Below are 57671 nucleotides of genomic sequence, written 5' to 3'. Positions count from 1 at the left end.
GACCGCACCGAAGTCGTAACCAACGCCAAAGTCGAACGAGGTGTAGCCGCCAAAGCCCTGGTCATTGGTATAGGTGTAGTAACGGCCACCGGTGTACTTGCCGCGCAGGCTGACGTTCCACGGGCCCGATACCCAGTTGATCTCGCTGGCGAACATGCGCCGTGGCGTATCCACCGTCACCTTGCCCTGGGTCGGGATCACCACACCGTTCTGGGTGAAGTTGTTGTCGTAGGTGGAGCGGTTGAACGAGGCCGAGTTGTACCACTCGAAATGCTCGAACGGCTTCCAGATAAAGCTGAACTCGGCGCCGTGGCTGCTTACCGAACCCACGTTGTAGAAGCGCGTGGTACATGCCGCCGTGGTGCCCTGCTGAATGCTCGGGCATGGGTTGAGCGACAGCAGACGGTTGTCGAACTTCACGTCGTACAGCGCCACCGACGCTTCAAACTCGCGCTGCACGTAACGGTAGCCGCCCTCGATGGTGCGCGACTGCTCCGGCTTGAGGTTGCCCTTGGTCGCGTCGTACGCCGCCTGGGTCACCAGCAACGGACCGCTGGCACCACCGCCCTGGAACGCCGCGATGTTCTTGGCGTAAGAGAGGAACAGCTCCTGCTGGTCGTCGATCTTGTAGCCCAGGCCGACCTGCGGCAGCAGCGACTTGCTGGCCTTCAAGGTACCGTTGGCGACCGGCGCCTCGGCCATGATGTTGCCCGCGTTGCGCGCGGTCATCGTGGTGTGCGGGCTTTTCACGCCCACGTCCACGCTGAGCTTGTCGTCGAACAGCTTGAAGCTGTCCTGCAAATACACCTGGCGCGTGGTGATGGTGTAGGCCTGGCTAAACAGGCGACGATTGGGATCGCTCAGGTAGGTGTCGTCGTTGATCGGGCTGCTGATCCAGTAAAAATTGCGCTCGACGTTGTGGTGGTTCTGCTCGTACCAGAGACCGCCTTCCAGATGATGGCCGCCGATTTCCCAGGCCAGCGACGCGATGGCGCCGTTGCGGTTGATCTTGTAATTGGTGCTGCGAATCGAAATCGGCAGCTCCTGCGAGGTGCCCGGGTACGACTTCTGCCCCGGCGACCACCAGTGACCCTGACCGGCATTCTCGTGGTGATAGACCTGCGCGTGGATGGTGACGCCGTCGCTGGGAAAGAAATCGCCAGCGAGGTAGTACAAGTCATCGCTGCGCAACGCGCGGCTCTGGTAGTAAGCGTCGTCGATGTTGTCGACGCCACCGGAGTAGCCGCAACGGCCGTCCTGCTTGCCCTTGATGTTGTACGACGGCGCGCAATACGCCGCCGCCAGGGCACGCCGCCAATCGGGTGCGTACAGATTCCAGTCCCAACCCAGGCCGCGCGCCATGCCGCTCTTGGACAGATAGGCGTAATCCGCTTGCGAGGTGCGCGAGTTATCGGCGAACGCGGTGATGCGGCCACCGTCGAACTGATACACCGCTTTGGTATTGAACTGCTTGGTCGAGGTCGGCGAGTTCGGCTGTGCCCACATGTCCGCGGTGGCGCGGATCGCCGACACGTACATCGAGAAGCCGTGATAGTCGCCAGTGTCCAGGCGCAGATAGGTGCGGCGGTTCTGATCGGAGCCGAAGGTCTGGCCGAAACGGCCGCCGAACGTGGTCGACGGATCATCCGAGTAGTACTGGATGGCACCGCCCAGATTGCTGGTCGACGCCGTACCGAGGCTGCCGATGCCTTCCGCCAGCTCGGCGCCGCCGAAGTTTTCGGCGATCAAGGCGCGGCTGATATTGAGGCCGTTGTAGTTGCCGTAGGCGTTGTCGCCCAGCGGCAGGCCGTCCAGCGTGTAACCCAGGCGCTGGCCATTGAAGCCGCGCAAGCTGATCGTCTGCGACTCTTCGTTCGCGCCGAAGGCATCGTTGGACTGCACGTTGACGCCCGGCATGCGATTAAGCACTTTCTGGATGCTGGCGCCCGGCGGCAACACCGCAACATCTTTCACCGTAATACGCTGCACCTGCCGCGTTTCGCCCTGGCCGATCACCGACACGGTTTCGAGATTTTTTGCGCTGTCGGTCTTGACCGGCGCGGTATCGGCGGCAACCGGCGCATCGACGTCAGTGGCCGCAGCCGCATAGCTCGTGGTGGCGAAAGCCACGGCCATCGCGGCAGCAAGCATGGTTTTCTGTATCACGTGAAACTCCTGAATCCTTGAGAATCCGGCGTAAGTACGTACGGATGTCCCAGCATCATGAAATTTTCACATGTCTTTTCTTTGACACTCAGGTTACGACTCGGCGCATGAGCTTGCACTGCCGGAGGCGGCTTTTTGCGCTAGCGCCCACGCCGAAGCTGGCGAATTTTCCGCGCCTGCGCAGGCATACCCAGGTCGTTGGCGGTGTAATGCACCAGCTTGCGGGTCGCCAGATCGACGGTGACGAAATCGTCTGGCGTCTTGGTCTGTGCCCCGTCGGATGCAGGGTGGTATTCGATGCGCAACTGATTGGCATCGACAATCAAGCGCAGATAGCCGTAGTTGGTGTCGTCGTAATTTTCCAGCACCACCTGGTCGGTGCTGGCCGAGGCCTTCTGGATCACCTGGGGCGCACGCAACACCGCGGCGCCCGGCGCACTCAGTTTCTGCAAGCCATGGCCGCCGTTGCCGCAGACCATATAGGGAATCTGGGTGCCGTCGGACTGGCGCGTGCGGGTGAACCGCTGGTAGTTGTGCGCGTGGCCGGACAAAAACGCATGTGGCCGAACAGCAATGCGCCCTTGAACTTGTCCGTCTTGACCCGCTGCAACGCCGCCTTGACGAAGGCCAGCTGCGCGTTGCCGATGACCGGGTCGGCAATCACGCCCGGGTCTTCCAGAGTGTTGCTGTAAAGCACCACGATGCGCACGAACGGCGCCTCAAGGGTGAAGAACACGCCCGGCTGGATTTGCGCGGTACGCGAGAGGCCACCCGCCTCCGGCGTCACGACGAAGCTGTCGGCGCAAAAGTTGCGCAGATAGGCATCGAGCGAGCTGGCGTGCGCCAACGGCGACACCATGCCGTCATGGTTACCCGCAGCGGCGAGAATCGGCGCGGGGTAGTCGCGATACGGATCGTAAAACTGATCGTAGTAGTAGACCGCTTCGCCAAAGCTATAAACGATATCGCCCAGCAACAGATTGAATTGCGGCACCTCACGCGGATCGCTCTCGTGAAAGTCGCTGGTCATCTTGTCGGCCACTTGGTTCTGCGAGGCGGGCCCGCGCGTACTGCCGCAATCGCCGGTGGCATGAAACACCAGCTGGCCACCCTGGGTAATCCGCTTGATCGCCGCGGTATTGCCACCCATCACCTGCGCTAGCGTCAGTTGTGGCTCGACGCCACCGCGCGGCAACGGAAAAGGCAACGGCTGCAACTTGTGTTTCTTGTTGAGCTGATCGATCACCGTATACGCCGGCCCATCCGACGGATGATTGACCACAAAGGTGGTCGGATCCGGTGTCGGTAGCGGCTGCGCGAATACCGGCTGTTCAAGCGCCCGCGCGGGAGGTCTGGAAGCAGCCCCCGTACCGCCTGTGGATGATGCCGTTGGACTGCTGTGCTTGCTGCGCTTGCTGGTCTGCTTGGGGCGCTTCATAACGTCTCCGAGGCAAGAAAACCACCATGGCGCCGAGCGACGAGCCCGGCCCGCAGGTCGAAGGGCGGCATCCCAAACCCATCGCCGCACTGCGCAGATTCAAGCAGTTCAATGACAGTCTTAAGTCGGTAGGCGCGGGACTTTCAATGGCGGCTGACGATCTTGATGCGCATTGCGTCGAGCGCGATCTGCAAAGAACACCGCAGCTACGATGCCTGCGCCTCATAGATCAGAGCATCCCAAGCAGCTGTCTGGCCCTGCGCGCAAACAGATCTCGGCGCGGGCTACGCGAATAGCGTGAACAGGCCCTAGGAAGCCACGGACCGCTCTTGCAATTGCGTCTTGAGAAAATCGATAAACAAGCGGGTTCTCGCCGGCAGCAGGCGGGTTTCGGTGATGGCATGTACTTGCACCGGTGCGAGATTCCAATCGGGCAGCACGCGGCGCAATCGACCCAGGGCGACATCGTCGCGGGTGAGCTCGGTATCCAGCCCGGCGATGCCGACACCAAGCAACGCCAGTGAGCGGCTCAGGCCGACACTGTTCATGGCGTAGCGCGACGCGATCATGACATCGACTTGTTCATCGCCGCGATAAAAGGTTCTCAGCACGCCTTGCGGTCGCGTTGCCGCTTGACCGATGCAGACGACGTGATGCGCCAGGTCAGTGGGGTGCTTAAGTGGCGGCGCCTGTTTCAAATAACTGGGCGCGGCGTAGAGATAACGCGGCAACAAGGCGACTTGTCGGGCCACCAGCGTCGATGGCGCGCTCGGTGGCGGCCCGATGCGGATGGCCAGGTCGTACGGCTCGCTTTGCAGATCGACACGCCGCGCCGTCAAGTCGAATTCGAAATCGATCAACGGATACGCCTGGGCGAAATCGCGCAGGATCGGTGCGAGATAGCCGGTCGCGAAATCGACCGGCATCGATACGCGCAGGATACCGCTGGGTCGCTCGACCACCTCAAGCAATGATTCGTGCGCGATACGTGCCTCTTCGACGATGCTCTGGCAGCGCTTGAAATACACCTCGCCCGCCTCGGTGAGCTCCACCTTGCGAGTGGACCGATGCAGCAAGCGTAAGCCGATCAGCTTCTCCAGTTCCGCAATATGTCGGGACACAGTCGAGTTAGGCATATCCAGCGCATCGGCCGCGCGGCGAAAACTCTTGCTTCGCGCCACCTCGACGAATAGCCGCATATAGCTAAGCAGCTCCATGAGCATTGCTCCACCAGTGGATCAGTGTTTTCAAATATACCTATTTATCCCCCTGATGGAGCAGACCAGAATGCCGCCACGTTCTCCCAAGCAAGGAATTCCACGTGGACACGCTCTTTACCCCCACCCAACTTGGCCGCTACACCCTGCACAATCGCGCCGTGATGGCGCCGATGACGCGCTCACGCGCCGATGACCGCACCGGCGTGCCCTCTGAGTTGGCGGTGACTTATTACCGCCAGCGCGCCGGCGCCGGCTTGATCATCAGCGAGGGCACCTACCCCTCGCCGACCGGCAAAGGTTATGTGCGCACGCCGGGCATTCATTCCGCGGCACAGATCGAGGCCTGGCGAGCCGTCACCGACGCCGTGCATGCCGAAGGCGGGCGCATCTTTCTGCAACTGATGCACACGGGGAGAATTTCCCACCCCAGCATGCAGCCGGATGGCGCGGTGCCGATCGCCCCCTCCGCCGTGCAACCGGCCGGCAAGACCTTTACCGCCACCGGGCCGCAGGACTTTGTCATGCCGCGCGCACTCACCACCGCAGAGGTTGGCGACGTCGTCGAGGACTACCGCCGCGCAACCCGCAACGCCCTCGATGCAGGCTTTGATGGTGTCGAGCTGCATGCCGCCTCGGGTTATCTGCCAGAACAGTTTCTGTCGTCCAGCAGCAACCAGCGCACGGATCGCTACGGCGGCTCGGTGGCCCATCGCGCGCGCTTCATTCTGGAGGTGCTCGCCGCCATGACTGCCGAAGCCGGCAGCGATCGTGTCGGCATCAAGATTTCGCCGGAAATGGGTTTCAACGACATCAGCGACGCAACCCCACAGGAAACGTACCGCTATCTGGTCGAACAGCTCGCTCCGCTCAAGCTGGCGTATCTGCATGTGGCTCGTAACAAGAGCGAGTTCGACTACCGCGCGCTGCTGCGCCCGCTGTTCAAGGGCACGTATCTGCACGGCGGCGGCCTGGATCAGGCATCGGCATCGGCCTTGATCGCGCACGGTGATGCGGATGCGGCCGTATTCGGCAGCCTGTATCTGGCCAACCCGGATCTGCTGCAACGCTTTCGTACCGAGGCCCCGCTCAACACCGCCGACAGAGACACGTTTTATGCCCCCGGTGCCCACGGCTATATCGACTACCCCGCGATGGAGGCTTACGTATGAACCGCGCGCTTCGTATACATGCTTATGGCGGTTCCGAGGTCGTGCACATCGACGACGTACCGCTGCCGAAAGCCGCAGATGGCGAAATCGTGGTGCGAGTGCACGCTGCCGGCATCAATCCGCTGGACTGGAAGGTGCGCGACGGTTTGATGCGCGAGGTCTTCCCGCTGACGCTGCCTGCCACCCTGGGTATCGAGCTGGCCGGCGAAATCGTCGAGATCGGCGCGGGCGTCAGCGGCTTTGCCATCGGCGAACGCGTGGTGGGACCGCTGGCGGGGCTGGGTGCCTTTACCGACCATGTAGCTATCGCCGCCAGCAACCTCACACTCACCCCTAAGGATCTGGATGACGTACGTGCGGCGGCCATCTCGGTCGCATCGCTCACCGCATGGCAGGCGTTGTTCGAGGCCGGGGCCTTGAAGCGTGGGCAAACCGTACTGATTCACGGCGCTGCCGGCGGTGTCGGCAGTTTTGCGGTGCAGTTCGCACGACGTATCGGCGCCCACGTGCTGTGCACCGCGCAAGGTGTCAACGCAGGTTATCTGCGCGCACTGGGCGCCAACGAAGTCATCGACTATCGCAGCAGCGCTTTCTGGGAAATCGCGCACGATGTCGATCTGGTACTCGACCTGGTCGGTGGCGCCACCTTGGCACACTCCTGGCAGGTGCTTGGCGACAACGGCCGCATCGTCAGCACCGCCACGCCGGAAGTCACCACCACCGCGACCGCTGGCAAGCGCGGCATCTGGTTTCAGATGCGGCCAGACCCCGCCAGGCTCGCCGAGATCGCCAACCTGCTGGCCCGTGGCGAGCTATCGGTGGAGATTTCCGAAACCGCGAGCTTCGACCAGACGGCCGCAGTGATCGAGCGCAACAAGACCGGACACGGACCGGGCAAGGCGGTGATCACGTTCGGCTGAGGCACAAGCATCATCGCGTGCAGGCATCCGCTTCACGTCATTCGACGTTGAAACCGATGCCGTTGCCGCAGGCGCGCCGCCCGCCGCCGGTTACCAGCGCAAGAGCCGCTCGATGTCCTTAGGGCTGTAAACGCGAAGATCGAAGAACGACAACGGGTCGCCCAGGGCAAATTGCCGATCCAGGCGCAGTATCGGTCCATAGGTAATGCCGCCCAGCCCACCAAAGGAAGAAAGAGCTTTCTCCACTGTGAGCTTGTAGCCCTGGCCGATATAAAACGTGCGCCCAGCGTCGGCAGGTAACGACGCGGCGCGACCAAGCACCGCATGAACCGGCGTTCTGCCTTCGCGCACCGCCTGGAAATCCTCGTCGGCCTGCGCCAGCACCTGACGGTTCTTTGCCGGCAGCCCGGCGTAATCAGACGCCGTGAACAGCGTGGTCTGCTGCGCCGAATAAGGTGGCTTCAGCGCCATCGCGCCCAGACAGGCGGCCAGCGCCAGCAGTGCCAAGAACGCCGCTTTGTACCGCTATCGTCTCCCCCTGCTCATCACGGGCGCCCTAACCCTTGGCCGTCCCTTGCCTGATCCCGCCCCCTGCCAGGCGATGGCTTGCCATGATCTCTCGGACGCCATAGTTTTCACGCCTTGGACCGGCTTTGCCGTTTCCTCCGCCGTACCAGGCAGCGCGAAGGCACAGCCTACGCTTCTCTCAAACAACTGTAGATATATCGATAAGTTATAGATCCCTTGCTCTTCGTTGGAACCCCACATACCACCCTGCTGCGCTGAGGTTGGGATAAACGCGCTGCTCCTCGTACAAGGCTGACTGGAGTCACCACTCAGAGCCAGCGCGCACGCGGCGCAAGCAGCTTCTCGGTGACAACGCACTTCAAAACCGGATCGACCCGTTCACCTATCACCCACCGGAACAGCCCGGTCTTCGCGAGTGTTTATGAACCACCCACACCGCCGCCTCATCGATTTCGTCGCCATCGCTGCCCTGTTTTGCACAGGCGCGGTGATCGCGCAGACCAACACCCATGCCCGGCGCGCGCTTGATATGACGCTGGCGCCGGTGGTCGATGCCAGCAACCACGCTACCGGCATCTCAGTTCAGTACGTCTTGTCCCCTTCCAGCGCACCGGCCAGCGAGCTTGCCTTGACCCTGGACACGCTGGCGCCAGCACTGCTTCGCACCAGCGATCAAGTGACGCAGTTGCACGTGACCGACGACAAGGGCGAGGTTGCCCTCGCGCCGCCTGTCGTAAAACAGAACAGCGATGGCAGCTTTCAAACCTGGTCTGCGACGCGGCCAACCAGCGGCCCGGTGCACGTTGCCTATGTGGTTCCGGTGGCGGCGGCAAAGACGTCCAAACGCGGCCCGCATATCGATCTGCAAGCCGCTGGCGGTGGGCTCTCCGGTGCGTTCACAGGCTTTTTGCTATTGCCTGACAGCCGCAGCGAAGTCTTCAAGGTGCATGTGCATTGGCAGTTGCCCGCAGGGCAGATGGCCGTTTCTTCGAACGGCGTGGGCGATTTTTCCGCTGAGCTCAATGCCGGCACCTTGAGCAACGTGCTGTTTCTCGCCGGCCCGGTAACCACCTATTCGCCAAGCGGCCGTAGCGATGGCTTCAATGTCTACGCCCTGGGCCTGCCCGAAGCGCAATTGAAAGCCGCCGCCAGCTGGACCGCCCGCGCATACGAAGCCGAGCGCAAAGCGTTTCGCATACCGCCATCGCAGCCGTACCGTTTTCTGATTCGATCCTATGACGGTGGCCCGGTCGATAGCGGCCGATCGTCGGACGGCTCTTTTCTGCTTTATCTGCCTGTCGGCATGGATGCGGGACGCGTCGAGCTGCATAGCCTGGTGGCACACGAAATGGTGCACAGCTTGATGAAGGATCTCGATGATGCACCTGGCGACGAAGGTGACTGGTACACCGAGGGCACCGCCGATTATTTCTCCAAGACCCTGCCCTGGGCCGCCGGGCTTTACACCGCACCGCAATACCTCGATCTGGTGAACGAGGAGGCTGCCGAGTACTACACCAACGCTCTACGAGACGTGCCCAACAAGCAGCTAACCAAGGTCATGTGGTCGGGACGCAATGCATGGATGCTGCCCTATGCACGCGGCGCGCTTTATCTCGCCGACCTCGATGCCAAGCTGCGCCTGCACCATTCCACCTTGACCGTGCTTGATCTGGTCAACGCCACCAGCGAGCGGATCACACACGGCGCCCCGGCCACCGATGCGACATGGACGGCCGTGCTGAAAGACAAGCTGGACGCATGGGCGCTTACCGATTGGCAGCACATGATGGACGGCCAACTGATCCTTCCCGCTGCCGGCGCCTTCGATCCATGCCTGACCGGTAGCGCGACCCAGGTCGGCACCTTCGATCTTGGTTTTGCCAAGCCGATACGCGCGATGGCGGGTGAAGCCGTGTCGGGTGTCGTCAAAGGCTCCAACGCCGACAAGGCAGGCTTGCGAGATGGCGATGTCATCACCGAAACCATCGACATCATCCCCATCGCCGGAAATTTCGACAACCTGATGCATATCCCGATTCGACGCGGATCGACCACGATGGCGATCAGCTACAACCCGCGTTCCGGATCGGTGCCAGGGATGCGTTGGCGCCTGCCATCGGCGGATGCGCAGCCCAAGTGCCCGCATTGAGGCATGGCCTCTATAGGCGCAACAAACACAGATGCAGGGTGACATGCACCGACGATAAGGTGCGATTCCATCCACGCCCCCTTTCCATACCGTCATGCAGAGACGGCACCCTATGCGATGGCCCGCGCCATCGCAGACCTATGGACACGCCGTCGCGCCGTAGCTTGGCGATGAGCGCAGCGAAGCCCAACAACACGCTACTCGCGAACTGCTCAGCGCTTATGTCGCCAAGCAGTATCCCCATGCGATGAATGTGAAAGTGACGTTGGGTGCATTGGGCGCATCCAAAACCGGCATCAAGAGGGGCGCGGCGGATCTGCTGGATCGGCTGAATTGAACCGGCGGCCGGGGGAACGGCACATGCGCATCGGCTTGCATCGGATTGATCGATGCATGGCGACAGCGCATGGCCAGGGCCTTAAAGCTTGATGTACCAGTGGCGCCGATCCATCACGTAAACGATGCACCACCACAGCGCGACAAAGGCCAGTGCAAACGCGAGCGAGGCGATGTAAGGGCCGGCCAGCGGGGTGATCCAGCCGGCAAACGCGTGTTGATAAAGCGGCGCTTGCCAACCCAGTCCGGGCAGCAGAATCTGCATCAGTTCGGAACCGGCATAGGCCGCCACGGCGTTGACGCCGAAGCGCCGCCCCCAGGCCGGCCATTCGCGCCGGTCGATCAGCCAGTGAAACAGCAGCAGCGCCAGGCTGGCCCAGCCGGCGCACCAGAGCACGAAAGATGGCGTCCACAGGTTTTTATTGAGTGGCAGCACGAGCGACCACAGCGCACCCAGCGCAAGCGCAGCGATGGCGGCAAGCAGCAGCGGCTTGAGTTTGTTCTCGCGCAGCCAGCGACCGGCGCATAGGCCAAGCAGGCTGGTCGCCAGCGATGGCAGTGAACCAAGCAGGCCTTCGGGATCGTGGCCGCGACCGCTGAGCGGATCGATCTGATAGACGAAACGGCCGAACAAGGCGCTGTCGCTGCGGCTGACCAGGTTGATCCATGGCTCCAGCGAGCCGCCCAGCGTCAATAGCCCCCAGTAGCCGAGCAAGATGGCGACGATGGCGATCCACTGGGTACGCGGCCGCGTATAAATGGCGAACAGCGCGGTGCCGGCAAAACACAGGCCGATACGTTGCAGCACACCGGGCAGGCGCAAATGCGCGTCGGGCATGATTAGCCACGCCAGCACATTGATCGTCAGGCCCAGCGCGACAATGCGCAGGGCGCGAATCAACGCTGCACGAGTCAGCGCGGCAGGGTTTGCACCTTGCGCGACGCGCGGCTCGATGCCGAGCGCGCTGGATACGCCGACCACGAACAGGAAAAACGGAAACACCAGATCGGTCGGCGTGCAGCCATGCCAGGCCGAGTGCTCCAGCGGCGCATAGACATGACCCCAGTCACCGGGATCATTGACCAACAGCATCGCGGCCACGGTGCAGCCGCGCAGTGCATCGACCGAGGCAAGACGACGTGTCACGGTTGGCCGGCCTGCGGGGTTGCTGGCGGGATCAGGGAGATGTTGTCGATGGCATACAGCGGCCCGCTGATCGGTGCGGTAAAGATCAGGCAAAGATCGTGCGTGCCTTGCCGCGGCAGCGACGGCCCATCCAGGCTGAATTGGCGCGGGCCGTCGCCCGGCAACGGCAGCGTCGCCAGCAACGGGCCATCGCAGCGGTCTTGGCGTACCAGCAATTCACCATGCGGCGTGCTGGCGGGGCGTGACTTCACCAGCTTGGCATCATGCGCCAGGGCGTAGTTGCGCTGCAGGCGCACCACCTGCACATGGATCGCCGCGACACCGTCCAGGCGCGCCTGGCGATACAAGCGACAGGTGTCGAAGATGTTGACGTTGTACGCCGGCGCCGTCGAGGTGGCATCGGGCATCGGCTGCAAGCGCAGGGCGAAATCGCTGCCAGGGCAATTGACCAGTTCGTCGCTAGCGCGGCTGAGCAGGCTGGGTGCATCCAGTACGCGTTGTCGCGGCGCGGCCAGCACGCTGCCATCGCCGGCAAAGGTGGCCGCCTTAAGCGTCACGGGCATGACTACTTCGAAGGGCTTGCTGTAGCGCGGCGAGTGCAGGTCAGGCGTGCTGCCATCGACGGTGTAATGCAGTACACCATGATTCACTTGATTGCCCAGGCTGACCTGCGCCTTGCCGCTGACCAGCGCCGCGTTGCGATCAAGCTCGAACACCGGGGCGAAAGCGCTATCGGCCACATGGATGTGCTGCTGGCGATAACGGGCGAATTGCGCCGGAAGCCGGGCAAGAAAACCCTGCCAGTCGCGTTGGGACGCCGGCGACCATGCCGCCTCGGCCACCGCATCCAGGCGCGGAAACAAGGCGTGCTGTACGTGATCGATACTGGGTAGATGCTCGGTCCATACGTTGGCTTGCAGACCGAGCACGTGTTTGGCCTGATCGGCGCTCAGCTCTTTCGGCACCGCTTCGAAGCCATAGACTGCTGCCAGCACGATGGGCGGCAAACGGCCGGAGTATTCGTCGTCGCGATTGCTTTGCACATGGTCGAAGTACAGGTCCGGCGAGGGCGACAAAACCACGTCATGACCCTGCTTGGCCGCCTCGATGGCGCCCTTGCTGCCGCGCCACGACATCACCGTGGCGCTGGCCGGCAAACCACCCTCGAGAATTTCATCCCAGCCAAGCAGGCGACGCCCGTGTTGATTGAGGTAAGTGCCGAGCTGACCCATAAACCAGCTTTGCAAGGCGTTCTCGTTTTTTACGCCGAGCGCGCGCATCTTGGCCTGGATGGCTGGAGAAGCTTCCCACTGATCTTTGACCGCTTCGTCGCCGCCCAGGTGGATATACGTAGACGGGAACAATGCCATCACTTCGTCGAGTACGTTTTCGACAAAGCGCAGGGTCGAGTCATCGACGTTATAGAGATAGGTGTTCACCCCCCAATCGGTCGACACCGATGGCCGCTTGCCGGTTACCCCAAGCTCGGGATACGAGGCCACCGCCGCTTGCGCATGGCCGGGCAAGTCGATCTCGGGTACCACGGTAATCTGCCGCGCGGCGGCATAGGCCACCACCTGGCGAATCTGCTCCTGGGTGTAGAAGCCGCCATAGCGCCGCGGCGATGGCTCGCTGGCGGCGCTCTGCTCGTCACGCCACGCACCGATCTTGGTCAGCTCGGGATAACGCTTGATCTCGATGCGCCAACCCTGGTCATCGGTGAGATGCCAGTGAAAGGTGTTGAGCTTGTGCTGCGCCATCTGCTCAAGCAGGCCTTCGACTTCTTCCACCGTCTGAAAATGGCGGGAGGAATCGAGCATCATGCCGCGCCATGAGAAACGCGGCTGATCGCGAATATGCAGCGCGGGCAGGCTCGTCTCGCCGCGTTGATCGTTCGGCGTCAGCAACTGCCACAGGGTGACCGCGCCATAGAACAGGCCGGCATCGTCACGCGCTGCGATGCGAATACCTTGCGGCGTGATATCCAGCGTGTAGCCCTCGCGATTGGCAATGGACGCATCGCGCTGCAAGCGGATGCCCAGCATGCCGGCCTGCCCGTCCTGCACCTGCAAGGAGAGGCCACGAGTGCGCTCAGCCAGACCGGCGAGGTAATCCGCGGCACGACGTGCACCGGCATCACCAGCGGGGATGATGATGGGTGTTTGCGCGTTGACGTTGAAATGGCCATCGGCACGGGTCCATTGCGCCGGCATGGGAGTCAGCGCGAGCGGCGCAGACTGCGCGCCAGCGGCATCGGCGCAGGCGGCAATGCCGTAAAGGGCCATGCATAGAAGAAGGCGAAGCTTGCTCATGGGCGATCTCTAACTCGGTGCTTCAGTGGGGAGGCTGACGCAGGGCGCTCGCTCCCGCATACCGCGGGAGCTGAGCATGTCGTGTACGGCAAGATCCTGTGCAAGGTCAACTTACGCAGCAGAAAAATCCATTAAAAAACGGGCCTGGCGAACGAGGCCAGGTCCGTGGGGAGTGAAGCCATCGGCCTCAAAACATGCACTTTCGACACACACACTTAGAACTTGAAATCGACCACGGCAGAGGCGTTGCGCTTGGTGTCCGGCGATGCGGCCAGGCTTTCGCAAATGCCCGCCACGGTAACGGCGGCGAATTCTTTGACCATCGCCTTGTCGGCCTGATGGGTTTTCATGGTGCCTGGGCTGCTGCTCTGCTGACCGCTGTCTTGTGCATGCAGCGGTCCGCCTAAACACAAGCCGGTGATGATGCCCATCGCGCGCCATGTTCTACCTAGCATCATGACTACCCCCTCAGAGGTCATGGGCGGTCGTGCTCAGACGATGCGCCTGGGTGAGATGGCTTGCTCTGCTTCGTGACGCTTCTTGAAGCGAGCGCAAGCGTCCCCCCGGATGCCTGCGTCACCGATGTACCACCCGCCTCCTGCAAACAGGAGGCGGGTGCCTTGCGCAAATCGATTACAGATTGACGTGGACGGTGGCCATGAAGCGACGGCCGGTGCTGTAGGTCGCCACCGGCAGATCCTTGGTCTGCAGATATTGCTCGTACTTCTCGTTGGTCAGATTCATGCCGTCGAGGGTGAACAAGACATGTTCGTTGAGCTTGTAGCCCAGCGAGGCGCCGAGATCACCGTAGTTGCCGGTGGTGGCCGGCGGTGCGCCGGCAATGTAGCCGCCGGCGAGATAGCTGCTGCGCCAGTTGTAGTTGAGGCGGGCGCTGAACGGGCCTTTCTCGTAGTACGGGCTGAGCGAGTAGGAGTTCTTCGAGCTGTACGGCAACGCGCCACCGCTGTCCAGCGTGCCGTCGGCATAGGTGTAGCTGGCGGTCAGGCCGAAGCCGGTGCTGCCAAACGGCTGCTGATAGCTGACGCTGGCACCCTTGACCTTGCCGGCGCCGGTATCGCGCGGACGGCTGACCGAATAACCGCAGAAACCATCGGCGGTGCACAGGCCTTGCGCCACTTGCTTGGCAAAGGTCGCCGGGTCGTTGTCCTTGGCCGAGTTGTAATGCTGCTCAACGGCGCTGTCGACGAAGATGTAGTTGCTGATCTTCTTGTAGAAGCCGGTGATCGCCAGCACCGACTGCGGTGCGAAGTACCACTCGGCGGACAGCGAGAAGTTGTTCGACTTGTACGGACTGAGCTTGGCATTGCCGCCGCTGCCGGTCAGCACGCTGTCGTTGAGGAACAAGTTGCTGACCTGCATGTTGTACGGCGCACGCGCAATGACCTTGGCGGCGGCAAAGCGCAGCAGCAGGTCCTGGCTGACGTCATAGGCCACGTTCAACGACGGCAATACGTCGTTATGCGTGCTCGAGCTGGTCTGCCACCAGCCGGCCGGCGGCGGGTACAAGGGCACGCCGCTGTAGCTGAAGCCGCTGCCGTCGGTCGCGGTGTGCACATAGCGCGCACCGAAGTTGCCATGCCACGGGCCGCTGGCGAAGTCGACCTGTGCATACAGCGCAGACGTTTTCTCGACGATCTTCCAGGTACCGTTGAGATAAGAGCCCGGATCATTGTTGCCGCCATTGGTGGCGCGAACCCATGCCCATTCCTTGCCCGGATCGGGCTGCACGTGGCTGGCCGAACCGGCCAATGCACCGTTGAAGGCGCCCAGCGTATCGGTGTTGCCGATGGTGCCGAGGTTGGCCAGCGAGATCGGGCCATTCGGGCCGTACACGTGCTGTTCCATGCTTTCTTCGTGGCGGTTGTAGCGGCCACCGATCAGCAACTGATTGATGAAGCCGTCGAAATCCTTGGTGAAGTCGAGCTGCGCATAGGTGTCTTTGGCCTGTGCCTTGAACACACCGTAGTTGCCCGCCCAGCCACCCAGGCCTGGGGTGTCGTTCATATGCCAGTTGGCCGGGTTGTTCGCCGCCTGCGGGTTATCGAAACTGAAACCGTTGCGGATGTTCCAGGTATAGCCGCCGGCGTATACCGGCTCCATCGCTACCTGCGACATGTCGTTGTTGTCGGCCTTGCTGTAGCCGGCCGCGCCACCCAGGCTCCAGCCGTTGCCGTGGTAGGTGCTCTTCAGGTCGAAGGCGGTCGTCTTGACGATCGACTTGCGTACGTTGCTATCGAACGTGTTCTGCGCAATGGCCGGACAGCCCGGGCTATCGTTGCCGCAGACATGGCCGCCGGTGATCACCCCGTTGGCGCCCTGGTTGAAGCTGGTGATATTGCCCGGTGTAGCGCTGGTGAACGGATACAACGACTGATTCCAGTTGTTGAAGTTCTCACGCACGTACAGGCTGTTGAAGTCGACATCCCACTGCTCGTTGGGACGGAACTGCATGCCGAGGGTGACGCTGTCGCGCTTGCGATCTTGCTGGAAATAGGCCGAGTTGACTTCGTTCGGCACCAGCGCATTCGGGTTCAGCGAACCGTTGGCGATACCGGCGGCCACAGCCGGACTGGAGGAGAACTTGGACACCGGGCTGTAGCCGAAAATCTCCAGGCCCTGGCGATCGATCTTCTCTTCGAAATGCTGTGCCGAGGTGATGATGCCGAAGGTGTTGTCGCTGTTTTTCCAGCTATACAGCAACGAAGCGGCCGGACGATTCTTCTCGGCCTGATCGTTATAGGTGACGCCGAACGAACCGCGCAGCGTGTTCGCCTTCAGGTCGAGCGGCTCCAGCGTGTGCAGCAAGATGGTGCCGCCGAGGCTGCCTTCGGGCAAACGCGCCTCGGGCGATTTATAGACTTCCAGGCGGCCGACCAATTCCGGCGCCAGCATGGTGAAGTCGAAGCCGCGATTGGGTTGCGCGCCGTACTGCCATGGCGTCTGCGAAATCGGCTGACCATTGAGGAAAGTCAGGTTGAGGCTGGGATCGGTACCGTCGATGCTGACGCGGTCGCCCTGACCGAACTGACGGTCGATGGTGACGCCGGGAATCGTGGTCATCGCCTCGGCGACGTTGGTGTTCGGAAACTTGCCGATGTCTTCGGCGGTAATCGCCTCGACCACGGCATCGGCGTTGCGCTTGGTGTCGAGCGATTTTTCAAGACTGGCGCGAATACCGGTCACCGTAATGCCCTGCAACTGAGTTGCCTTGGCTTCTTCGGCTTTCTGCGCGGCGGTCTTGGCTTTTGCCGGCTGGGTGGCGTCCTGGGCGGTGCTTCCCTGAGCACTGTCCTGGGCCCATGCAGTGGCGGACATACAAAGGCCGGCAACGATACTGGCGGCGAGCAGCGTTCGATGAAACGACATGTTGCGGTGTGACATGGTGGTCTCCCCTCGAGGGTGAAACATTGGCGGTTGGCTAGCTGGGTTTACACCCGTTATTCAAGACATGAAGGTCAATAAACAAAGGACAAAAAAACGCGTTGCTTAGCTATTTGGCGCAGTGCCCTCCCGTGTGGGGGATGGCCGGCCATCCAGATACAAGCCGGCGGCGCCGATCACCCCGAGCTGGCCGTGCTCCATCAGCCGTACGGGAACCTGTTTCAAAAAAGGGCGCATCACGCCCTTATTGAAAAAACGCTCGGTAAAACTGCTGTTCAACAGCAGTTCGCGGATCTGCGGCAGGATGCCGCCAGCGAGAAAAACACCGCCGCGCGCGCCGTACAGCAACGCGAGGTCACCGACAAAACTGCCGAGCAATCCGCAAAACACCTGCAATGCTTCGACGGCGGCTTCGTCGCTGCGCGCTACCGCGGCATCGGTGATGTCGCTGGGCAAAACCAGGGCGGCGGCAGCTCCACGCAAATGGCAGATCGCTTGATACAGATTGCGCAGGCCAGGGCCGGACAGCGCATCTTCGAACGAGACATAGGCGCGCTCCCGCGCCAGCAAGCGCAGTATTTCTATTTCGCGCTCATTGCCCGGCGCCAGGGTGATTTGCCCGGCCTCGGTCGCCAGCACCGTCGCGTGCGGCTGGCCCGGCAACAGCACCGCCGAACCCAGGCCGGTACCCGGCCCCATCACCAAGACCGGCCCGACCATCGGCGGCGCATCGGTGTCGATGATTGGCACGGTGTCGGCACGGGTCAGGAACTGGGTGGCATAAGCCACTGCTTCGAAGTCGTTGATGACCGCCAGGCGATCGATGCCGAGGCTGGTGCGAATATCGCGAATCGATACCGGCCAGGGCAGATTGTCGTTGACGATGGCGTCACCCAGCACATAACCCGCACTGGCCACGGCACATTGATCGACCTGCCCGGCCACGCCGATGCGTTCGACAAAATCTTTCAGTACGGCGGTAAGGCTGGGCCAGTCCGCGCAGGCATAGCGCTGATACTCGAGCACGGTTACTGGATGGGCATCGCCAAGCTGTTGCGCCACCAGCCCCACACGCGCATGCGTGCCGCCGACGTCGGCGGCGAGGAAAAATCCATCCGCCGTTGCCGCCCTTCTCGCGCTGCTGTGGTTAGCCACGTCCGCCACGCTCACTCCCCCGTCACATCCCCGTCACGTTCTTGTAAACGTGACCCCATTGGGAGCCGGAGTCTGGGAAGGGATGACAACGTTGTCAACAGGACAAATGGAAGGGTCAAAACAGGCGCGTTTTGCAGCGCAACAATGCGCCATGGCGCGGCAAAACGAGTGGACAAGAACGGCCGCCCAAAGGCCTCCCCGCTGACCGACGGAAGGACAACAATTGACAACGTTGCTAGTTAGCGCGGATAAACGGCCCGGGGATATCACGGTCCAGCGACCATTTCGGTCATCAGCCCGTCCACATTAGAGCTGCACCATCCAAGCATTGCGGGGAGTTTCATCATCATGTCGTCCAGCACGCTTACCGCCGACGAATCACGCACATCGAGCCTGGTGCCGATGCTTATCATCGGCGTACTGTTTTTCATCTTCGGCTTTGTCACCTGGCTTAACGGGCCACTGATCACCTTCGTCAAACTGGCCTTTAGCCTGGATGACGTGAACGCTTTCCTGGTGCCGATGGCGTTTTATCTTTCTTACTTTTTCCTCGCCCTGCCCTCTTCTGCCGTGCTCAAGCGCACCGGCATGAAAAAAGGCATGGCGTTTGGCTTATTCGTGATGGCATTGGGGGCGGTGCTGTTTGGCCAATTCGTGACCATGCGGATCTATCCGGGCGCATTGACGGGCTTGTTCGTGATCGGCGCGGGGCTGGCCTTGCTGCAAACCGCATCGAACCCGTACATCAGCATTCTCGGCCCGATCGACAGCGCCGCGCAGCGCATCGCGTTCATGGGTATTTGCAACAAGATCGCCGGCGCATTGGCGCCGATCGTGTTTGGCGCGCTGGTACTCAGCGGCATCGACTCCTTCGATCAACAAGTGAAGGCGGCACCGTCGCCCGAAGCGCGCGAGGCCTTGCTCAATACCTTCGCCGCCAAGGTGCATATGCCTTATATGGTGATGGCCGGCTTGTTGGTGTTGCTGGCGATCTGGGTGTTGCGTTCGTCACTGCCGGAAATCAAACCGGCCGGCGCCAACAGCGAGCATGATATCGGCCACGACAAGGGCAGCATTTTCAGCTTTCCGCATTTGTGGCTGGGTGTGCTGTGCCTGTTTTTGTATGTCGGCGTGGAGGTGATGGCCGGTGACGCCATTGGCACCTACGGCCAAAGCTTCGGCTTGTCCAAAGGCGAGACCGCGCATTTCACCACTTACACCTTGCTCGCCATGCTGGCGGGTTACCTAGCTGGCCTGGCGCTTATCCCGCGCATCATTTCGCAACAAAGCTACCTGGCGGTGTCGGCGATACTCGGCGTGCTGTTCACCATCGGCGCCTACTTCACCCAGGGTTATTTCTCGGTGGCGTTCGTCGCTGCGCTGGGCTTTGCCAACGCGATGATGTGGCCGGCGATCTTTCCGCTGGCGATCAAAGGGCTGGGCCGCTTTACCGAGTTTGGCTCGGCCCTGCTTATCATGGGCATCGCCGGTGGCGCGATCGTGCCGCAGCTGTATGTGCATCTGAAAGAACACTTCAACTTCCAACTGGTCTTTTTGCTGCTGATGGTGCCTTGCTATCTCTACATCCTGTACTTCGGCCTGCGCGGCCATCGGGTAGGCCAACATCCGAGCAACTGAGTTACTTCCCATGGAATCAGCTGACACTGATGTCGTTCAGTGGGCCCCGATCTGCGAGGCTATGCTGTCCGCCCTTCGATCTGCCGGAGTTTGAATCGTTGCCAAGCCCCACTATTAAGGATGTCGCCAAACGCTCCGGCGTCTCGCTGAAAACCGTCTCCCGGGTGATCAACCGGGAAGCATCGGTGCGTACCGACACGCGCGAGAAAGTGGAGCGCGCCATCGAGGCGCTCGGTTATCGTCCCAACCCGGCGGCACGCGGGTTGCGCAGCACCCATGCGTATGCGATCGGGCTGGTTTACGACAACCCGAACGCGCACTACGTCATCAGCATGCAAGAGGGGGTGTTGTCGGCCTGCCGCGAACGCGGCTTTGGCTTGCAGATTCACCCTTGCGACAGCTCGGCGGCAGACCTGGCCGAAGAGCTGTCCAGCCTGGTGTCGCGCTCGCGCCTGGCCGGTCTGGTGCTGGCCCCGCCGATGTCCGAGCAAGATGAACTGATCGCCACGCTTAAGGCACAAGATATTTGCTTTGTGCGCATTATCGCCTCGCGTGACGACCCGCAGGACGGCTCGCCTTGCGTCTATGTGGATGACCGCGACGCGGCCTATGCGATTACCGAACATTTGATCCAGCTCGGCCATACGCGTATCGGTTTTCTGTGGGGCGAGCCGCATCATCGCTCCAGCCCCGAGCGCTACCAGGGTTATTCGAATGCCATGAAGGATTACGGCATCACCATCAACAAGAAATTCGTGCTGCCGGGCAACTACGCGTTTGACGACGGCTTTCGCCGCGCGCGCAAATTGCTCGCCCTGAAAGAACCACCCACGGCGATTTTCGGCAGCAACGACGAGATCGCCGCCGGCGTGCTGGCGGCCGCGCGTTCGGCCGGGCTGGATGTGCCGTGGGATCTATCCATCGCCGGCTTCGAAGACAATCCATTCTCCAAACAGGCCTGGCCAGCGCTGACCACGGCGCGCCAGTCCACCGGTGAAATCGGCCGCCACGCCGCACTGCGCTTGATGGATGAGCTGCAACGCAAGAGCAACGGCGCCGACAACACGCTCGCCAACGAAGGCTTTACTCCCGAACTGGTGGTGCGCGGGTCTACCTCGCCGCCACGCGGTTCCACACCCAAAAAAGGCTGAGTGCGCCACGCGCCTCGCCCAGCAGATGCACTTCCCTTTGAGAGTTTTATGAAAGCAGCCAGTGACACCTTGATGTACCGCGAGGCGATGGAAACCGCCGCCGTGGTCGAACGCCAACTCAGTGAGAATGCCGCCTTGCTTGCCGCGCTGGGCGAGCGCCTGCGCGCGCAGCCACCGCGCTTTATTGTCACCTGCGCGCGCGGCAGCTCTGACCATGCCGCGGCTTATGCCAAATATGTTTTCGAAACCCGGCTGGGCTTGATCACCGCCTCGGCCTCGCCGTCGATCTCGTCGATTTACGATGCGGATCTGCATCTCGACGGCGCCTTGTTCATTGCCATTTCGCAATCGGGCAAAAGCCCGGACCTGCTACGCAGTGCACAGGCGGCCAAAGACGCCGGTGCGATGGTGCTGGCGATGGTCAATGTCGAGGACTCCCCGCTGGCCGCGCTGGCCGATACGGTGATTCCGTTGCGCGCCGGCCCTGAGCGCAGCGTGGCAGCGACAAAAAGTTATCTGGCAACGCTGGCGGCGATCCTGCAATTGACCGCGCACTGGAGCAACGATGCCGAGCTGCATGCGGTGATCACCCGCCTGCCGGATGATTTGCGCCGCGGCTGGGATGCCGACTGGAGCGCGCTGACCAAGGGCTTGCGCGGTGCGCAAAGCCTGTTCGTGGTGGGCCGCGGCTACGGTTTTGGCGCGGCGCTGGAAGCGGCGCTCAAGCTCAAGGAAACCTGTGGCCTGCACGCCGAGGCCTTTAGCGCGGCGGAAGTAAAGCACGGCCCGATGGCGCTGGTCGGCGATGGTTTCCCGGTGCTGTTCTTCGCCCAGGACGATGGCACCCAGGACAACACCGTGGCGGTGGCGAATGAATTCCGTAGCCGTGGCGCACGCGTATGGCTGGCCGCGCCGGGCTCCGATGCTGCCGACGCCTTGCCCCTGCCGAACAACATCGCGCCGATCGTGACGCCGTTGCTGGCGGTGCAAAGTTTTTATCGCGCGGCCAGCGCGCTGTCGCTGGCACGCGGCTATGATCCTGATGTACCGCCGCACCTGCGCAAGGTCACGGAGACCATGTAATGACGACGCAACCGCTACTGGCCCTGGTCAATGGCCGCGTACTCGGTGATCACGGCCCACGCGAAGGCTTGGCCGTACTGGTGAAAGGCGAGCGCAGTGTCGCCATCGCCGCAGCCGACGACCCGCGTGTAGCCAACGCTCAACAGCACGACCTGCAAGGCCGTTTGTTGCTGCCGGGCTTTATCGACGTGCAGGTCAACGGTGGCGGCGGCTTGCTGTTCAACGCCGCGCCCACCGTTGAAACCCTGCGCGGCATTGCCGCGGCGCATCGCAAGTTCGGTACCACCGGCTTTCTGCCCACGCTGATTACCGATACGGCCGAGGTGATGTTCGCCGCGCTGGCCGCCGTCAACGCAGCGATCGAGGAAGGCGTGCCCGGCGTGCTCGGCATCCACGTCGAAGGCCCTTTTCTGGCCACCGCGCGCAAAGGCATTCACGATGCTCATCTGTTCCGCCAGCCCACCGCCGATGATCTGGCCGCGCTTACTGTCGGTAACCGCGGCGTGGTGATGCTGACCCTGGCGCCTGAGCGGGTGCCGCTGGATGCTATCCGCCAGCTCAATGCCGCCGGGGTGATCGTGGTCGCCGGCCATACCGCAGCCGACTACGCCACCACCCGCACTGCGCTCGACGCCGGCATCCGCGGCTTTACCCATCTGTATAACGCGATGACCCCACTGGGCAGCCGCGAACCCGGCGTGGTCGGCGCCGCGCTGGACGATCCGCATAGCTGGTGCGGCCTGATCGTCGACGGCCATCATGTCGACCCGGTGGCCTTGCGCATCGCCATTGCCGCCAAGGCGCGCGGCAAGAGCGTGCTGGTCACCGATGCGATGCCGCCAGTCGGCGCCGATCGTCCCGACTACGTGCTCAACGGCCAGACCATCGTCGCCCGCGATGGCGTTTGCCAAAGCGACGACGGCGTACTCGCCGGCTCCGCCCTGGACATGGCCAGCGCCGTGCGCAACGCCGTCAACATGCTTGGCCTGCCGCTGGCCGAAGCCTCGCGCATGGCCAGCAGTTATCCGGCCGCATGGATTGGGCTGGAGCGTACGCAAGGTCACCTGGTGGCTGGGCAGCGCGCCGATTTCGCGATACTCGACGACGATCTGACCGTGCGCGAGACCTGGATCGGCGGCATAGCCACGTCGTACGACTGAGGTTTGGACGGCTATTCGACACGATAGTCGAATAGCCAGTCTTCCGGCCGCCGCGCAAAGATCGGCAACAACAGCCGCATCATCGATATCCGTGCCCAGTAGGCCAGTAATGAACGGCTGTGTTTCTGCGCACCGCGCTGGCGGCCGAGCGCAATGACCCGATCGGTGCGCGGGCGGCGCTCGCGCTCGAAACGAGCGAAGACGGCAGGCACGTCGTCACTGTTTTCACGTAACAGTTTCGCCAGCATTTGCGCATCTTCCAGCGCCATGGATGCACCTTGTCCCGAATGCGGCGCTACTGCATGGGCCGCATCACCGATCAAAAGTACCCGGCCTTTACTCCACGAAGGCAGGCTGGGCACATCGTGAATCGCGAACGGAAGAATCTCTTCGGTGCTTTCGATCAATTGCGCAATCGGCTGCGGCCAGTCGCCATGAATGCGTAGCAAGGCGGCTTTGCGATCCTGCAGGGTCAGCCGCCGATCGGCCTCGCGATCCGGCAGCGGACCTTCTGCCGTACTCCACCACATGGTGCGCGGCCCGGCCGGGGTCAATACATCGGCCATGCCAAAGAAACCGCGCTGGCCCAAGGTCATCTGAATACTTTTGCCGGCGCCCGCCGCAAAAGCCTCCTTCGACACGCAAGGACTGAAACCACCCGGCGCAATCAGCCCGGTGTAAACCGGCCCCGGCGCGTCGGGCATGATCAGCTGCCGCACGCTGGAACGGATGCCGTCGGCCGCCACGACCATATCCGCCTCGGCGTGACTGCCATCCTCAAAGCGCAACACTACCGGCTGGCCTTCCTGGTCCTCGATCGCCGTCACGCGTTTTGCATAGCGTATCGAGGCCCCGGCGAACTGCATGCCCTGCGAGCAAATGGCTTGTAGCGCTGTGCGTGCCATCAGCACGGAGGTGATGCCGTAGCGCGCCTGCTCATCCACGCAAACCTCTACCAGACGCCGCCCGCGCTGGCTTTGCATGCTCCAACCGTGCTGGCGCACGCTGGCCGCGCGCACGGCATCCTCCAACCCGGCGGCACGCAGCACGCGCATGCCATTGCAGCCGAGACCAATGCCGCCGCCCTGCTCGCTTGGCATCGCCAGCGCCTCATAAACCGTCACCTCGAAGCCGGCCTGACGCAAGAAGATCGCCAGCACCGGCCCCGCGATGCCGCCACCCACCACCGCCACTCGCTTAGCCATAGCTATCTCATTTATTAAATATCTTGATAATTGAGATAATGATAGCGTAAGCGGATGAAAGAACAAGCCGCCCGTAAAAATCGCCTGGAACAAGCGCTCAGCACCGATATCGGGCGCGAGTTCAGCGCCCGTACGATCCTGTTCCACCAGGCCATCGCCTCGCTCGCCGGGGTCTCGGCCACCGACATGAAATGTCTCGATTACATCCAGCGCGGGGTCGCTCAGACACCCGGGGATCTGGCGCGCGAAACTGGCCTGACCACCGGCGCCATCACCGCCGCGATCGATCGATTGGAACGCGCCGAGCTGGTGCTGCGCGAACGCTCCGAGCAAGATCGCCGCAAAGTGCTGCTGCAACTGAAACACTCGCCACAGCTGCAAGCGCTGATGCCGATCTATGAGTCGATCGCCGATCAATCGCGAACGATGACCAAGCGCTACAGCGTCGAGCAAATGGAAACGATCCACGACTATCTGACTCGCTGGATCGAAATCATGCGGCAGGAAACCCGCAAAATCACCGCACGTAGCGCCACCGTCGAAAGCAAGAGCAAAGGCGCGAAGAAGTCAACGTGAGCCCAATCCGCGCTAGACACCAAACTGCAACATGCATTGCTCAGCATGTGTGGTTCACCCGCGCGATGATCCGAGGCTTTTGCATGTCCCGTCCTTTCCGGCGCACGATGCGCCTGCTTGCCTGTGCCACCCTTTTCGCCACTATGTCGGCGCCAGCGGTATTCGCCGCGCCTGCGCATCGGGTGATCCTGTTTGTATGGGACGGCATGCGGCCGGATGCGATCAGTGCCGAGGACACGCCCAACCTGCTTGCGCTAAGCCAGAACGGCAGCTATTTCGAAGACAATCACTCGACCTATCCGACCTTCACCATGGCCAACGCATCGTCGTTCGCCACCGGTGCTTTCCCGGGGCCGCTGGGCTTCTACGGCAATCGCTTCTGGGCGCCCGGCAGCACCGGGCTGGATGCCAAAGGCCAGGCCGTGGAGTTCCAGGCGCCGATCTTCACCGAGGATTACCAAGTGCTGCGCGATCTCGACGCGCACTACAAACACGAGCTGCTGGAGTTGCCGACGCTGTTCGCCGCCGCGCAAAAAGCCGGCCTGAAAACGGTGGTGATCGGTAAATCCGGCCCGGCGTTTTTGCAGGACTACAAAGAAGGCGGCCTGTTGCTCGATGAGAACACCGTACTGCCGCTGAGCTTTGCCAAAGAGTTGCAGCAAGCCGGTTACCCGCTGCCCGCGCACACCGCGACCACCTATAACAGCAGCCAGCTGAGCTTGCGCGAAGACAACGATTCGCCGACCGAACAAGGCAAGATGCTGACGCTGAAAGACGGCGTGACCTCCGATGCCACGGCCGCGGCCGACACCACCCCGGCCGCGTCGAACGCCTGGATGATGAAGGTTTATCTGGAGCAGGTGCTGCCCAAACATCGCCCTGATCTCAGTGTGGTGTGGCTGCGCAATCCCGATACCACCCAGCACATGTACGGCGTCGGCTCGCCGGAGTTCCATCTGGCGCTGAAAGCGCAGGACGCAGTGCTCGGTCAGCTGCAAGCGAAGCTGAAAGCGCTGGGCATGGATCAAGACACCAATATCATCGTGGTCTCCGACCACGGCCACAGCAATATCGCCGGCCCGCGCGATCTGTTTCCGCTGCGCCAGCTCAATGATGGCCGCGTCAGCAATGTCGATAACGACTGGGGCTATTCCACCTCCGGCGCGGTGCGCCTGGCCGATGCACTGAGCAAGGGCGGCATCAGCGCCTTCGACGGCACCGGCTGCATTTACGCGCCGGTGATGAACGGCTTGCGCGCCGACGGCTCACAACTGATATCCAGCCGTTACGACGACGATGGCCACCTCTGCGGCAAACCCGCCGCATACACCACGCCAAGCTACAAACTGCCGGAAACCCTACCCAAGGGCGCACTGGTGATCGCCTCCAACGGCGGTACCGAATACCTCTACCAGCCCGAACACGATGCCGAAGTGGTGAAGCGCACGGTGCGCTTCCTGCAATCACGCGAATACATCGGCGCGATCTTCGTCGCCAAACGCTACGGCAATATCCCCGGCACCTTGCCGGCGGAGAACGTGCATCTCGAAAACGCCGCACGCGGCCCGGACATCATCCTCAGCTACGCCTGGGATGCCGATGCCGTGATCCAGGGTTTTCGCGGCACCGAATACGCCAGCATGAGCAACGAGCGCGGCGAACACGGCAGCTTCAGCCCGATCGACGTACACAACACCCTGCTCGCCAACGGCCCCGGCTTCCGCAACGGCTTCCGCGACAGCCTGCCCAGCGGCAACGTCGACGTCGCCCCCACCATCGCCGCGCTATTGAACCTGCCCCTGCCGCGCGCGCAAGGCCGCGTACTCCACGAAGCCCTCACCGGCCCGCTCGCCCAGCCGCTCGAGGCCTACCACGTGCAGCCCGCCGAACTGCGCCCCAGCCAACCCGCCACCGGCCTCACCACCCAACGCATCGACGGCAGCCCCCTGCCCGCCACCAGCTACAGCTTCGTCCTGCAACTCAAGCAGCTTGAGTCCGATGGCAAGCGCTGGACGTACTTCGACCTGGCGAAACCCGAGCGCCACTGAGCCCCGACGTACCCCCTCCCAACCTCCCCCTGCCAGTCCCAAAAAGGGGACTCCCTTTGGTCGCAGGGGAGGGGCCAAAGCGGCAAGTCTGAGAATCAACGCGAACACCACACCTGCTCCTGATGTTGCCGTTGCCGTTGCTCTTGTTTTTGCCTTTGACATCAGGGCCCCCTGTGCGTCGGTGAGGGCTGGACGAAAAGGCCCGCAGGGGCATCGACATGGACGTCGATGCCTTTTCGCCAGGGCAGGAAGCCCTGTCGAAAAGCCCGGCCAGCCCTCACGCACCCGAAGGGCGACAAGCGGGGTTGGCCTTTCTTTGGGTTACTTTTCTTTGGCCACGCAAAGAAAAGTGACTCGAACCCCGGAAGGGGTCCGAAACACGCCGCAGGCGACAACCCGCGACAACACCCCCCACCGGCATGCAGCAACACCCGTTGCGACCCCGATAACGAAGCCGCAACAGGCCACGCCGCCTAACTCAGGGAGTGCCAGCCTGCGGCACTCCCCTTCCCTATCTGCCATCTCTAGTTAGCAACAACCGGCAACAACCGATTAAACGCCTGGACGTCCAGACTGCCCCAGCCACTGACATAGTCCCAGCCCCGCTTGGCCGAATAGCCATAACCGTTCTGGCCGTTATTGCCCTCGACCACGTCATGGACCACCACTGGATTCTTGGCGATGTACCGGTAAAGCCATGGCGCCGCAAAACCCAATTGATTGGCATGCGCGGTTTCCAGCCGAGCCCAGAGCGCCGCGAAAATCGGTGCCGACAAACTGGTGCCACCGATCGGCTCGCTGAATCCGCCCAGGTCCACCAGGACACCCGAACTGGGATCAGCGTCGAAGGCCACATCCGGAAGCCCTCGCTTGGTCGCCGAAGAGCCGAGTACGGAAGTCTGCCAGGCAGGTATCGCTTCGTACTTGCTCACCCCACCGCCCGTGCTGCTCCAGGCCGTTTCGCTGCTGTAAGTGGTGCCATTGGTGTAAAGCGTGGTGCCGCCTACGGCGACGACATAAGGCGACGCGGCTTCACCGTCCACAGAATAATCAGTCGGGCTCTTGGGATTGATCCCGTCATAAACACTGTCGTAGGCGCCGTCATCGCCTGAGCCGACCGAAATCGTCTGCCCCTGCGCCACCGCCTGCTTGAACAGTACGTTGGCGGCGTCGAGGTAGCCCTCTGACTTGTAGTAGTCCTCCGAGTCCCCGCCAGCCGAATCGCTGATCACCTTCACCACGTCGTCGCCCACCGCCCGATCGTAGGCATAAATGATATTTTCCGGAGTGACCGGCCTTACTTCCTGACCGTTATCGGGCGCGGCGTAGAAGATCAAACCCTTCACGCCACCGCTGACTCCGATAATGGTCTGGCTATCCATCGACCATTCGCCGTTGCCCGCGTCGTCGTTCTCATAGGGGCTACCCGCGGGGCCCGCATTGACCACGTGCACGGCAGGCGCATCCAACTGGTGCTGGCTTACGAAATCATCCAGGTTCTGCTCGACCTGAGTCAGATCCCCTGCCGCGATAATCCCGACCATGGTGTCGGTGGCGGCAGGTGTGTCACCCACGTGGTAGATGGTGGCGAACTCGGTGGGATCATGCATGGCGCCGATGCCGGAATTCCGACACGTTCTGCAAACCAAACACCGATTGCACGATGCCCCCCAGTTCAGCGGGCACCTGCGCCGCGCCGGCGTTGGCGAAAACGTCCCGGCCGCGATAGTTGAACTGCAACAAGCGGGTATGAAACGCGCTCGCCACAGCAGCGGAACTGCCTCGCGCCGAAACAAGCAGGCGACTTCGACTGACCGTGATGTCGGTCAATCCCGCACGTCGCAAATAGGCCACCACCTTTGCCACCGCTTCGGCGGTAGGCGCGTATTGCTTGGCGAATTGTCCTGGTTTCAGGAATTTTCTATAGCGCGAGTCCGCCGGATTGCTGACGGCTTGCACGAAGTCGTTCAACCCTGCCTCATCGCGAATATTCAACGTGACGGTGATCGCTAGCGTCGTATCTCCAGGCAACGCAGATGCCTGCTGGCTTGCCAAGCGCAAGTCGTCTCTCAACGACGGCGCGGACAAAGCCGCGGCACCGTTGGCGGCCGCTGGAATGAATGCCTGCGTATGGGTGGATATCCAAGTATCGGCTTGCTGGGCGTAAATGACGTTCGACATGCCGATCATGGCCAAAGCCATAACGAGCTTGGTCGAGCACGCGTACTTTGAGGTCTTCGGCATGACTACGATCTCCTTACCGATGGTTACTGAAAGAATGTTCACCACGGACATCCATCGCGAATGGATATTTATGAGACGGATGCGCTCACCGCATCATCGGAACTGGTTCGTGAAGAGCGAGTCAGCGGCTGCCGCCGCAGCTTTGTGCCGCAACTCAAACAGCTCGAATCCGATGGCAAACGCTGGACTTATTTCGACCTGGCAAAACCCGAGCGCCACTGAGCCCCGACGTACCCCCTCCCAACCTCCCCCTACACGTAGGGGAGGGGCCAAAGCCGCAAGGCTGAAAATCAGCGCAAACATCACAGCTCATTCACCCCACCGCCACCTACCACGATTCTGGCTTTTGGCTTTTGACGTCAAAGGCCCCTGTGCGTCGGTGAGGGCTGGACGACCAGGCCCGCAGGGGCATGGGCAAGGATGCCCATGCCTTTTCGCCAGGGCAGGATGCCCTGGCGAAAAGCCCGGCCAGACCTCACGCACCCGTAGGGCGACAAGCGGGGTTGGCCTTTCTTTGGGTTACTTTTCTTTGGCCACGCAAAGAAAAGTGACTCGGCCTCCGGCAGGAGGCCGAAAGCCCGCCGCAGGCGAGCCAGGTCACGACAACACAACCAACAAGCGAAAAGCCCAACCACTTAAAAGTGGAGCGCAGAGCAGCCCCCACCCATCACTGATAAACATGCAACCGATTAAAAATCCAAGCGTGATAGCTATCCAACAACCCCGGCACCGCACAATCGTTATAAAGCCCCCCACAACGATCCCGCAACACCGTAGCCGCCGAAAAATACGGATCCGCCGGCAACCCCGCCGCCTGCAACACCATGCTAGGCAGATAAGCGATATCCAGCGTCGAGTAATGCGGTAACTGCGCCCCCGCAAAATTACTCTTCAGCATGAAATACGTCAGATAGTTCCGGTACGGCTCCTGCTCCGCCGACAGCGTGCGCGGCATCCCGCGAATCAGGCCGCTGAACGATGGCTGGTGATCGCCAAAATGCATCAACACCGTCGGCTGCTCGCGATCCAGAAAATCTTTCTCCAGCCCGCGCATGGCTTGATCGGACTGTTGCAAGTTCGCCAGATAAGCACTGAGATTCAGGCCCAGGCGGGTGGGCAGCTTCGGCAGCAAACCGCGATTGAAAGGCGCCGGCAGGCTCGACAACGGATCCATATCGTGCGGCCCGTGCTGCTGCAAGGTCAGCACCATGATGAAAACCGGCTGCCCCGGCTTTTTCACCTTGTCGTAGATGCGCTTGGCCGCCTGGAACATCTGCGTATCGGTCTCTTCCCACTCCACCAGGCCAAGCTGCGGCGCATCGTAGACCTGATCGACGCCATAGGCCTGATAGGCATTGCGGCCATTGAGAAAATTGCCATTGGTAGGAAAGATGCCGACCGTCAAATACCCCAGCCGCTGCAACTGGCGCGGCAGCGAATCGGCCACATGCGGGGCCAGCACGAAGGGCGCGTACATGCCGCCGGAGCCGAAGATGTCCTGCGGCATCCCGACCAGGGCGGCAAACTCGCTTACCCAGGTACCGCCGCCCCAGGTATGCACGCGCAACATGCCGCTGGCGCGGGTGCGCGCATCCGGCTGAAACAGCGATACCTTGCATTCGGGAATCGTGCATTGGGTGTAAATCGACGGGTCAAAGGTGCTTTCTTCGAGCACCTGCACGATGTCCGGGTACGGCGGCGGCAAGCTGCCGGGGCGGCCACGTGCGGTATCGGCCCAGTTCTGCTCGGCGATGGCATCGCTGGAGCGCGGCGGCAGGCGCACCTGCGAGTCGCGCATATTGATGAAGAAATTGGTCAGCTGCGCATCGTCGGACAATTTGTCCCAGACATCTTTCGAATGCGCCTGGGCAAACGGACCGCTGGGCAACAGGCAAACCCAGAAAGCGCAAGCGCCAAGCAAGCTGCCGCCGATGCGCAGCATCAACATGCGGCGCTGGCCCATGCCGGCGAACAGGCGCTTATCCCAGCGCCATGCCAGCCACAGCACCAGCGGCACCGATATGCACAGCCCCAGGCACAAGGCGAACAGGTGCGGGTAATGCCGCAAGGTCTCCACCAGGCTGCTGCGCGCGTAGTAGTAGAAATCCGCCGCGATCAGCGGTGAATCGAGATAGCGCAGCTTGAGCACGGAAAGAAATTTCAACGCCAGGAACAGGCCGCCGCTGACCACCAGCGCCATGGCGATACGGGCAAAGGCAAAGATCAATGCACCCAAGGTGCAGATCATCAACGCTGAAATGAATAACCGTTGCAGCCATTCCGGCTCTTGCAACGCAGCTGCGTACACACTGATAGCAAAGAAAACGGCGGCGCCCAGGCAGGCGGCGATGTTTCGCTTGGAGCGAAACGGAATGTTCAGCATGTGTCGAGAGTCCCCTGTTCCAGCTTAGTGTGACGCGGGCCACGATTCTACGGCGGCCAGGCGTAACCGCAACCAACGGCCGGTCATGACTGGCGACAGGGTGCTTTCGCCGGCTGCGCCTGGGTAGCCTGGCAAAACAGCAAAAAAAACCCGGCCCTCGCGAGCCGGGTTTTCCGGGATTTCTAATGCATCCCTGCCCTTTGCAACAAGCGGCTGACAACGGGTCAGCCGCTTGCAGGAGAGCGCTTACTGCACGGTCAGGGTGACGTCATCGATCACGAAGGAAGTCTGCAGCGAAGCATTCTCAGTACCGGTGAACTTGATCACCACGGTCTTGCCGATGTACGGAGCCAGGCTGCTGCTGTGCACGGTATAACCGGTGTTGTGGTTGAGGTTGGAGAACGTCGCCAGCGTCGCCAGCAAGGTACCCGAGGTGTTGAACACCTGCACCTTGAAGGTGTCATTGGCTGCCGTCGTGGTGGTTTCGGCGGTATCGATATGCAGGTAGTACTGCAGCGTCGCCGAGGTCTTGCCTGCCGGGATCGCTACCGTCTGCGCCACGGTATCGGTATGCGAGCTGCCATAACCGTCAAGCCATGCATCCCACGAACCCGCGTGTGCAGGTTCGCTGGTGGTGTCGTTGTTGAGCACACCAGCCGTCATCGTCCATGGTGCCGCGGTACCAGTTTCAAAACCGGTATTGCCCAGCAGCTGCGTCGAACCACCGCCACTGCTAACCGTTACCGACTGCGTCTTGCTGCTGCTTTTCCCGCTGGCGCTGTCGGTCACCGTCTCGGTCACGCTGTAGCTGCCAGCGGCCGCATAGGTGTGGCTCGGATTGGTGGCAGTCGACGAAGTGCTGTCACCAAAGGTCCATGAGTGCGACGTAATCGAGCCGCCGCTATCGGTGGAGCTGTCGGTGAAATTGGCCGTCAGACCGCTGGTCGTAAAGCCAAAATTAGCCGTCGGCGTACCGCCACCGCCACCGCCACCCACGATCGGATGGGCGATTTCGCACTGGTTGGTATCGTTCGACCAGGTACTTTGCATGGCAAAGGTGCCGGTGCCCATGGTCACATTGGCCGACGCGCCCTGGCCCGAAGAGAGCCAGGCGCACTCGTCACCGTTTTCTTGACCGTTGAAGGACGAGCCGGTGGTATTGGTCCAGCCACCTGCCGGGTTCTGGTCGGTAACGGTTTCGGCGTACTCATGACCATTGACGATCGAGAAACCATCCAGGGTGCCCGCACTGCCGCTATTGACGAAGCCCTGACCGCAACTGGAACCAGCGTCGGCGACATACGGCATATTGGTGAAAGCGACATCGCCCACCGGCGAAGTCACGCTCTGGTCACCGTTCCAGTCATGCCATGCGCAGAAACTGCCGCTGGGCGTGTTGAATCCATCCGGCGTGGTGCCTGATGGCGACAGGATCACGTACTGCGCATAGCGATTGGATGCTGCCGTGGTATTGCCGAAATGCTGTGCCGCGTTAATCGCTTCCTGTGCCAGCTGCGCACCGGTAGCCGAGGCAGGCGAGGCGGCTGAATTGTCGTACCAGATACCGGCGAATGGGCCACCGGTCGGGTAATGGATCAGCGGTGCGCCTGACGGGCAAGAGGTCGCGCCGGTGGCCACCAGGGGGCCATCGCAATACTGGGTCATCGTGCCCGACCACAGTTCGCCGCCGGTACCCAGGCCTTTGAACATGCTTTCCAGATAAGGCACGGCGCCGTCGGCATCGTTGGACAGGGTGGTATTGCCATTGGCATCGGTGCCGGCGGTACCCCATTGGCTACCGTAAACCACCAGATATACCTTGGGTGTGCCGCTGGTGACGCCAATACCGTCCACGCCGCCGCCGAAGCTAAGCGTCTCGGTGCCGGTAACCGCAGGCTGTGCATGCATGACCGAGTACTGCCTCATTCTGTTCAAGGCATCCCGGGTGGGAATCGCGCCATGACGATAAGGGTGCCCGTAACGCGGCGAGTAAGGGTTGGATACATTTTGCTGTGCCGCGCCATTTTGCTGTGCCGCTCCATTGTTTGCAGCATCGCTGCTCGCTGCCGCCGCGCCTGCCACCAGGCTAAGCAAGGCCGAAGCAGCGACTACTTTAAGCAAGCCGCTTTTCGTGTAATCGGACATTTTATTACCCCATAAAAATAGGACAAAAGAACCCGTTGCGGCGGCGTGGCCACAGGCTTTGCGTCGCCGCATTAACGGGACTGTTTATTGCACCGAATTACCCCGCGATTTCGTCAACACCCAACTAAAGCCCGCCCCTTACAGTCCCTGCAGGCTCATATTTGAAGTGCGTGCATGCAGGCAGTGATCTGCCTGATTCCCTAACGAAACCATCCGTCAACCTCTCCCATTGACGAATCCGTTGACCCTAATCAAGAAGACATGACAAGACAACCTATTGTTCTAACAACCATTTATGTGAAAGCACCTTCACGCAAAATCGTTCGGCCGCAGCCAGCGTGCCGATTTGCCGCAAGACAACATGGCTTACGAACCGATTAAACGGCCGTATCAATGCCATCCGCATCCGCCATTCGACTCATCCCGATAACAAAGATAATCATTACGTATTCATTATGTCTTGGCGCACATCGCTAACGCAGCAACAAATAACGACAGCGGCGAGTCTGCAAAGCGTAAGTTAATGCACGGCAAATGCGGCCGCGATAATGGCGCCAGCCCAGCTAAAGCACCAATTCTTAAAATTATTAACCCATAATAAATAGCAATAACTTGCCCCGCGGATACTCCACTCAGGTCACAAAAAATAAATCGTCAAAACGAGTTCGCATGAATTTGTATTGATAATCATAACCATCATTAATCTAATTTCTTTCTAAAATGCGCCCAAATAATAATCATCCTCGTTGGAAGACAGCTTCACGCAAGCCTTCTCGCTCGATGCAATCTGCCGGCCATGTCACCCGCGCAGCAAAGCCCAACGCTGGATCGCCTCACCACCGGGCTAAATCCGCACAGCGGCCAGGGTTTGGCGCCATGCGGGGCACCTAACGAAGCGTCATCTCGATCTGCTACGTTGCGCGGCTTGTTCGTCAGCAATGGAAACACCATGCCCATGCCGCCACGCCTCGTTTCTCTCACGGCTTTTGCCGCCGCCCTGCTTGCCGGTTGCGCCACCGCACCGCAGCAAGCGAGGCCGCTGGCTGACGGCACGCGTGCGGACGTGGCGATTCTGGAGACCACCGACCTGCATGCCAACGTGCTCAGTTACGACTATTACAAGGTCAAGCCCGACAGCAGCCTGGGCTACGAGCGCACCACCACGCTGATCCGCCGCGCGCGGGCGGAGTTTCCCAATAACTTCCTGTTCGATAGCGGCGACACCATTCAAGGCACCGTGCTGGCCGACTACCAGGCCCAGGTCAAGCCGATCGGCTGTGATGAAGAGCTGGCGATTTACCGCGCCATGGACGCCATCGGCTACGACGGCGGCACCGCCGGCAATCACGAGTTCAACTACGGCCTGCCCTTTCTGTCGCAGGTCACCGGCACGCCGATGAATGTCGAAGGCGGCCATAGCGATCGCTGCGCCGGGCCGCATTTCCCGCTGGTGCTTTCCAATGTGTACAGCGCACGGGACGGCCAGCCGATCTTCAAGCCCTGGGCCGTGGTCGAGAAAAACATCCAGGTCACCGACCCCAGCGGCAAGACTCATAGCGCGCCGTTGAAAATCGGCATCATCGGCTTTACGCCGCCGCCGATTCTGGAGTGGGACAAACAAAACCTCGCCGGCAAGGTCACCGTCACGGGCGTGGTCGAAGCGGCCAAACGTTATCTGCCAGAGCTGCAAGCGCAACACCCCGACCTGATCGTCGCCGTGCTGCATGGCGGCTTGAACACCGACACCTATACCTCAGAGATGGAGAACGGCGGCTGGTACCTCGCCGCCATCCCGGGCATCGACGTCTTGCTGCTGGGACACTCGCACACTGAGTTCCCCGGCCCGCATTACGAGAGCATGCAGGACGTGGATGCCAAGCGCGGCTTCGTGCGCGGCACGCCTGCGGTGATGGCCGGCTTCTTCGGCAAAGACCTTGGCGTGATCAAGCTGGCGCTGGATCGGCAGAACGGCCACTGGGTGATCGACAAAGCCCAGACGCATAGCGAAGTGCGCCCGATCTGCCCGAAGAAAAATGAATGCGTGCCGGTCGATCCGGTGATCGCACCGCTGGTGGCTCAGGCCCATGAAGCCGCCGTGGCCCACGTCAACACCACCATCGGCGAAAGCGCGCTGCGCATGAGCAGCTATTTTGCCGACGAAGGCAATATGACCGCGTTGGCCGCCGTCAATGCCGCCCAGCGCGACTACGTCATCAATGAACTGCCGAAGCTGCACCCGGAACTGGCCAAGCTGCCGGTGCTTTCCGCGGCCGCGGCCTTTCGCACCGGCTTTGGCGGCCCCGACGATTACACTGATGTCGCCGCCGGCCCGCTAACCCTGCGCAGCGCCGCCGATTTGTACTTTTATCCCAACACCCTCGCCGCGGTGAAAGTCGATGGCGCCGGGCTGAAGGCGTGGCTGGAGAAATCCGCCGAACGTTTCAATCGTATCGACCCGAGCAAGGCCGGCGAGCAAGCGTTGATCAATGACCACTACCCCGGATTCAATTTCGACCAGATCCAGGGCGGCATCGCCTACACCATTGATGTCTCCAAGCCGGTCGGCCAGCGCATCACCCGGCTGACTTTCCAGGGCAAGCCAGTCAGCCCGAAACAACTCTTCATCGTCGCCACCAATAACTACCGGGCCAGCGGTGGCGGTAACTTCCCCGGCCTCGACGGCAACAACATCGTACTCGCCGCACCCGATGGCGCGCGCGAGATCCTGGCCAAGTGGCTGCAACGCCAACAGCAGATCGGCAGCAAAGATCTGCAGCCCACCTCGTGGCGTTTCGCCCCGCTGAAAACGGCAGGCCCGATTGTCTTCAAGGGCGCCGCCGGCAAGCAGGATGTGGCGCATGCCACCGGCCTGTCGACCATTCGCCAGCTGTGCGACAACGGCGAAGGCAACGCCACCTATGCGATCGACTTGACGCGTTAAGCACCCCGCGAGGGTTGGCTGGCGTGGTGTTGGGCAGCGAATCCCAACACCGCGCCAGCATCCCCATCAAGCAAAGACATGCAGCGCCGCATACTGCAGCAGCATGATGGTTTTGCCATCGACGATCTCGCCACGCGCAATCATCGCCATCGCCTGCTCGAAGGGTAGTTCCAGCACTTCGATATCTTCGCCTTCTTCGGCCAGCCCGCCACCGTCGCCGACTTTGCTGGCGGCGTCGTATTCGGCCATGAAGAAAAACAGTTTCTCGGTGACCGAGCCGGGGCTCATGAACGCCTCGAAGACTTTGCTGACTGCGCTCAAGCGATAACCGGTTTCCTCTTCCACTTCGGCGCGTATGCGTTGCTCGGGCGTGGCCTGGTCGAGCAAGCCGGCTGGCGCTTCGATCAACATGCCGTGATGCCCGTTGACGTAGGCCGGAAAGCGAAACTGCCGCGTCAGCACCACGCTGCGCTGTTGCCGGTTGTACAACAGCAAGGCGGCACCGTTGCCGCGATCGTAGGTTTCGCGATGTTGCCGCTGCCAGCTGCCATCGGCGCGCAGAAAGTCAAAAGTGGTTTTCTTCAGCAGATACCAATCGTTGGATAGCACCTGGCTATCGATCACACGGACCCGTTCGGCGGTTTTATGCATGGCGGTTTGCTCCCAAGGTAGACAATCGGCGGGCAGATACCGTATCGTGCAATCTCGTGCAATTTCAAGAATTATCGTGCAATCGCCATGCTGACCTCTCATCGCAAGCAAGCTATCCTCGGCGCCCTCAAGCGCGACGGCCAGGTCGTGGCCAAGACGCTTAGCGAAGGTTTTGGGGTGTCCGAAGACACCGTCAGGCGGGATCTGCGCGAGCTGGCCGCCGAAGGGCTGCTTCAGCGCGTGCATGGCGGCGCGCTGCCGGCCTCACCGGCGGCAGCGGATTTTGCCCAGCGCGAACACATTGCCACGACGGCCAAGATGGCGATTGCCCGCGCCGCCGCGCAAATGATCCAGCCCGGACAAATCGTCATCCTGGATGGCGGCACCACAGCCGTGCAGCTGGCACGTCAACTGCCGACCACCTTGCAGGCAACGGTGGTGACGCACAGCCCCAGCGTGGCGGTGGTGTTGGCCGAACATGCAGGCATCGAGGTGGTGTTGATCGGCGGACGGCTGTTCAAGCACTCGGTGGTCGCGGTCGGTGCGGCGGCGATCGAGGCGATCAGCCATATCCGCGCCGATATGTATTTCATGGGTGTCACCGGCGTGCACCCCACCGCGGGGCTGAGCACCGGCGACCTGGAAGAGGCTTACGTCAAACGCGCGCTGGCCGCGCAAGCAGCAGAAACCGTGGTGCTCGCCTCGTCGGAAAAACTCCACACGGCCTCGGCCTATGTGGTCGCGGCCGCCACCGCCGCCAGCAGCATCGTGGTCGAAAAAGCGACCCCGGTGGCGCTGACCGATCCTTTCGTCGCGCTCGGTATCGACATCGTCCTCGCGTAAGCCTGAGTGCTTACGTCGCCGGCTCGATGCCCCCTCAACGCACGCCCATGCGCGACCCGGCCAGGCACGGCATGGCACCGACGAATAGGCCGAAAATCCAGCTGCCAAGCCAGATCTGCCAGCGCTATCGCGTCACCCAAACTTCACAATAAAGTTGTTGACCGCAGCGCAACAATCGATCTATGGTCAGGCCTATGTCACCGATCACTTCGCCAGCCATGATGTTTTCCGCACCGGTTCACACCGGGCGTATGGCGTTGCGTATCGGTTCCATGCTCACCACCGCCACGACTACCACCACGACCACGATTACCACCGTGTCGGGGTGGGTGTCTTTGCGCGAATAGCTTCTTCCACGCAACGGCCCCGCCCTCGATGAGGCGGGCCGGCACACTCCGATACCGCCACAACGAGCACGGGCCCCCAGACCGGAGGCAATACCGTGAACGTCAGTGCACCGCAATCACTTGAAGCATCGCTACCACCGCATGCCATGGCGCTGCCGGTGACTACCACTCGTCGCCGTAGCTTGGCCGTGGGCCTGATTGGCCCAGGCCGCGTCGGCAGCGCTCTGCTCGATCAATTGCGGGCGACTCAACCTCGGCTGGCACGCGCCGGACTGGAGCTGAAGCTTTGCGGCGTCGCCGCCAGCAAGCGGATGTGGCTGGACAGCGACGACCCGGAACTCAATGGCCGCTGCGATAGCGCGCAAACCTGGCGGCCAAGCGATTTAAACGAATTTGCCGCCCATGTACTCGGCATCGACGGCCGCCATGCGCTGTTGATCGACTGCAGCGCCAACGATGCCGTCGCCTCGCATTACGCCACCTGGCTGACTGCCGGCCTGCATGTGGTCACGCCGAACAAGCTGGCCGGCAGTGGCTCGCTAAGCCGTTGGCAGGCGATACGCGCCGCCTGCGCGGGCGGCATGCGTTTTCGTTACGAGGCCACGGTATGCGCGGGTTTGCCGGTGGTGCAGACGCTGCGCGACCTGCTCGATACCGGCGACGAACTCACCTCGGTCGAGGGCATGTTCTCCGGCACCCTGGCCTGGCTGTGCAATCGTCATGACGGTAACCAACCCTTCTCTGCGCTGGTCCGCGAAGCACATGCCCTGGGCTATACCGAGCCTGACCCGCGCGACGACCTCTCGGGCATGGATGTGGCGCGCAAGCTGGTGATCCTGGCGCGCGAGGCGGGCTGGCCGCTGTCGCTGGAAAACGTCGAAGTACAAAGCCTGGTACCGGCTCATCTGGCTGCGCTGGCGGTGGATGAATTCATGGAGCGGCTGGAAGAACTCGATGAGCCGATGGCAGCGCGGCTGGCTGAAGCGCGCGCGCAAGGCGGCGTGCTGCGTCATCGCGCGCATCTGGATGCCCACGGTCATGCCAGCGTGAAACTCACCGTGCTGCCCAACGGGCACCCGTTCGCGCATACGCGGCTCACCGACAACGTGGTGCAGTTCAGCACCCGCCGTTATCGCGATAACCCGCTGCTGGTGCAAGGCCCTGGCGCCGGCCCGGAAGTGACGGCGGCGGGTATTTTTGCCGATGTGCTGCGCATTGCCGAAGGGCTGGAGATCCGGTCATGAATGCGCAACTGCAAGAACCGGGCATGCCGGGAGCGCAGCCGGCTCTCTCCGCCCATGCGGTGGCTTACGCCAGCGTCGCCAATGTCGCGGTGGGCTTCGACATCCTCGGTCACAGCGTGGCCGGCCCCGGCGATCGCGCCGAAGTACGTCGCATCGCCGAGCCCGAAGTACGCATCGCCGCCATCCACGGCTGCGGCGATACCTTGCCGACCGATCCGCGCCGCAACACCGCCGGCATGGCCCTGCTTGCGCTGCGCAAAGCGCTTGGCCTGCGCCATGGTTTCGAGCTGGTCTTGCACAAGGGCATTGCGCTGGGCTCGGGCATGGGCGGTTCGGCCGCCTCGTGCGTGGCGGCCTTGATCGCCGCCAATGCCTTGCTGGAACGCCCGCTGCCGCGCGAATCGCTTTACGGTTTCGCGCTCGAAGGCGAAGCCGTCGCCAGCGGCAGTCGCCATGGCGACAACCTCGGCCCGATGTTGCTTGGCGGCCTGGTATTGGCGACGCGCGAACGCCTGCTGCGCCTGCCCGTGCCCAGCAGTTGGCATTGCGCCCTGGTGCATCCGCACCTGGTGCTGGAAACGCGCAAGGCGCGCGCCGCGCTGGCCGGCGATTTCGCGCTCGCCGATGTCGTTGCTCAAAGCGGTAATCTCGCGCTGGTCCTGGCCGGCTGTTTTCGTAGCGACGCCGCACTGGTGCGCGAGGGCCTCAAAGACGTACTGATCGAACCGCGCCGCGCGCCGCTGGTGCCTAACTTCGCCCGCGTGAAACAAGCTGCATTGGATCATCACGCCCTGGGCGCTAGCATCTCCGGCGGCGGCCCCAGCGTGTTCGGCTGGTATGAAAACCGCGACGATGCGCAGGCTGCCGTCACTGCCATGGCAGCCGCATTCGCCGAAGCGGGTCTGCCCAGCGATGTCCTGGTGTCGCCCATCGACGGCCCGGCAGCGCACCTTATCGAAACGGAAGCACTTGCATGACCGAGCCTTTGCTTTACCACAGCACCCGCGGCGCGCATCCGGCCGTACGTATCGATGAAGCCATCGCTGCCGGACTCGCGGCAGACGGCGGCCTTTATGTACCCGAGGCGCTGCCGCGCCTCGATGCGGCGGCATTCGATCCCGAAGCCAACCTGGCCAGCACGGCGACGACCCTGCTTACCCCCTTCTTCGCCAACAGTTCGCTGGCCGCCGCACTGCCATCGATCTGTGCAAAGGCCTTCGATTTCGATGCGCCATTGCGTGGGTTGCCGCGACGCCCCAATGCTGCGGCACTGGAACTGTTCCATGGCCCCAGCGCGGCGTTCAAAGATTTCGGCGCACGCTTTCTGGCCGCGTGTTTCCAGCAGCTGCAGCGCGTACAAGCTCCGCCTGCGCAAGAGCCGCCGCTGACCATCCTGGTCGCCACCTCCGGCGATACCGGCGCCGCCGTGGCCGCCGCGTTTCATCGCCAGCCCGGTGTGCGCGTGGTGATTCTGTATCCCGATGGACGGGTCTCGCCGCGCCAGGCGCATCAACTGGGTTGCTTTGGCGACAACGTGCAAGCGCTGCGCGTGGACGGCTCGTTCGACGACTGCCAACGCATGGTCAAGACCATGCTCAACGACGGCTCGCTGCAGGCACAGTTGCCCTTGTCATCGGCCAACAGCATCAGCCTGGGCCGGCTATTGCCGCAGATGAGCTACTACGCCCATGCAATCTCGGCAATGCGCTGGCTTGCTTGTGGGTACGCGAGATCGGCCTGCCGATCGGGCGCATCAAGTTCGCCTGCAATGCCAACACCACCCTGCCCGATTTCTTCAGCGGCGCCGACTACACGCCACGGCCCGCCGTCGCCACCCTGGCCAATGCCATGGACGTGGGCGCCCCGAGCAACTTCGAGCGACTGCGCTGGACGCTGCCGCACGAAGACGAATTGCGCGCCGCCCTGCAGGCACACAGCGTGGACGACGACACCATCCGCGCCACCATCGTGCAGCACGCCAGTGAGGGCGATGCATGGTTCTGTCCGCATACCGCTACGGCGATGCGCTTGCTCGACCTTGAGCCGGTGGATGGCGAGCCATGGGTGGTGGTCGCCACCGCCCATCCGGCCAAGTTCGAAACGGTGCTGCAACCCTTGCTCGGCTACGCGCCGCCGATTCCCCCTGCATTGAACGCCATGCTGCTGCGCCCGGCTGCGGCCGAGCCGCTGGCCGCCAGCGAGGCGGCGTTGCGCGAATGGCTGCTGCGTTCCAGCCCGACCGTGCCGTTACGACGGGAAAAGACCAGCGCTGCCTGAATCAAGTGGCCTCCCCAGCGAAGGGAGGCCACGGCAACATCAGCTCAAGGCTTCCAGCACCTGCTCGGTCGAACGCACCAGGCCCAATCGCGGCATGATGTTATCGACCGAGAACCGATGCATCTCGGTGTTGACGGCGCTCATGGCATCCTCGACCAGCACCTGAGCGTAACCAAGCTCCCATCCCACACGAGCGGTGGACTCTACGCCCTGATTGGTGGTGATGCCGCCCAACACGATGCGCTGAATGCCGCGCCGGCGCAGCTGCAGATCCAGCTCAGTGCCATAGAATGCCCCCCACTGCCGCTTGACGATTTTGATGTCGCTATCGGCCACGGCAAGCTGCTCGGGGAAATCCCACCAGTTGGCCGGCAAGCCACCCGGCGGCAAGGGCGGCGGGCGATCGGTCGGCTGGCGCAAGGCATCGGCAAAATCAGCGGCATAGCCGACGCGCACCAGGATTACCGGCGCGCCGAGCTCGCGGAAGCGTGCGGCCAGCGAAGCTGCCCGGGTGAATACTTCAGTGGCGGTGTGCGGGCCACCGGCAAAACCGGCAATGCCCATTTGCAGATCGATCAGTACCAGCGCCGTCGTACGGGGATCAAGCTTTTCCATCGAATTCTCCAGCCTGCGTGTTACAAGAGACGAAACCAGAAATGTGAGGACAACCTCACTTAGGAGTTTATGAGGATGCCCTCACAAAAAACAATCCCGCAAGTTCGTTCGCCGCAGCGAAAACGCGGCCGCGAGCGTGTGGCCGCACTGCTGGACGCCGCCGCACTCTGCTTTGTCGAGAAGGGTTACGACGCCAGCACCATGACCGAGATCGCCGCCCGGGCCGAGGCTTCGATCGGTTCGCTGTATCAGTTTTTTCCGACCAAGGAAGTGCTGGCCCAGGCCTTGATGGCCGAGCACAGCAAGGTGCTGTTCGCGCGCATGGATCGTCTGGACAGCCGGGCCGCCAGCTGGAATTCGGATGAACTCGCCGCGCGGCTGATCCGCCTTTTCGTCGACTTCCGTCGCAAGCATCCATCCTTCGCCGTCTTGGTCGAGGCACATGCCGCAGCCTCCGCCGAACAGGGGCCGGGGATCCGCCAGGAGGTCCGTGATCGCTTGTGCAGCATTTTGCACAACCATCTGCCGACGCATCCGCTGCCGTCGTTGCGTGCACCGGCCATGGTGGTACAGCAATTGATGAAAGCCGCCGTGGCTTTGCAAATCGAGTCATCCACGGCCACTCGCCATGCCGCGCAAACCCAGCTGCGGCGCGCCTTGCAGCTCTATCTGCATGACCTCGCCAGACACGCATCGCCCTGATCGTGAAATGAGTCTGGACATCTGGACGTCCGGACGTGAAGGAATCGACAAGAACAAAGAATTTCAAAAGTAACTGTTGACAAGCCCCCACAAGCCCCTTTACGTTCGACCACATGACGCAGCGCAACAGCCACAGCAGCATCGCCGAAAGGAACCGTCTCGTAACGGTCGCCGGCCTTCTGCGTCTGCGCAGCCAGCTTCTTATTTCCCTCGTACTCGTACTCCTTATTACCAACGGGGGTGCGGGCTGAGGGCATGTGTACAGGTAACTAGAAACTGACCTGAATACTCCTAAAGAACCCCGCACCCGGAAACGGATGCGGGGTTTTTTTATGCCTTCGACCACACCCAAACGGAGCCAGCATGGAAACCAGCAGCACTCAATCCGACGATGGCGTAAGCGCGAGTAGCGCCGAGGCCGATCGCGTACGCATCTTCGACACCACCTTGCGTGACGGTGAACAAGCGCCCGGCTTTTCGATGGATCGCCGCGCCAAGCTACGCCTGGCGCAGGCCTTGGAGGCACTGGGAGTCGACATCATCGAAGCGGGCTTTCCGCAAGCCTCGCCGGATGATTTCAACGCCGTGGCCGAAATTGCCCGCACGCTGAGAACACCGACCATTTGCGGCTTGTCGCGCTGTGTTCCCGGCGACATCGACACCACCGGCCGGGCGCTGGAATCCGCCCGCCACTCGCGCATTCACCTGTTTCTCTCTACCAGCCCGCTACATCGCGAACACAAGCTGGGCATGAGCAAGGCGCAGGTGCTCGACACCGCCGTGGCCTCGATCGAACGCGCCCGCGCGCTGTGTCACGAGGTGGAATTTTCCGCCGAGGATGCCACCCGTACCGAGCCCGAGTATCTGGTCGAAGTGTTCAGTGCCGCGGTAGCCGCCGGCGCCACCACGCTGAATGTGCCCGACACCGTCGGCTATACCACCCCCGCCGAAATGGCCGAGTTGTTCACCTATCTGCGCCAGCACGTCAAAGGCGCCGAGCGGGTGATCTTCTCTACCCACTGCCACGACGACCTGGGCATGGCGGTGGCCAACAGCCTGGCCGCGATCAGTGCCGGCGTACGCCAGGTGGAGTGCACCATCAACGGCATCGGCGAACGCGCCGGCAATGCCTCGCTGGAAGAAATCGTGATGGCGCTGAAAGTGCGCGCGCCGCATTTCGGCGTCGATACCCGCATCGATACCCGCAAGCTGTATCCGACCTCGCGGCTGCTGACCCAACTGACCGGCCAAAGCGTGGCGCGCAACAAGGCGGTGGTCGGCGACAACGCCTTCGCGCACGAGTCGGGCATCCACCAGCACGGCATGCTCAAGCATCGCGGCACCTACGAAATTATGCGGCCGCAGGATGTCGGCATTGCCGAAACCAAGCTGGTGCTTGGCAAACATTCCGGTCGCCATGCGCTGCGTTCGCGCTTGCAGGCGCTGGGGCACGAGGTGGAAGAAAGCGCCATGGATGGCATCTTTGCGCGCTTCAAGGCCTTGGCCGACAAAAAGCGCGAAGTACACGACGAAGATCTGGAAGCCATCGCGCTCGGCCACGATCCCGATCTGGCCGGCCCTTGGCGCATCGTGCAATTGCAGGCTCACTCCAACGTCACCGTGGCGCATCGCGGCAGCGCCTCGGCCTCGGTCAAGCTAACTCACGACGACGGCCGCGAAGTCGGCGAAGCCGCCATCGGTGACGGCCCGGTGGACGCGGTACTGCGCGCCATCGAACGCGCCACCGGCGCCAGCCTCGAACTCACTCATTTCCAGGTACGTGCCGTCAGCGAAGGTGGCGATGCCCAAGGGCAGGCCCAGCTGATCGCACGCTATGCCGAGCGCGATTGGCGCGGCCACGGTGTCAGCACCGACATCGTCGAAGCCACCGCACTGGCCGCGCTGGCCATCGTCAACCGCATCGAACGACAAACCCCGGCACCCACCCTCGCCCCCGCACTACAGACGCAAGGAGTTACTGCATGAGCACGCCCTTCCTCTGGCACAACGGCCACATCAAGCCTTGGACCGAGGCCACCGTCCACGTCAGCACGCACGCGCTGCATTACGGCTCCTCGGTATTCGAGGGCGAGCGCGTTTACGCAACCCCGCAAGGCCCAGCCTATTTTCGCCTCGCCGACCATACCCGCCGGCTATTCGAATCAGCCAAGGTGTATGAGATCGAGATCGGCTACAGCGAAGAAGACATCAACGCCGCCTGCCTGGAACTGATCCGCGTCAACCGCATGAAGTCGGCCTACGTGCGCCCCATCGTGTTTCGCGGCGCCGGTGGCCTGGGTGTTTTGCAGAAGACCGGCGCGCCGGTGGACGTGGCGATCATGGCGCTGGACTGGGGTGCTTATCTGGGCGAAGCCGCTGAGCGTGGCGCCGATGTCTGCGTGTCGTCCTGGCAGCGTCCCGCGCCGAACACCGTGCCGAGCTGGGCCAAGGCCGGTGGCAATTATCTCAACAGCCAGTTGATTGGTCTGGAAGCACGGCGTGGCGGTTACGACGAAGGCATCGCCCTGGGCCACAACGGTTTACTCAGCGAAGGCGCCGGCGAAAACGTGTTCGTGGTCAAGCGCGGCAAACTGCTGACCCCGCCGGCCAGCGCCGGCATCCTCGCCGGCATCACCCGCGAAACCGTGATGATGCTGGCCGCCGACCTGGGCATCCCGGTGGAAGAGCGCGAACTGCCGCGCGAGGCGTTGTACAGCGCCGACGAAGTGTTCATGACCGGCACCGCCGCCGAGATCACCCCGGTGCGCTCGGTGGATCGCAAAGCCGTCGGCAGCGGTAAACCCGGGCCGATCACCAAGACCTTGCAGCAAGCCTTTTTCGGTTTGTTCGATGGCCGCACCGATGACCGCCATGGTTGGCTGACACCGGTGCAAAGCCTTGAGCAGGAGGCCGCATGAGCGCGCGCACCTTATTCGAAAAACTCTGGGATGCGCATATCGTCGCGCCCGAAAGCCCCGACACCCCGGCGATTCTCTATGTCGACCTGCACCTGGTGCACGAAGTCACCTCGCCGCAGGCATTCACCGAGCTACGCGAGCGCGGCCTGAAACTGCGCCGCCCCGATCGCACGCTGGCCACGCTGGACCATTCCACGCCGACCCTGCCCGCAGGCAGCAACGGTGAGCGGCCGTATGCGAATGCCGAAGCCAAGGCACAAGTGGCCATGCTGGAGTCGAACTGCCGCGAATTCGCTGTCGAGCTGCATGGCTGGGACAGCGCCGATCGCGGCATCGTCCATGTGATCGGCCCAGAGCTGGGCGCGACGCAGCCTGGCATGACCATCGTCTGCGGCGACAGCCACACCTCCACCCACGGTGCGTTCGGCGCGCTGGCTTTCGGCATCGGTACCACCGAGGTCGGCCACGTGATGGCGACACAGTGCCTGTTGCAGCGCAAGCCGAAGACGCTGGCGATCCATGTCGACGGCCCCTTGCCACATGGCGTCGGCGCGAAAGACCTGATCCTGCACATCATCGGCGAGATCGGCGTGGACGGCGGCACCGGTTATGTCATCGAGTATCGCGGCGCGGCCATCGAAGCGATGTCGATGGACGAGCGCATGACCATTTGCAACATGTCCATCGAAGCCGGTGCACGCGCCGGCTTGATCGCCCCCGACGATGTCACCTTCGAATGGCTCAAGGGACGTCCGCGCGTACCACACGCCACCGCGTGGGATGCGGCCGTCACTCGCTGGCGCGCCCTGCGCAGCGATGCGGGCGCCCGCTACGACCGCGAAGTGCATATCGACGCCAGCCAAGTGCGCACCACCGTCACCTACGGTACGCATCCGGGCATGGCCATTGCGCTGGACGCACCGGTACCTGCCGCACGCAACGCGCAAGAACACCGCGCGCTGGATTACATGCAGGCCAAGCCGGGCCAGCCGATGCGCGGCATGCCGGTGGATGTGGTCTTCGTCGGCAGTTGCACCAATTCGCGCCTGAGCGATCTACGCGAAGCAGCGCAGGTATTGCGTGGCCGACGCGTCGCCGCAGGCGTGCGCATGCTGGTCGTGCCGGGCTCTGAAGCGGTTCGCCGCGATGCCGAGCGCGAAGGCTTGCATCACGTATTCACCGAAGCCGGCGCGGAATGGCGCGTGCCCGGTTGCTCGATGTGCATCGCGATGAATGGCGACTTGGCCCAGCCGGGCCAACTGGTGGTGAGTACCTCCAATCGCAATTTCGAGGGGCGCCAAGGCAAGGGCGCGCGCACCGTACTGGCGAGCCCCGCCACCGCGGCGGCCTCGGCGCTGGCCGGTGTGATTGCCGATGCACGCGAGTACCTGACGGAGGCCGCCGCATGAAACCCATCACCCGCATCCATTCACGTACCGCCGTGCTGGCGGACGAGAACATCGACACCGACCGCATCATTCCCGCGCGCTTTCTCACCACGACCGAGCGCGCTGGCCTGGGCAAGTTGTGTTTTCACGATTGGCGTTATCAAGCCGATGGCAGCGATAACCCGGCGTTTCCGCTGAATCAGCCGCAAGCGCGCGGCTGCTCGATCCTCGTGGCGGGCAGCAACTTCGGTTGCGGCTCGTCGCGTGAGCACGCGCCCTGGGCCTTGCTCGATTACGGCATCCAGGCCGTGCTGTGCAGCGAAATCGCGGACATCTTCCGCAACAACGCCTTGAAGAACGGTTTGCTGGCGATCCTGATCGCCGAGGCCGAACACCGCTGGCTGCTCGACCACCCCGGCATCGAACTGACCATCGACGTGCGCGAGCAATACATCGCGCTGCCCGATGGTGGACGCATCCACTTTCAGCTGGAGCCCTTCGCCCGTCACTGCCTGCTCAACGGCGTGGACCAGCTTGGCTATCTGTTGCAACACGCCGAAGCCATCGGCGCCTACGAACATACCCATCAGGAGGCTGCATGAAAGCTCACATCGTCACCTTGCCCGGCGATGGTGTCGGCCCGGAGGTCACCGCCGCCGCGGTAGCCGTACTCGAGGCCGTCGCCGCGCGTTACGGCCATGAATTCAGCTTCGACGAACAAGCCATCGGTGGCTGCGCCATCGATGCCTTCGGCGAACCGCTGCCCGCCGCCGCACTTGCCGCCTGCAAGCAGGCCGATGCGGTGTTGCTCGGTGCGGTGGGTGGCCCGAAGTGGTCCGACCCGAATGCGCCGGTGCGACCCGAACAAGGCTTGCTGGCCTTGCGCGCCGCCTTAGGCGTGTACGCCAATCTGCGTCCGCTGCAGGTGCATCCGGCATTGGCGGCGTTGTCGCCGCTGAAAAACGAAAAGCTGAAAAACGTCGATGTGTTGTTTGTGCGCGAACTGACCGGCGGCGCGTATTTCGGCGCCAAGACGCGCACCGCCGATACCGCCACCGACGAATGCAAATACACCGTGGCCGAAGTCGAGCGCGTGGTGCGCCGCGCCTTCGACCTGGCGCGCGACCGCCACCGGCATGTCACCTCGGTCGATAAGGCCAACGTGCTGGAAACCTCGCGCCTGTGGCGCAGCACCGTGCAACGCATCGCCGCCGACTATCCGGACGTGAAAGTGGAGCATCAGCTGGTCGATTCGATGGCGATGCTGTTGCTGACCCAGCCTTCACGCTACGACGTGGTGGTGACGGAGAATTTGTTCGGCGACATTCTCACCGACGAAGCCGCCGCGCTGGCCGGCTCGCTGGGCCTGCTGCCCTCCGCGTCGCTGGGTGAGGGCCGCAACGGTTTATACGAGCCGATTCACGGTTCCGCCCCGGATATCGCCGGGCAGAACGTAGCGAATCCGACCGGCGCGATTCTTTCGGCCGCGATGTTGTTGCGGCACTCCTTGCAGCTGGAAGCCGAGGCGGCAGCCATCGAGGCGGCCGTCGACCAGGTGCTGAGTCAGGGCCCGCACACCCGCGATATCGGCGGTCAGGCCAGCACCACGCAACTGCGAGATGCCGTATTGGCAGCTTTCGAGGAGCACGCCGACACGGCCGAAGCTTTTTTTAGCGGTGCGCGTGCATGCGGCTAGGCATGCCCGCGCTTTTCTCCTCGCTGCTTCCTCAGCCAGAGGAAGCAGCGGCCCCGTTTGTTCCCCCCTGCGTGCCCATGGAGCCCAAGCGATGAGCGTCCCACCCCTAGCCTCATCCCTTCCCTCCACCCTCCAACACGCAGGGGGGACATTCCTCATTCGTTTCTCAACTGAGATAACTCATGCGCAGTGACCTCATCAAAACCGGCCCCGATCGTGCGCCGGCCCGTGCCATGCTGCGTGGCACCGGGCTGGACGACGAAGCCATCGCCAAACCCCTGGTGGCGGTGGTGCATACCTGGTCCAACGTCAGCCCATGCAATCTCAATTTGCGCGAACTGGCCGAACACACCGCCGCCGGCATTCGCGCCGCGGGCGGCACCCCGATCGAGTTCAACACCATTGCAGTCACCGATGGCATCGCCATGGGAACCCCCGGCATGCGTGCCTCGCTGATCAGCCGCGAGGTCATCACCGACTCGATCGAGCTGGCCGTCGACGGTCACTGCCTGGATGCCATGGTGGTGCTGTGTGGCTGCGACAAAACCATTCCCGCGGCAGCCATGGCCTTGGCCCGGCTGAATATTCCCGGCGTGGCCTTGTACGGCGGCAGCATTGCCCACGGCACCCACGACAACCATCCGATCACCATCCAGCAAGTCTTCGAAGCGGTCGGTGCGCATGGTGCGGGCAAGATCGACGACGCCGAATTGACCTCGGTCGAGCGCGATGCCTGCCCCGGCGCCGGTGCCTGCGGCGGCCAGTTCACCGCCAACACCATGGCCATGGTGCTGACCACGCTAGGCCTGTCACCGATGGGCTTTAACGATATCCCGGCCACCCATCCGGCCAAGGCGATGGCAGCCTTTCGCTGCGGCGAATTGGTGATGGAATGCCTGCGCGCCCAGCGCACACCGCGCGAACTGCTTACCCGTAGCTCGATGCGTAACGCCGCGCGCATGGTCGCCGCCACCGCGGGCTCGACCAATGCCGTGCTGCATTTACTGGCGATTGCCCGCGAAGCAGGCGTGCATTGGACGCTGGAAGATTTCGAACCCGCCTCCAAGCACACGCCGGTCATCGCCGACTTGATGCCAGGCGGCCGTTACACCGCGGTGGAATTGTTCGGCGCAGGTGGCAGCGGACGCGTGACGCAAGAGCTGATCGCCGCCGGCATGCTCGACGATACGCCGACCATTACCGGCCGCAGCCTGTTCGAAGAGGCCGCCGCCGCGCCCCGTGCCGAACAGCAAGACGTGGTGCACCCCGTCGCCAAGCCGCTGAAACCGCGTGGCGGCTATTCGATTCTTTACGGCAACCTGGCCCCCGAAGGCTGCATCCTCAAGCTGGCCGGCAAAGGCAGCAGTCACTTTGAAGGCAAGGCACGGGTCTTCGAAAGCGAAGAACTGGCCTTCGCCGCCGTGCAAGGCGGCAGCATCGCCAAGGGCGACGTCATCGTCATTCGCAACGAAGGCCCGGCCGGCGGCCCCGGCATGCGCGAAATGCTTGGCGTCACCGCCGCCTTGATCGGTCGCGGTCTCGGCGATGACGTCGCGCTGATTACCGATGGCCGTTTCTCCGGCGCCACCCACGGCTTCATGGTTGGCCATATCGCCCCCGAAGCGGCACGCGGCGGCCCGATTGCCTTGTTGCAGGACGGCGACCGCATTCGTATCGACGCTGATCATCGCGAGATCGCCACCGACGCCGACCTGGTCGGCCGCCGCGCGCACTGGAAAGCCCCTGCACCGAAGGTTTCACGCGGCGCGCTCGCCAAGTACGCGCGCCTGGTCGGCTCCGCATCTGACGGTGCCACCACGCATCCAGATACCGCTGTCAGCACCCCCAAACACATCCACACCACGGCTACCGAAGGAGTTACCGCATGACCACTACTGACACGCTCGCCAAGGCTCGTATCGCCGTACTCGGCTACGGCAGCCAGGGCCGCGCCCATGCTCTCAACCTGCGCGACTCCGGTCTGGATGTCGTCGTTGGCCTGCGCAAGGGCGGTCCCTCCTGGGAACGTGCGCACGCCGAAGGTTTCCACGTCGCCGAACCGGCCGATGCCGTGCGCGACGCCGACCTGATTGCCGTGCTCACCCCCGACATGGTGCAGCCGTCGCTGTATCGCGAGGCGATCGAGCCGAACATCAAGCCGGGCGCCGCCCTGTTGTTCGCGCACGGTTTCAATGTGCATTTCAAACAGATCCAGCCGCGCCACGATATCGACGTCGTGCTGGTCGCGCCCAAGGGCCCCGGCGCGCTGGTGCGGCGCGAGTATGAAATCGGCCGTGGCGTGCCCTGCCTGTTTGCGGTCTATCAAGACAGCAGCGGCCACGCCGAAGCCAAAGCCAAAGCGTATGCCGACGGTATCGGCGGCGGCCGCGCCATGCTGATCGAAACCGATTTCAAAGAAGAGACCGAGACCGATCTGTTCGGCGAGCAGGCCGTGCTTTGCGGCGGTGCCAGCGAGCTGGTGATCAAGGGCTTCGAGACGCTGGTCGAAGCCGGCTACAAGCCCGAAATCGCCTATTACGAAGTGATGCATGAGCTGAAGCTGATCGTCGACCTGTTCTACGAAGGCGGCCTCAAGCGCATGCTGGAGTTTGTCTCCGAGACGGCCCAGTACGGCGACTATGTCAGCGGTCCGCGGGTGATCGACGACAGCACCAAGCAGCGCATGAAAGCCGTGCTGACCGATATTCAGGACGGCACTTTTGCGCGCAACTGGATTGCCGAACACCAGGCCGGCCTGCCGAACTACCAGCGCCTCAAGCAAGCCGATCTCGATCACCCGATCGAGCAGGTCGGCAGCAAGCTGCGCGCCCGCATGCCGTGGCTCAACGCGGGGCAGGCGGCCCCGGCCGCGCCGTTGAAAAAAGTCGGCTGATCGTTCTCGTGCTTTCGCGCCCTCGGTGACGGAACCATCGAGGGCACGAAAGTTTTCAAGTTTTTCTTACCTGAGGTAACCCGTGAGCACCTCCCCGATGCAAGCCATCGCAACACCCCATAACGACACCGCTACCCACCCACTCAACGAGCAAGTCATGAGCGGTGCCGAAGTCGTCGTACAGGTGCTAGCCGACGAAGGCGTCAAGGTGCTGTTTGGGTATTCCGGCGGCGCGATCCTGCCGGTGTATGACGCGGTTTTCCGCTACAACGCCACGCATATCGGCCCGGACGGCGGCGAACCGATGCCGCTCATCGTCCCTGCCAACGAACAAGGTGCCGGTTTCATGGCCGCCGGCTATGCGCGTGCATCGGGCCAGGTCGGCGTCGCCATCGTCACCTCCGGCCCCGGCGCCACCAATATGGTCACGCCCGTGCGCGACTCGATGGCCGACTCGATTCCGCTGGTGGTGATTTGCGGCCAGGTGCCGACCACCGCCATCGGCAGCGATGCCTTCCAGGAAGCGCCGGTCAGCAACATCATGAGCTCCTGCGCCAAACACGTTTTTCTGTTGACCGATCCGCAGCAGCTCGAGATCACCCTGCGCACCGCGTTCGAGATTGCCCGCAGCGGACGCCCGGGCCCGGTGGTCATCGATATTCCCAAGGATGTGCAGAACACCCCACTGCCTTTTCAAGGCCAGGGCCGCTTGCCGATACCCGGTTATCGCGCGCGTCTTCGCGCGATCGAACAAGCGCATGTCAGCGACGCTGATTGCGCCAGTTTCTTCGCTGCCTTCGAACAGGCGAAGCGCCCATTGATCTATGCCGGTGGCGGGGTGATTGCCGCCGGCGCGGCCAACGCATTGCGCCGTTTTGTCGACGCCTTCGGCGTGCCGGTGACCACCACGCTGATGGGCCTGGGCGCGTTCGACACCACCGAGCCGCTGGCTTTGCACATGCTCGGCATGCATGGCACCGCCTATGCCAATTACGCCGTGGAAGACTGCGATTTCATGCTGGCCCTGGGCGCGCGCTTCGACGACCGCGTGGCCGGCGTGCCCGACAAGTTCGCACCGGCTGCGCGCTTTATCGCTCAAGTCGATATCGATCCCGCAGAAATCGGCAAGGTCAAACCGGTGCAATGGCATCACGCCGGCGATCTCACGCGCACGCTGGAGCGCCTGCGCGAATACGGTGAACAGCATGGCTTTTCAAGCCACGCGCGGCAACGCCATGCCACCTGGCATCGGCATATTGCCGAGCTCAAGCGCACACATCCACTGAACTACGACCGCCAGCACGCGTTGATCCAGCCGTATGCGGTGATCGAGGAAATCAATCGGCACACCCAGGGCCGCGCCATCATCAGTACCGGTGTCGGCCAGCATCAAATGTGGGCGGCGCAATACTTCGACTTTCGCGAACCGCGCCATTGGCTCAGCTCCGGCTCGATGGGCACGATGGGTTTTGGCCTGCCCGCGGCGATCGGCGCGCAGTTCGCACGGCGCGATGCCATCGTCATCGACATCGATGGCGACGCCAGCATCCGCATGAATCTCGGCGAGCTGGAAACCGTCACCACCTATGGCCTGCCGGTGAAAATCGTGGTGTTGAACAACCAGGGCGACGGCATGGTGCGGCAGTGGCAAAAGCTGTTTTTCAAAGGCCGCTTCGCCTCTTCCGACAAAAGCCTGCACAAGAAGGACTTCATCAAGGCCGCCCAGGCCGATGGCTTCGAATGGGCGCGGCGGCTGGAGCAGCCGGAGGATCTGGTGGCGACGATTGCCGACTTTGTCGCCTTCGGCGGGCCAGCGTTTCTGGAAGTGATGATCGACCCTGATGCCGGCGTGTATCCGATGGTCGGTCCGGGGGCGACCTATGCCCAAATGATTACCGGTGACTTTATTCCCTCGCGCCTTGCGCCACTGGAAGGCGACGCGGCCAGCGATATGTTTTGAGTACACGCCGTCCCGCACACCGCGGGCCGGCGAGCCCACAGTCACCCAGGCGGTTACCGACGCGATACCGAGATGCCCATGAAACATACCCTTTCTATCTTGCTGCAAAACGAATCCGGCGCCCTGGTGCGCGTCGCCGGCTTGTTCGCCGCGCGTCATTGCAACATCGATGCGCTAACCGTAGCAGCGACCCAGGACCCTGCCGTGTCGCAGCTGACCCTGGTCATGCATGGCGCCGAGGCCACCGTGCAACAAATCATCGAGCAGACACGCAAGCTGGTCGACGTGATCGAGGTACACCGCGCGGCCGCAGCCACCCCGGCATGAATGCTCAGACTGTCGTCAACGCGAGGACAACGATCGCATCTGCCGCCGAGACCGCAGCAACGCTGTCCGACCATGAGCTGCTGCGCCGCACGCTGGCGGCGCGGGTTTACGAGGTGGCGCGCGAAACCTCGCTCGACTATGCGCCGCTGTTATCGACCCGGCTTGGCAACAAAGTCTTGCTCAAGCGCGAAGACCAGCAGCCGGTGTTCTCGTTCAAGCTACGCGGCGCCTATAACAAGATGGCCGGGCTGGATGCGGCCCAGCGCGCCCGCGGGGTGATCGCCGCTTCGGCAGGCAATCATGCACAAGGCGTAGCGCTCGCCGCAGCCCGTTTGGGCATTCGCGCGGTAATCGTGATGCCGATCACCGCGCCGTGCGTCAAAGTGGATGCCGTGCGGCGATTGGGCGGCCTGTCGGTAGATGTCGTGCTAACCGGCGATTCGTACAGCGACGCGCAAACCGCCGCTGCAAAACTGCAGGCGGAGCGCGGCTATACCTTTGTGCATCCGTTCGACGACATCGACGTGATCGCCGGGCAAGCCACCGTCGGCATGGAGATTCTGCGCCAGTATCCGGGCCCGCTGCATGCGGTGTTTGTCCCGGTTGGCGGCGGCGGATTGCTGGCCGGCGTAGCCGCCTATATCAAAACCCTGCGCCCCGATATCCGGGTGATCGGTGTACAGGCAGCGGATTCCGATGCGATGGCGCGCTCGCTGGAATACGGCGAGCGGATTGACTTGGATGAGGTCGGCCTGTTCGCCGACGGCACCGCAGTCAAGCGCGTCGGCGAACACACCTTTGCGCTTTGCCAGCGACACGTCGATGCCATGCTGCGGGTTGATACCGACGCCATCTGCGCCGCCATCCGCGACGTGTTCCAGGAAACCCGCAGCGTACCCGAGCCCGCCGGCGCGCTGGCCCTGGCCGGGCTCAAGCAATATGGCGCCGAACATGGCCCCTGCGATGGCGCATTGCTGGCGATCGTCTCCGGCGCCAATATGAATTTCGATCGCCTGCGTTTTGTCGCCGAGCGCGCCGAAGTCGGCGAGCAGCGCGAGGCGGTGTTTGCGGTAAGCATTCCCGAGGAGCGCGGTAGCTTTCGGCGCTTCTGCGCCGCGCTGGGCCAGCGCAATATCACCGAGTTCAATTACCGCATCGGCAATGCCGCGCAAGCGCATATCTTTGTCGGCATCCAGACCCAGGACCGCGATGAAAACGCCGTGCTCGCCGCCGCGTTTCACGAGCAGGGCTTTAGCGCGCTGGACCTGACCCATGACGACCTGGCCAAGCTGCATCTGCGCCATATGGTCGGCGGCCGTTCGCCGCTGGCGCATGACGAGCAGCTTTACCGCTTCGATTTTCCGGAACGGCCCGGCGCACTGACCCGCTTTCTCGGCCATATGCACCCCGACTGGAATATCAGCCTGTTTCACTACCGCAATCATGGCGCCGATTACGGCCGCATCCTGGTTGGCATCCAGGTGCCTGCCGACGAGCGCCCGCTGTTCCAGCGGTTTCTCGACACCCTGGGCTACCCCTATGGCAACGAGAGCGACAACCCCGCTTACCGGCTGCTATTGCGCGAATAGGCTTAGGCCGACGGACGGCTATATAACGCATCGTTATATATGTATGCGTGCCCGCGGCGAGCTCAGACACCTAATTGTCGTCATCGCTGAAATATCGTGCGCGGTCCTCGCGCGCCACCCGATGGACCTTCAGTGCTTCCGTGCAGGCCTGCCGCGCCGGCCTTAGCTGACCTCGAAGCCACCGGCCTGCCTCGCTTGAACACCTGCCGCCATGGCCCGGCTGCCGGACCCCGTCGATCGGCCAGCTGATCGCCTCCACGCATTACCGCGCTGCGCCCCGCCCTCCCGGATAAAGACGGCCAAGAGGTAGGGGGAACCGCCTCTGCTGCGTTTATTTGTTGGGGATTTCACGATTTAAGTTAAGTCACGATTCAAATTGAGGATATGGCCATCCATTCGACCCATTCATATCGCCATTCCAGCCGTAGACCCGATGCTGCGGTCACCGCTGGGGCGGCTACCGGTTCTCTTGCGCTGCACTCGGCACAAGAGAACGTTGCCTGCCTGGATGGCGGGCAGCGAGGTTCTCGCAATCCCCCCTGCGGGAACCGCCCCTACCATAGGGGCACCACCTCCCCCTCTGCGCCTCGGCGCATAGGGGGAGACTTTTATTGGTTACATCAGTAACTTATGCTATCCAACGCACCCTTCAACAATTGCGATACTCTCCCTGGCATCACGCTTTTTCGAGCACGGTATCAGGGCATGGGTCAACGTTTGGCCGAAGGCGAACAGCCGGAGGGATTTCCAGGTAGTGCAACCAGTTTCGATAGCTTCGTTCGTGAGCAGCGGGGAGCATTGATCGGTTTCTTGCGTCGTCGCGTGTCTTCCGAAGAAGACGCTCAAGATGTGGCGCAAGAAAGCTTTGTGCGATTGATCCGCTACCGCGAATACGCACCGGAGTCGTGGGGCTCTTTGCTTTATCGCATTGCGATCAATGCGCTCAACGATCGCGCTCGACGTGCACACACCCACCATACCGCCGACCATGTCAGCCTCGACGACAATGTCTTTGGCCTTCCATCCATGGATCAGGCACACGACCAACAGATCGAAACCCAGCAGGAGCTGGCGCGTGTGCAGAAAGCCTTGCTGGGGCTGCCCACTCGCTGCCGCGAAATCTATCTGCTGAACCGGATCGAGGGCATGAGCTACCCCGAGGTAGCCAAACACTGTGGCATCTCGGTGAAAGCTGTCGAAAAACAGATCAGCAAAGCGCTGGTGTTACTGCGCAAGCGCCTAAGTGAACATGGCATGGAGGCCATATAAATATTCATGAACATGTACTCCCCTTCCCTACCCAATACCGCCGAAGCGTGGCTGGCACGGCTGCACGCGCCCGACTGCAATCCACAGGAGCGTGAAGCGTTCGAGCGCTGGTGCGCGCAAAGTGCGGCCAATGCCCAGGCTTATGCGCAAACCGAGCGCCTGCATCGGGCCGCTGCCGCCTTAGCCGGCGACCCATTGCTGCGAGCTGCCAGCCTGGCGGCCCGACGCCATATCGCGCAACGCCGCGAGCGCCGTCGCCTGCTGTGGATTCTCGCGCCCAGCGCAGCGGCCGCCTGTCTGTTGCTTGCCTTTGGCGCCTCGTTTCTGTGGCGCCCTGCCACGACGACGACGCCATTGATCCAGCGCTACGCCACCACCACCGGCAAACCGCAAACGCTGCAATTGCCGGACGGTACGCGCATGACCCTGGACG

Annotated in this window: 46 protein-coding genes and 1 pseudogene (1 of these 47 running past the window's edge); 30 read left to right on the top strand and 17 right to left on the bottom strand. The window is 62.4% G+C overall.

The features are described from left to right. The 3 genes from OUZ52_RS00235 to OUZ52_RS00225 all read right to left on the bottom strand — a co-directional run. A protein-coding gene (locus OUZ52_RS00235) for a TonB-dependent receptor (RefSeq protein WP_425493743.1) crosses the window boundary here: on the bottom strand, nucleotides 1-2163 show its 5' portion. 168 nt of this gene lie to the left of the window's left edge; 2163 of the gene's 2331 nt are visible here — the first part of the coding sequence; the start codon lies at nucleotides 2161-2163; its stop codon lies beyond the left edge, outside the window. Nucleotides 2164-2306: 143 nt separating this feature from the next. After that, entirely contained in the window at nucleotides 2307-2618 is a 312-nt protein-coding gene (locus OUZ52_RS00230) for a hypothetical protein (RefSeq protein WP_266156299.1), read from the bottom strand. Then, entirely contained in the window at nucleotides 2606-3604 is a 999-nt protein-coding gene (locus tag OUZ52_RS00225) for a metallophosphoesterase family protein (RefSeq protein ID WP_266156298.1), read from the bottom strand. The genes OUZ52_RS00230 and OUZ52_RS00225 overlap by 13 nt, the downstream gene beginning before the upstream one ends. Nucleotides 3605-3630: 26 nt before the next feature. On the opposite strand from OUZ52_RS00225, the gene OUZ52_RS00220 reads away from it, so the two are divergent. After that, nucleotides 3631-3900, top strand: coding sequence for a hypothetical protein (locus tag OUZ52_RS00220; RefSeq protein WP_266156297.1), 270 nt, complete (start codon nucleotides 3631-3633; stop codon nucleotides 3898-3900). Between the two features lie 12 nt (nucleotides 3901-3912). Here the strand turns inward: OUZ52_RS00220 and OUZ52_RS00215 are convergent, their stop codons facing one another. Then, nucleotides 3913-4821, bottom strand: a complete 909-nt coding sequence (locus OUZ52_RS00215; RefSeq protein ID WP_266156296.1) for a LysR family transcriptional regulator — start codon at nucleotides 4819-4821, stop codon at nucleotides 3913-3915. Nucleotides 4822-4925: 104 nt separating this feature from the next. Between OUZ52_RS00215 and OUZ52_RS00210 the strand changes: the two genes are divergently transcribed. Then, nucleotides 4926-5993, top strand: coding sequence for an alkene reductase (locus tag OUZ52_RS00210; RefSeq protein ID WP_266156295.1), 1068 nt, complete (start codon nucleotides 4926-4928; stop codon nucleotides 5991-5993). Next, complete coding sequence (locus OUZ52_RS00205; protein ID WP_266156294.1) at nucleotides 5990-6913, top strand: NADP-dependent oxidoreductase; 924 nt, start codon at nucleotides 5990-5992, stop codon at nucleotides 6911-6913. Before OUZ52_RS00210 ends, OUZ52_RS00205 begins: the two co-directional genes overlap by 4 nt. Nucleotides 6914-7003: 90 nt before the next feature. Here the strand turns inward: OUZ52_RS00205 and OUZ52_RS00200 are convergent, their stop codons facing one another. Continuing rightward, a complete protein-coding gene (locus OUZ52_RS00200) occupies nucleotides 7004-7420 on the bottom strand; it encodes a hypothetical protein (RefSeq protein ID WP_266156293.1) in 417 nt (138 codons plus the stop codon). A 442-nt stretch (nucleotides 7421-7862) separates the two neighbouring features. Between OUZ52_RS00200 and OUZ52_RS00195 the strand changes: the two genes are divergently transcribed. Beyond that, nucleotides 7863-9593 carry a M61 metallopeptidase family protein gene (locus tag OUZ52_RS00195; protein WP_266156292.1) on the top strand — a complete coding sequence of 577 codons (1731 nt, stop codon included), beginning with the start codon at nucleotides 7863-7865 and terminating at the stop codon, nucleotides 9591-9593. 418 nt (nucleotides 9594-10011) lie between these two features. Here OUZ52_RS00195 and OUZ52_RS00190 read toward each other — a convergent pair whose 3' ends face one another. The 5 genes from OUZ52_RS00190 to glk form a co-directional block, all read right to left on the bottom strand. Then, on the bottom strand, nucleotides 10012-11076 hold the full coding sequence (locus OUZ52_RS00190) for an acyltransferase family protein (protein ID WP_266156291.1): 1065 nt from the start codon (nucleotides 11074-11076) through the stop codon (nucleotides 10012-10014). After that, nucleotides 11073-13388, bottom strand: coding sequence for a family 20 glycosylhydrolase (locus OUZ52_RS00185; protein WP_266156290.1), 2316 nt, complete (start codon nucleotides 13386-13388; stop codon nucleotides 11073-11075). The genes OUZ52_RS00190 and OUZ52_RS00185 overlap by 4 nt, the downstream gene beginning before the upstream one ends. Before the next feature lie 215 nt (nucleotides 13389-13603). Next, nucleotides 13604-13846: a hypothetical protein gene (locus tag OUZ52_RS00180; protein WP_266156289.1), complete on the bottom strand. Its 243-nt coding sequence runs from the start codon at nucleotides 13844-13846 to the stop codon at nucleotides 13604-13606. A 175-nt stretch (nucleotides 13847-14021) separates the two neighbouring features. Next, nucleotides 14022-16775: a TonB-dependent receptor gene (locus OUZ52_RS00175; RefSeq protein ID WP_425493742.1), complete on the bottom strand. Its 2754-nt coding sequence runs from the start codon at nucleotides 16773-16775 to the stop codon at nucleotides 14022-14024. 120 nt (nucleotides 16776-16895) lie between these two features. Further along, complete coding sequence (glk, locus tag OUZ52_RS00170; RefSeq protein WP_266156287.1) at nucleotides 16896-17954, bottom strand: glucokinase; 1059 nt, start codon at nucleotides 17952-17954, stop codon at nucleotides 16896-16898. Nucleotides 17955-18293: 339 nt separating this feature from the next. Here glk and OUZ52_RS00165 point away from each other — a divergent pair, with 339 nt between their 5' ends. The 4 genes from OUZ52_RS00165 (at nucleotide 18294) to nagA (ending at nucleotide 22977) form a co-directional block, all read left to right on the top strand. Continuing rightward, nucleotides 18294-19583 carry a sugar MFS transporter gene (locus OUZ52_RS00165; RefSeq protein ID WP_266156286.1) on the top strand — a complete coding sequence of 430 codons (1290 nt, stop codon included), beginning with the start codon at nucleotides 18294-18296 and terminating at the stop codon, nucleotides 19581-19583. A 98-nt stretch (nucleotides 19584-19681) separates the two neighbouring features. Then, nucleotides 19682-20734: a LacI family DNA-binding transcriptional regulator gene (locus OUZ52_RS00160; protein WP_266156285.1), complete on the top strand. Its 1053-nt coding sequence runs from the start codon at nucleotides 19682-19684 to the stop codon at nucleotides 20732-20734. A gap of 48 nt (nucleotides 20735-20782) precedes the next feature. Continuing rightward, a complete protein-coding gene (locus OUZ52_RS00155; RefSeq protein WP_266156284.1) occupies nucleotides 20783-21817 on the top strand; it encodes an SIS domain-containing protein in 1035 nt (344 codons plus the stop codon). Next, nucleotides 21817-22977, top strand: coding sequence for an N-acetylglucosamine-6-phosphate deacetylase (gene nagA / locus OUZ52_RS00150; protein ID WP_266156283.1), 1161 nt, complete (start codon nucleotides 21817-21819; stop codon nucleotides 22975-22977). Before OUZ52_RS00155 ends, nagA begins: the two co-directional genes overlap by 1 nt. Nucleotides 22978-22988: 11 nt before the next feature. Here nagA and OUZ52_RS00145 read toward each other — a convergent pair whose 3' ends face one another. Continuing rightward, nucleotides 22989-24182, bottom strand: coding sequence for an FAD-dependent oxidoreductase (locus OUZ52_RS00145; RefSeq protein WP_266156282.1), 1194 nt, complete (start codon nucleotides 24180-24182; stop codon nucleotides 22989-22991). Between the two features lie 54 nt (nucleotides 24183-24236). Here OUZ52_RS00145 and OUZ52_RS00140 point away from each other — a divergent pair, with 54 nt between their 5' ends. Together OUZ52_RS00140 and OUZ52_RS00135 are read left to right on the top strand one after the other, a co-directional pair. After that, the gene (locus OUZ52_RS00140) at nucleotides 24237-24758 is read left to right on the top strand and encodes a MarR family winged helix-turn-helix transcriptional regulator (RefSeq protein WP_266156281.1); all 522 of its coding nucleotides are present in this window, start codon (nucleotides 24237-24239) and stop codon (nucleotides 24756-24758) included. Nucleotides 24759-24841: 83 nt separating this feature from the next. Then, nucleotides 24842-26806, top strand: coding sequence for an alkaline phosphatase family protein (locus tag OUZ52_RS00135; protein WP_266156280.1), 1965 nt, complete (start codon nucleotides 24842-24844; stop codon nucleotides 26804-26806). 524 nt (nucleotides 26807-27330) lie between these two features. On the opposite strand, the gene OUZ52_RS00130 is transcribed toward OUZ52_RS00135, so the two are convergent. Further along, entirely contained in the window at nucleotides 27331-28416 is a 1086-nt protein-coding gene (locus tag OUZ52_RS00130; protein ID WP_266156279.1) for a S53 family peptidase, read from the bottom strand. Next, nucleotides 28409-29095, bottom strand: coding sequence for a protease pro-enzyme activation domain-containing protein (locus OUZ52_RS00125; protein ID WP_266156278.1), 687 nt, complete (start codon nucleotides 29093-29095; stop codon nucleotides 28409-28411). Before OUZ52_RS00125 ends, OUZ52_RS00130 begins: the two co-directional genes overlap by 8 nt. Nucleotides 29096-29110: 15 nt before the next feature. On the opposite strand from OUZ52_RS00125, the gene OUZ52_RS00120 reads away from it, so the two are divergent. After that, nucleotides 29111-29272 (top strand): hypothetical protein, encoded by a 162-nt coding sequence (locus OUZ52_RS00120; protein WP_266156277.1) that lies wholly within the window; start codon nucleotides 29111-29113, stop codon nucleotides 29270-29272. A gap of 445 nt (nucleotides 29273-29717) precedes the next feature. Here the strand turns inward: OUZ52_RS00120 and OUZ52_RS00115 are convergent, their stop codons facing one another. Both OUZ52_RS00115 and OUZ52_RS00110 read right to left on the bottom strand, forming a co-directional pair. Continuing rightward, complete coding sequence (locus OUZ52_RS00115; protein WP_266156276.1) at nucleotides 29718-31433, bottom strand: sulfatase-like hydrolase/transferase; 1716 nt, start codon at nucleotides 31431-31433, stop codon at nucleotides 29718-29720. A 246-nt stretch (nucleotides 31434-31679) separates the two neighbouring features. Further along, a complete protein-coding gene (locus OUZ52_RS00110; protein ID WP_266156275.1) occupies nucleotides 31680-33578 on the bottom strand; it encodes a PKD domain-containing protein in 1899 nt (632 codons plus the stop codon). A gap of 949 nt (nucleotides 33579-34527) precedes the next feature. Between OUZ52_RS00110 and OUZ52_RS00105 the strand changes: the two genes are divergently transcribed. Continuing rightward, nucleotides 34528-36519 carry a bifunctional 2',3'-cyclic-nucleotide 2'-phosphodiesterase/3'-nucleotidase gene (locus tag OUZ52_RS00105; RefSeq protein ID WP_425493738.1) on the top strand — a complete coding sequence of 664 codons (1992 nt, stop codon included), beginning with the start codon at nucleotides 34528-34530 and terminating at the stop codon, nucleotides 36517-36519. 66 nt (nucleotides 36520-36585) lie between these two features. Here the strand turns inward: OUZ52_RS00105 and OUZ52_RS00100 are convergent, their stop codons facing one another. Beyond that, nucleotides 36586-37170 (bottom strand): NUDIX domain-containing protein, encoded by a 585-nt coding sequence (locus tag OUZ52_RS00100; RefSeq protein WP_266156273.1) that lies wholly within the window; start codon nucleotides 37168-37170, stop codon nucleotides 36586-36588. A gap of 87 nt (nucleotides 37171-37257) precedes the next feature. On the opposite strand from OUZ52_RS00100, the gene OUZ52_RS00095 reads away from it, so the two are divergent. From OUZ52_RS00095 to OUZ52_RS00075, 5 genes and pseudogenes are all read left to right on the top strand, one after another. Continuing rightward, nucleotides 37258-38013, top strand: a complete 756-nt coding sequence (locus OUZ52_RS00095; RefSeq protein ID WP_266156272.1) for a DeoR/GlpR family DNA-binding transcription regulator — start codon at nucleotides 37258-37260, stop codon at nucleotides 38011-38013. A gap of 194 nt (nucleotides 38014-38207) precedes the next feature. Continuing rightward, the gene (locus OUZ52_RS00090; RefSeq protein WP_266156271.1) at nucleotides 38208-38360 is read left to right on the top strand and encodes a hypothetical protein; all 153 of its coding nucleotides are present in this window, start codon (nucleotides 38208-38210) and stop codon (nucleotides 38358-38360) included. Nucleotides 38361-38506: 146 nt separating this feature from the next. Beyond that, nucleotides 38507-39604, top strand: a complete 1098-nt coding sequence (locus OUZ52_RS00085; RefSeq protein WP_266156368.1) for a homoserine dehydrogenase family protein — start codon at nucleotides 38507-38509, stop codon at nucleotides 39602-39604. After that, entirely contained in the window at nucleotides 39601-40581 is a 981-nt protein-coding gene (locus tag OUZ52_RS00080) for a homoserine kinase (protein WP_266156270.1), read from the top strand. The genes OUZ52_RS00085 and OUZ52_RS00080 overlap by 4 nt, the downstream gene beginning before the upstream one ends. Next, a pseudogene (locus OUZ52_RS00075) lies at nucleotides 40578-41881 on the top strand (pyridoxal-phosphate dependent enzyme). Before OUZ52_RS00080 ends, OUZ52_RS00075 begins: the two are co-directional and overlap by 4 nt. A gap of 39 nt (nucleotides 41882-41920) precedes the next feature. Here the strand turns inward: OUZ52_RS00075 and OUZ52_RS00070 are convergent. Beyond that, nucleotides 41921-42496 (bottom strand): hydrolase, encoded by a 576-nt coding sequence (locus OUZ52_RS00070; protein ID WP_266156269.1) that lies wholly within the window; start codon nucleotides 42494-42496, stop codon nucleotides 41921-41923. Nucleotides 42497-42571: 75 nt separating this feature from the next. On the opposite strand from OUZ52_RS00070, the gene OUZ52_RS00065 reads away from it, so the two are divergent. The 13 genes from OUZ52_RS00065 to OUZ52_RS00005 form a co-directional block, all read left to right on the top strand. Beyond that, nucleotides 42572-43198, top strand: coding sequence for a TetR/AcrR family transcriptional regulator (locus OUZ52_RS00065; RefSeq protein ID WP_266156268.1), 627 nt, complete (start codon nucleotides 42572-42574; stop codon nucleotides 43196-43198). Between the two features lie 363 nt (nucleotides 43199-43561). Further along, nucleotides 43562-45184 (top strand): 2-isopropylmalate synthase, encoded by a 1623-nt coding sequence (locus OUZ52_RS00060; RefSeq protein WP_266156267.1) that lies wholly within the window; start codon nucleotides 43562-43564, stop codon nucleotides 45182-45184. Continuing rightward, nucleotides 45181-46116, top strand: a complete 936-nt coding sequence (locus OUZ52_RS00055; protein WP_266156266.1) for a branched-chain amino acid transaminase — start codon at nucleotides 45181-45183, stop codon at nucleotides 46114-46116. Before OUZ52_RS00060 ends, OUZ52_RS00055 begins: the two co-directional genes overlap by 4 nt. Beyond that, nucleotides 46113-47525 (top strand): 3-isopropylmalate dehydratase large subunit, encoded by a 1413-nt coding sequence (gene leuC / locus OUZ52_RS00050; protein WP_266156265.1) that lies wholly within the window; start codon nucleotides 46113-46115, stop codon nucleotides 47523-47525. Before OUZ52_RS00055 ends, leuC begins: the two co-directional genes overlap by 4 nt. After that, nucleotides 47522-48106 carry a 3-isopropylmalate dehydratase small subunit gene (gene leuD, locus OUZ52_RS00045; protein WP_266156264.1) on the top strand — a complete coding sequence of 195 codons (585 nt, stop codon included), beginning with the start codon at nucleotides 47522-47524 and terminating at the stop codon, nucleotides 48104-48106. Before leuC ends, leuD begins: the two co-directional genes overlap by 4 nt. Continuing rightward, entirely contained in the window at nucleotides 48103-49200 is a 1098-nt protein-coding gene (gene leuB / locus OUZ52_RS00040) for a 3-isopropylmalate dehydrogenase (protein ID WP_266156263.1), read from the top strand. The genes leuD and leuB overlap by 4 nt, the downstream gene beginning before the upstream one ends. 182 nt (nucleotides 49201-49382) lie before the next feature. Beyond that, a complete protein-coding gene (ilvD, locus tag OUZ52_RS00035) occupies nucleotides 49383-51089 on the top strand; it encodes a dihydroxy-acid dehydratase (protein ID WP_266156262.1) in 1707 nt (568 codons plus the stop codon). Next, nucleotides 51086-52093: a ketol-acid reductoisomerase gene (ilvC, locus tag OUZ52_RS00030; RefSeq protein WP_266156261.1), complete on the top strand. Its 1008-nt coding sequence runs from the start codon at nucleotides 51086-51088 to the stop codon at nucleotides 52091-52093. Before ilvD ends, ilvC begins: the two co-directional genes overlap by 4 nt. Nucleotides 52094-52190: 97 nt before the next feature. Then, nucleotides 52191-54053 carry a biosynthetic-type acetolactate synthase large subunit gene (ilvB, locus tag OUZ52_RS00025; RefSeq protein WP_266156367.1) on the top strand — a complete coding sequence of 621 codons (1863 nt, stop codon included), beginning with the start codon at nucleotides 52191-52193 and terminating at the stop codon, nucleotides 54051-54053. Between the two features lie 78 nt (nucleotides 54054-54131). After that, the gene (ilvN, locus tag OUZ52_RS00020; protein WP_266156260.1) at nucleotides 54132-54380 is read left to right on the top strand and encodes an acetolactate synthase small subunit; all 249 of its coding nucleotides are present in this window, start codon (nucleotides 54132-54134) and stop codon (nucleotides 54378-54380) included. Then, nucleotides 54377-55969 (top strand): threonine ammonia-lyase, biosynthetic, encoded by a 1593-nt coding sequence (ilvA, locus tag OUZ52_RS00015; RefSeq protein WP_266156259.1) that lies wholly within the window; start codon nucleotides 54377-54379, stop codon nucleotides 55967-55969. Before ilvN ends, ilvA begins: the two co-directional genes overlap by 4 nt. A 705-nt stretch (nucleotides 55970-56674) precedes the next feature. Next, the gene (locus tag OUZ52_RS00010) at nucleotides 56675-57238 is read left to right on the top strand and encodes an RNA polymerase sigma factor (protein WP_266156258.1); all 564 of its coding nucleotides are present in this window, start codon (nucleotides 56675-56677) and stop codon (nucleotides 57236-57238) included. Between the two features lie 6 nt (nucleotides 57239-57244). Continuing rightward, on the top strand, nucleotides 57245-57671 hold a 427-nt coding region (locus tag OUZ52_RS00005; protein ID WP_266156257.1), incomplete at its 3' end, for a DUF4880 domain-containing protein.

This window comes from Dyella silvatica (assembly GCF_026283955.1).
Taxonomy (GTDB): domain Bacteria; phylum Pseudomonadota; class Gammaproteobacteria; order Xanthomonadales; family Rhodanobacteraceae; genus Dyella_C; species Dyella_C silvatica.
This window is presented reverse-complemented; position numbering and strand designations above follow the sequence as displayed.

Bases quoted from the DNA above. Each gene is read 5' to 3' on its own strand.
- OUZ52_RS00065 (WP_266156268.1), top strand. From the start codon at position 42,572: ATGCCCTCACAAAAAACAATCCCGCAAGTTCGTTCGCCGCAGCGAAAA.
- leuD (WP_266156264.1), top strand. From the start codon at position 47,522: ATGAAACCCATCACCCGCATCCATTCACGTACCGCCGTGCTGGCGGAC.
- ilvA (WP_266156259.1), top strand. From the start codon at position 54,377: ATGAATGCTCAGACTGTCGTCAACGCGAGGACAACGATCGCATCTGCC.
- leuC (WP_266156265.1), top strand. From the start codon at position 46,113: ATGAGCGCGCGCACCTTATTCGAAAAACTCTGGGATGCGCATATCGTC.
- OUZ52_RS00140 (WP_266156281.1), top strand. From the start codon at position 24,237: ATGAAAGAACAAGCCGCCCGTAAAAATCGCCTGGAACAAGCGCTCAGC.
- OUZ52_RS00100 (WP_266156273.1), bottom strand. From the start codon at position 37,170: ATGCATAAAACCGCCGAACGGGTCCGTGTGATCGATAGCCAGGTGCTA.
- ilvD (WP_266156262.1), top strand. From the start codon at position 49,383: ATGCGCAGTGACCTCATCAAAACCGGCCCCGATCGTGCGCCGGCCCGT.
- OUZ52_RS00145 (WP_266156282.1), bottom strand. From the start codon at position 24,182: ATGGCTAAGCGAGTGGCGGTGGTGGGTGGCGGCATCGCGGGGCCGGTG.
- OUZ52_RS00225 (WP_266156298.1), bottom strand. From the start codon at position 3,604: ATGAAGCGCCCCAAGCAGACCAGCAAGCGCAGCAAGCACAGCAGTCCA.
- OUZ52_RS00195 (WP_266156292.1), top strand. From the start codon at position 7,863: ATGAACCACCCACACCGCCGCCTCATCGATTTCGTCGCCATCGCTGCC.
- OUZ52_RS00120 (WP_266156277.1), top strand. From the start codon at position 29,111: ATGGATATTTATGAGACGGATGCGCTCACCGCATCATCGGAACTGGTT.
- OUZ52_RS00070 (WP_266156269.1), bottom strand. From the start codon at position 42,496: ATGGAAAAGCTTGATCCCCGTACGACGGCGCTGGTACTGATCGATCTG.
- OUZ52_RS00095 (WP_266156272.1), top strand. From the start codon at position 37,258: ATGCTGACCTCTCATCGCAAGCAAGCTATCCTCGGCGCCCTCAAGCGC.
- OUZ52_RS00155 (WP_266156284.1), top strand. From the start codon at position 20,783: ATGAAAGCAGCCAGTGACACCTTGATGTACCGCGAGGCGATGGAAACC.
- OUZ52_RS00135 (WP_266156280.1), top strand. From the start codon at position 24,842: ATGTCCCGTCCTTTCCGGCGCACGATGCGCCTGCTTGCCTGTGCCACC.
- nagA (WP_266156283.1), top strand. From the start codon at position 21,817: ATGACGACGCAACCGCTACTGGCCCTGGTCAATGGCCGCGTACTCGGT.
- ilvN (WP_266156260.1), top strand. From the start codon at position 54,132: ATGAAACATACCCTTTCTATCTTGCTGCAAAACGAATCCGGCGCCCTG.
- OUZ52_RS00180 (WP_266156289.1), bottom strand. From the start codon at position 13,846: ATGATGCTAGGTAGAACATGGCGCGCGATGGGCATCATCACCGGCTTG.
- OUZ52_RS00105 (WP_425493738.1), top strand. From the start codon at position 34,528: ATGCCCATGCCGCCACGCCTCGTTTCTCTCACGGCTTTTGCCGCCGCC.
- OUZ52_RS00080 (WP_266156270.1), top strand. From the start codon at position 39,601: ATGAATGCGCAACTGCAAGAACCGGGCATGCCGGGAGCGCAGCCGGCT.
- OUZ52_RS00090 (WP_266156271.1), top strand. From the start codon at position 38,208: ATGTCACCGATCACTTCGCCAGCCATGATGTTTTCCGCACCGGTTCAC.
- ilvC (WP_266156261.1), top strand. From the start codon at position 51,086: ATGACCACTACTGACACGCTCGCCAAGGCTCGTATCGCCGTACTCGGC.
- OUZ52_RS00110 (WP_266156275.1), bottom strand. From the start codon at position 33,578: ATGTCCGATTACACGAAAAGCGGCTTGCTTAAAGTAGTCGCTGCTTCG.
- OUZ52_RS00165 (WP_266156286.1), top strand. From the start codon at position 18,294: ATGTCGTCCAGCACGCTTACCGCCGACGAATCACGCACATCGAGCCTG.
- leuB (WP_266156263.1), top strand. From the start codon at position 48,103: ATGAAAGCTCACATCGTCACCTTGCCCGGCGATGGTGTCGGCCCGGAG.
- OUZ52_RS00220 (WP_266156297.1), top strand. From the start codon at position 3,631: ATGGCGCCGAGCGACGAGCCCGGCCCGCAGGTCGAAGGGCGGCATCCC.
- OUZ52_RS00215 (WP_266156296.1), bottom strand. From the start codon at position 4,821: ATGGAGCTGCTTAGCTATATGCGGCTATTCGTCGAGGTGGCGCGAAGC.
- OUZ52_RS00055 (WP_266156266.1), top strand. From the start codon at position 45,181: ATGAGCACGCCCTTCCTCTGGCACAACGGCCACATCAAGCCTTGGACC.
- OUZ52_RS00060 (WP_266156267.1), top strand. From the start codon at position 43,562: ATGGAAACCAGCAGCACTCAATCCGACGATGGCGTAAGCGCGAGTAGC.
- OUZ52_RS00085 (WP_266156368.1), top strand. From the start codon at position 38,507: ATGGCGCTGCCGGTGACTACCACTCGTCGCCGTAGCTTGGCCGTGGGC.
- OUZ52_RS00130 (WP_266156279.1), bottom strand. From the start codon at position 28,416: ATGCATGATCCCACCGAGTTCGCCACCATCTACCACGTGGGTGACACA.
- OUZ52_RS00205 (WP_266156294.1), top strand. From the start codon at position 5,990: ATGAACCGCGCGCTTCGTATACATGCTTATGGCGGTTCCGAGGTCGTG.
- OUZ52_RS00010 (WP_266156258.1), top strand. From the start codon at position 56,675: ATGGGTCAACGTTTGGCCGAAGGCGAACAGCCGGAGGGATTTCCAGGT.
- ilvB (WP_266156367.1), top strand. From the start codon at position 52,191: ATGCAAGCCATCGCAACACCCCATAACGACACCGCTACCCACCCACTC.
- OUZ52_RS00185 (WP_266156290.1), bottom strand. From the start codon at position 13,388: ATGAGCAAGCTTCGCCTTCTTCTATGCATGGCCCTTTACGGCATTGCC.
- OUZ52_RS00175 (WP_425493742.1), bottom strand. From the start codon at position 16,775: ATGTCGTTTCATCGAACGCTGCTCGCCGCCAGTATCGTTGCCGGCCTT.
- OUZ52_RS00115 (WP_266156276.1), bottom strand. From the start codon at position 31,433: ATGCTGAACATTCCGTTTCGCTCCAAGCGAAACATCGCCGCCTGCCTG.